This is a genomic window from Marinithermofilum abyssi, assembly GCF_014641195.1.
Taxonomy (GTDB): Bacteria; Bacillota; Bacilli; order Thermoactinomycetales; family DSM-45169; genus Marinithermofilum; species Marinithermofilum abyssi.
The window spans coordinates 1-57,671 of the sequence record NZ_BMHQ01000013.1 but is presented as its reverse complement, the minus strand read 5'-3'; the positions used below and the strand labels follow the sequence as shown (position 1 = coordinate 57,671).

Here is a 57,671-nt window from a genome sequence, read left to right as displayed (position 1 = left end):
TCCCGCCTTTTGCTGCCGTGGTTGCTTTTGTTTTTTCTCCCAAAACAAAAACCGGGAAAGAACATACGCGCCTAAACAAAACAAAAATGCAGCCACATAGGGTTTCACCAGCTGTCCCGGCAAGCGACTGAGAAAACACGCACCCAGGAATGCCCCTACCGTCCCCGGAATCATCAATCCTTTGACCAATCCCCGGTCAATATTGCCCCATTTCATGTGGGAGATTCCTGAAGCTGCAGTCGTAACCACTTCTGCCAAGTGGACAGAAGCCGAAGCAAAGGCTGGTGCAACCCCAAATGCCAATAATAAGGATGTGGACGTCACTCCATATGCCATCCCTAATGAACCATCAATCAATTGAGCGGAAAATCCAATAATTGCTAAAACAATGAGTTTTTTCACCCGGATTGTCCTCCCCGCAAGTTGTAAGCGCTCCGACTTTTTTCCAAACAATGTTTACCATCTTCAGTTCATTAGTCGGGATTGGAACGCTTCACCATCCTATGCAGAGCAAAAGATTTGGGTTCGTGTGGATTTATTGGTGCATTCGACTGATTTCCCGGGAAATGTCCCCATCGGGTTAATGATCTGGCGGATCGGCATAGGAAGGCATAAAAAAATCCCGCTCTAACCGGGATGAGATGGCTGATAATCTTTTATTCCAACAGCAAACGCTTCTGCTCGTTCTCTCTTTTCGACGTCACAAAAGTCAACCTTTCCGCTCTAGCGTTTTTCACTGACTGTGCTCCGCCGTACGCAGAAACTCTTCCTGTTCTTTTTTGTCTTCCTCCCGCTGTTTGCGAACCCACTGGAAAAAAGTATACCCCAACACACTGCCATAAGCGACCTCCTGGACGATCTTCATGATAACTGCTCCCAACTGTTGATCATCCAAGGGGTCCAAAAACGCAAAGATTTGAGGTGCTTGGGCAAACGTATCAAACATCAGGGTGTCGGCAAAAGCAATCAACGCACAAGCCGGGGTCAGCAACACTCCATCGGCGAAGATATAGGCCATCTTTTGCAAATAAGACAGCCGGTCTGCTTCCGGCACCGGACACACGATCGGCCACCACATCAAACAGGACGCAATGGTCAATAGGACATGGGAAACGGTCATCCACAAATGGCTGGCCATAATCGCGTCAAATACAAGCGGAATATGGTACACAGAAAACAAGCCGTTAAAAATCAGAAGAGTGATCAACGGATGGGTGAAAAACCGCAACCCATGCAGCTTTGGGAGGAGCGGGCGAAGGAACCAGGACGGCAAACCGTACAAAAGCAACGGCGGCACCAGCAAGTATTCCAATGCCATCTCCGTCATATGTGCACTAAACAAAAGATGGCCGTACGCGGCTATGGGTCCTTTCGCCGCGTAATATATGACCAGACCGAGGAGAAACACGACCTTCTTTTGCATCGGCACTCGTTCCGCTCCAGTGAAATACCGGCTGCCGGAACCGGTAAGGAACAAATACCCTGCCGCGATCACCAGGGTGAACAAGATGACGCCCGGGCTCAACAAAGTCCATACATCCGGCAATCCATTTCCCGCAGCATGATCCGTATGATGATGCATGCTTCCTCCTCCTTTCTATTCCCCGATACAAGAGATCCCCCCGCCACCGAAGGCAACGAGGGGATCCCATCAAACTAAAATCATCAATGCCACGGCGGAAATGACGCCGATAAAAATCCCGCTGGCCATAAAAGCGACGGGAAAGCCGCTCCCTTTTTGGTTCAGGTGCATAAAGGTGTACAACTGGACCACGACCTGCACTGCTGCCAGGGTCAAAAGCAGCGGCACCAGCAAATGAGAAGGTACCAGGTTGGTTGCCACCGCTGCAAAAGCGATGGCAGTCAACACAATCATCACAGCGAAAGAGGTGACATGTTTCCAAGCACTTTCCTGAGATGTCTGCACCGCCGTTTGGTTTTTGGTTTGTTCCGCGTTTGCTTTCATCTTACCCGACCTTCCCCATGAGATAAACTACAGTGAAAATAAACACCCATACCACGTCCACAAAGTGCCAGTACAAACTGGCTACATAAAACTTGGGTGCCATATCCAGGTTCAAACCTCGTTTGGCGGCTTGCACCATCAGAGTGGTAATCCAGACCGTCCCGAACAGGACGTGAGATCCGTGAGTTCCCACCAGCGCATAGAAGGCGGAACCAAAGGCACTGCTGGTAAAGGTATGGCCCTCATGAACATAGTGTACAAACTCGTAAATCTCCAAGCCGAGAAATGCGAGGCCCAACAACACGGTAACTCCGAACCAGAACTGCATTCGACCCAAGTGGTTCCGCTTCATTTCCAACACAGCCAGCACGCTGGTCAAACTGCTGGTCAACAGGATGATCGTGGCGGCGGCCACCAACGGGATCTCAAAGAGATCCTGGGTGGTGGGACCGCCGAGGTGCGAATTTTTCAATGCCAGGTAGGTTCCGAAGAGACAGGCAAACAATACGGTTTCCGCACCGAGGAATAACCAAAACCCGAGCACCTTGTTTTTTCCTTCGAAAGTCGCTTTCTCGGGATGGGCGGGCAAACCGGTGGTCGCAGTTGCGTGATTTCCAGCACCCATGATGCCTACGCCCCTTTCTCCGCTTCTTTGATTTGGTCGACTTCAATGTGATATCCGTGATCCTGCTCAAAGGAGCGGGTAAACATGAGCAAGAACACCATAACCAGGCCGAGAACACCCACTTCAATGGTCCGGAAAATAAATCCGAGTCCGGAGACAAAGAATCCGAGAGACATCAGAATCGGACGATAGGAGGAAGAAGGCATATGAATCGGTTGCAAAGGTTCTGCCGGCTCCAATTCTTTGTTGCCCGCCATTTTTTCCATCCACCAAGCGTCCAGCCCGCGTACTTTCGGCAACTGCGCAAAGTTGTACTCCGGAGTCGGGCACGGAATCGCCCATTCCAAAGTACGGCCGTCCCAGGGATCCCTTTCTGCGGATGCAGCTGTTGCCGACTTGCGGGAGTATACCACATTATAGAGGAAAACCAGCGTCGCAACTCCCATCATAACCGCGCCTACCGTGCTGACCTGGTTGATCCAGGTAAGGCCGTCTGCCGCCTGGTAAGTAAATACCCGGCGCGGCATACCGTAAAGACCCAGCCAGTGCTGGATCAGGAACGTCAGATGGAATCCGATAAAGAACAGCCAAAAATGCACGTTCCCCAGTCTTTCGTTCAGCTTATGACCAAACATTCGCGGCCACCAGTAGTACACCCCGGCCAATACGCCGAATACGGTACCGCCGATCAAAACATAGTGGAAGTGAGCAACTACGAAATAACTATCGTGATACTGATAGTCCGCCGGCGGAGATGCCAGCATCACCCCGGTCACCCCGCCCATCACGAAGGTGGGGATAAAGCCCACGGCAAACTTCATTGCAGTGGTAAACTGCAGACGGCCGCCCCACATGGTAAACAGCCAGTTGAAAATTTTGATTCCGGTCGGAACGGCAATCGACATCGTGGCAACGGCGAAGATCGCGTTGGCCACCGGACCCATGCCAACAGTAAACATATGGTGCGCCCAAACCATGAAGCCGAGGAAACCGATCAATATCGTGGCGAACACCATCGAGTTGTAACCGAACAGACGCTTCTTGGAGAAGGTGCTGATCACTTCGGATATAATTCCGAAAGCCGGCAAAATCACAATATACACTTCGGGATGGCCAAAAATCCAGAACAAGTGCTGCCAGATCAACGAATTTCCGCCCATGGCGGCATCGAAGAAATGGGAACCGAAAATCCGGTCAAACATGATCAGGAGCAATCCCACTGTCAACGGCGGAAAGGCAAACAAAATTAACGCCGAAGTGACAAAAGTGGTCCAGGTGAACAGCGGCAACCGCAAGAAGGTCATACCCGGTGCCCGCATATTGATGATCGTGACCAGGAAGTTGATCCCCCCGATCAACGTACCGATCCCGGAAATTTGAAGACCCAAGACATAATAGTCTACGCCGGGGCCCGGGCTAAATTGGTTTGAAGCGATGGGCACATAAGAAGTCCACCCGGCATCTGCAGCGCCGCCGAAGAGCCAGCCCAAGTTGAGCATGATGCCCCCGCCGAGAAAGAGCCAGAAGCTCAAAGCGTTCAGGAACGGGAACGCTACGTCACGAGCCCCGATCTGAAGCGGTACGGCTACGTTCATAAACCCGATCAACAGCGGCATGGCCACGAAGAAAATCATGGTGGTTCCATGCATCGTCAACAACTGGTTAAACGTGTCTCCCACTATAAAGTCATTGTTGGGATAAAAAAGCTGGACGCGAATCAATAACGCTTCCAAACCGCCGATCAGGAAGAAAAAACCGCCGGCGCCGAGATACATGATACCGATCTTTTTATGGTCCACCGTGGTCAGCCAGTCCCACATGTTGCTGCCCTGTACCCGTTGAAGAAACTTCTTGTTGTACCCCCCGGTCAGGATCGCAGTGAGGAACAAGACAAGGACCAGGATACTAACGATCGTTCCCAAGATGTTCCCTCCTCCTGTCTTTCACATTCACAGCCCCCAAAAAAACAGAAACTCATCTGGCCTTTCTGAATTCGCGCTATAAACGGAATTTATTTCAGGCTCTCTAGGTATGCTTCCAGAGCATCCAAATCCTTTTTCTTCAAAAAGTCGATCGCGGGCATGTGTGCACCCGGCTTCACATTTTGCGGATTATGGAGCCATTTATTCAGATTTTCCGGATTGTTTTCCAACAAGCCGGCAATCTTATCCCGGTCACCGAATCCAGCCAAGTTGGGCCCTTTGTTGCCCGGGCCTTTCAGTCCAGCGCCGTCAATAGCGTGACAGCCCATACAGTTTTGGGCAAAGACCTTTTTCCCTTCTTTTTCCTGGGCCGTTTGCGGCTGTGAGGAAGGTTTCTGGCGTTGTTTTACCCACTTTTGGAACTCTTCCGGCTTTTCAGCAACTACGTGAAAGTTCATCAGAGCGTGGCTGGCACCGCACAATTCGGCGCACCGACCCTCATATGTTCCGGGTTTATCCGCTTTCATCCACATGGTATTTTTTCGACCCGGAATCAGGTCGGTCTTCCCTGCTAGACTGGGAACCCAGAAAGAGTGGACCACATCTACGGAAGTCAATTCTAGATGCACTTTTTTCCCAGTCGGGATATGCAATTCCTGGGCTGTTTTAATGCCCAATTCAGGATATTCAAACTCCCACCAGTATTGATGAGCAGTAACCTTCACCTCGACCGGCTGTTCTGCCTTGGGAGGCTTCGCGGCCAAAGTGAAGGTGGATTTTAAGGTGGGAACCGCCAAAATTGCCAACAGGATAATCGGCACTACCGTCCAGAGGATTTCCAGCTTCGTGCTGCCTTCTACCTGCTTCGGAATAGTGTTGTCTCCAGGCTTCTGACGAAAGCGAATCAGGACATAAGTGAAAATCGCCAAAACGATGACACAGACAAACACCATAATATAAATACTCAGGTATACCAAGTCCAGCTGCATTTGGCCGGCTTCACCCTGAGGTTCCAGCACCGACATCCTCGGCTGTTGGCATCCCGACAACAGGAGCGCAAACAGTGCAAATGTCAACAACACGCGCCCTATCACACTGTGTCGACTCATTTCCCCATTCTACCCCGCTTTCTCTCATCATCTCGATCAGTCGACTGTTTTCTATACATGAACGCCGGTTAGAGAATGGCAAAAAAAGCCAAACGGCGGAACACACTATCTCGTTGCTCATTCCAATCAGCCAAGTAAAGCAGGGTCCAACAACATAATCAGTTGCATGGAAGTCAAATAGATGAGAGAGTAGATAAACATTTTGCGTGCCCAAGATTCATGATCCTGGGTTTTCCAACCGTTCAGAGCCAACACCAAGTAAACCGCACCCATAATCAGTGCAAAAGCAAGATAGATCCAACCCACCACATGGGTTGCGTAAAGCAGCAAGGATGCAGGCAGGATCGCAATCACAAACCACAGGATTTGTCGTTTGGTCTCCCCGTGCCCTTTTACCACCGGCAACATCGGAATGCCGGCCGCACGGTAATCCTCTGCCTTTAGCATGGCGAGAGCGAAAAAGTGCGGAGGCTGCCAAACAAACATAAACAGGAATAACACCCAAGCCGGTGCATCGACAGAACCGGTTACCGCAACCCAACCGATCATCGGGGGTACTGCGCCGGAGATGCTTCCGACCACTGTGTTCCAGTAGGTCGTCCGTTTGGTCCAAGCCGTATAAATAAAAACGTATATGAAGAAACCAACCGCTGCCAGGAGGGCGGATAGCGGGTTTACCAGCGCAACCAATACAGCGGTTCCTGCCAGAAACAGTCCGATCCCCATCCAAAGAGCTGTTTGGGGATGAATGCGTCCCGCTGCCACGGGGCGGTTGCGTGTACGGGCCATGTGCGGATCGATGTCGCGATCGATGAAGTTATTAACCGTACATCCACCAGCAATCACCAGGGCTGTTCCCAGTAACATAGCCAACAAAAGAGAAAAATTGAACTGGTTATGACCTGCCAGCCAAAAACCGGTAAACGCAGCCATCAAATTGGAAGCGTTGATTCCGGGTTTGGTAATCTCCCAGTAGTCACGCCAGGTGGCTTTCTGGGTTTCGTCCTGCTGCGATTCTTCCCCCAGAATTCTGGTGGTGGATTGTTGCGTCATCGGTCGTTCCATGGTACCCCTCCTTTCTACTGACCGGGCTCTCCTGTACGGATGAAAAATAAGACTACACCCAACCGTACATTCAGGTTTCCCTGGCCAAGATGCCCGGTTTTGCTCTCGGGTTTCATCAGCACGCGGCAAAAAAACCGCGCTGGAACAACCCTCATGCAAAACCAGTCCGCATTTGGCAAGGAGAGGGTCCCAGCGTTATCGGCAAAAAAGCATAAAACTAAAAACAGGGCCTTGTTCGACACATGCCTATCGCCATCCCTCGATTCAACCTCATTTGTAAAAATAAGGTTCATGTTTGCTGTAGGGACTGGCATTTTAACACAACTACATTTTAGTGGAGTAGAAAGAACAGAGTCAAGTAGAGCAAAAAAAGGTTCATAATATGGATACATAACTGGGCCTATATCTTACGGCCGATGTACAAGTCATTGCTCCGTGTACGTACCGGAACGGGAAAGCCATTTATATACTTCTACGTAGGTTCCCTTTCCTTCGTTGTCCCGAATGGAGAACTCGTCCATCAGCTCCCGGACATGCTTGAATCCAAAACCATCAGAAACCGCCGGGGATTCCGATTTGCGGATCACTTCATCCACATCAGCGATTCCGGGGCCGCAATCCTGGACCACAATGCGCATGCCCGTTTTCTCTCCCTCTTCCACCTTCTCGATGTGGACAACCCCTTCTTCCGCATGGTGTACCACATTGCGGGCCAACTCCGATACAGATTGCACGATCCGGGATTGATCCAGATCATTAAACCCGTACTCTTTAGCCAACTCCCTCACTTCACTTCGGATGGAAACAATATCCCACTCGTACTTGATCGGGAATGATTTGCGCACGCTCTTCCCCTCCATCTTTTCACGGTGCATCTGAAGCCCCGGTTTAAACAGTCGTTTTGTTGGACTGTTCCAGATGCTGTACGTTAAACAACCGTGCGTACTTGCCGTTTCGTGCCATCAATTCGTCGTGGGTGCCGCTTTCCACAATCTTCCCCTCTTCTATGAGACAGATCCGATCGGCATGCGTGATGGTGGACAGGCGGTGCGCCACGATCAAGGTGGTGCGATTCTCCGCCAGCCGCTTCAAGGACTCCTGAATAAGCTGCTCCGACTTTAAGTCCAAAGCCGATGTGGCTTCGTCCAAAATCAGGATGGTCGGATCTTTCAAAAAAACCCGCGCGATGGCAATCCGCTGCTTCTGTCCACCGGATAGTTTGACGCCTCGTTCTCCCACTTCCGTTGCGTAACCCTTTGGCAACTCCATAATAAAGTCGTGGGCGTTGGCCGCCTGAGCCGCTGCAATCACTTCCTCCATGAAGGCCTCCGGCTTACCCATCAGAATGTTGTCCAGCACACTGCCGCTGAATAAAATATTGTCCTGCAACACAACGCCGATGTGACGGCGAAGTCCTGTAAGGGTCCAGTCCCGCAGGTCCCTCCCGTCGATCCGGATACTGCCCCGGTTTACATCGTAAAAACGCGGGATTAATGAAACCAACGACGACTTTCCTCCTCCGCTCGGTCCTACCAGCGCAACAGTTTGACCCGGGGGAATGTGCAGATCAATTCCTTTCAACACCTCTTCCCCGCCATCCCGGTAAGAAAAATGCACCCCTTCAAACCGGATGTCCCCCTGTGCTTCCGAAACATCGGTAGCATCCGGGCGTTCTGTGATGTCGTAAGGTTCATCCATGAACTCGAACACCCGATCCATCGATGCGAGGGATTGTGTCAGGGTGGTGGAAGAGTTGACGAGCCTCCGTACCGGAGAATAGATCAAGTTGAGATACCCGTAGAAAGCCGTCATTTCCCCGATCGTCAAGTCTCCTTGAATCACCTGCACGGCTGAAAAGCCGATGACCAGCAAAGGCGCTATGTCCGTGATGGTATTGATGGCCGCAAAGGTTTGCGCGTTCCATTTGGCATGGGCGAATGCCCGGTCCAAAAAGTGCCGGTTACGCTTATGAAACTGCCGCTGTTCATGCTTTTCCAGGTGAAATGCCCGGATAACGGAGATCCCTTGAATCCGTTCGTGCAGATGGCCTTGCAGCTCTGCCAAGGCCTGGGAGCGTTCCCGGGTCAAACGGCGCAAACCTTTGTAGAAATACTTGACGGCAATCCCGTACAGCGGAAACACCGCCAAAGCGACCGCCGTCATCAGGGGATCCATCCACAACATGATGGCAACGGCTATGGCCAGTGTCGTCATGTCCAGCCAGATGTTCATCATCCCTGTAACCACAAATTCTTTGGTCTGTTCCACATCGTTGATCACGCGGGAGATGATCTGTCCTGCCTTCTGGTTGTTGTAGTAGCGTAGCGATAGTTTTTGTATATGGTCAAACAACCTGTTTCGGATGTCAAAAAGCACCCGGCTGGCCGTCCATTGCGCAAAGTACTGCCGGTAATATTCGATGGGCAGCCGCAGCACGGCGAAAACAAAGAAGGCGCCCCCGAGCACCCACCACAGTTTTTCTACCTTTTGGCCTGCGGTCATGCCCGTCATCAACAAGTCATCCACCACATACTTCAAAATCAAGGGCAGCAAGAGCGGGATCCCAAATTTCAGGACACCGACCCCCATCGTTAACCCGATGGCTTTTCGATAGGGGCGAACAAACCGAAGATACCTCCGGACACTCCCCATACACTTCTCCATCTCCAATTTTTAAAAGGTCATTTTTCTATTATAACAGAGCTGCTAATAAAAAGCGGCTTGGTGTGAAGTACCTACACAAAAAAACCGGTTTTTCCGTACGGAAAAACCGGTTTTCGCCCTTCGTCAGCTGCGGGCTTTTTCCAAAGCGGGCAACAGCTTCGGATTGAGAATCTTGATATAGGTCCCTTTCATCCCGAGAGAGCGGGATTCCACCACGCCGGCGCTTTCCAGCTTCCGGAGAGCGTTCACGATAACGGAACGGGTGATTCCCACTCGATCGGCGATTTTGCTGGCAACCAACAGGCCTTCGGTTCCGTCCAGTTCACGGAAAATGTGCTCGGCTGCTTCCAGCTCACTGAATGACAGGGAGTTGATCGCCAATTGCACCACAGCCCGGCTGCGTGCTTCTTCTTCGATCTTACCGGCACGTTCCCGCAGAATTTCCATACCCACAACGGTGGCGCCGTATTCAGCCAATACCAGATCATCATCGACAAATTTGTCGTTGATGCGGGACAGCACCAAAGTACCCAGGTGATCCCCGCCCCCAATAATCGGTACGAGAGTGGTATAACCATGTTTGAACATGTCTTTCATCTCTACCGGATAAGCAGTGTAGGGACTATCCACGCTGACGTTGGAGGAGGTTTTCTCCACTTCCATCAGCAAGCGGGCATATTCTTCAGGAAATTGACGCTCTTTGAGGTAGGACTGCATCCGTTCGTTTTCGATTTCGTGGTTAATGGCCAATCCCAAGATTTTGCCGTCCGGGTCAACGACATAGATATTCGCCCCAATGACATCACACAGTGCTCCCGCCACTTGGTCAAAGTCTACCAGATGGTGGCTTACATTTTTTTGCAGAATACGCGAAATACGACGCGTTTTACTCAACAGATCCATAAGATATTCCCTCCAAAATCGTACTGTTTTTTCATTATGTTCTTTTATTCACAATCCGTTCTTCAAGAGCAATTGTGGGTAATTATGGGATCAAAGGAACAAAAACCACTCTCGAAAACGAAATCTGCAGTCTGTTATAATGTTGAACCTGGACGTGCCGTTGCCCTTACCTATTATGCTCCCTTCCTCCTGCAGACGCAAAAGTTTTTTGTGAACACTTTTTGACTTTTTATATTATTTGAAATTGCTTCCACAAATGCCATCACAAAAATGCTGCCAATGACGGCCGCCACACAATCAACTCCACTTTCCCGTCAATCAGCCGGTACGGAACCATTCCCACACTCTCATAGCGGCTGTCCCTGCTGGCAAACCGATGGCGATTGTCACCCATGACAAACACCGTACCCGGTTTTACCACTACTGGACCGTAGTCACCGTCCTCGATGGAAGAGTTGATGTACCGTTCCTTTACCACCTGACCGTTCCGGTATAACCTCCCTTTGCGTATCTCTATTTTATCCCCGACTACGCCTATGACACGCTTCACCAGATATCTTCCTTTTTGAGAGGGATCCTCAAAGGTGATGACATCTCCCCTTTGCGGATGAGAAAACAGAAAACTGAACTTGTTGATTAATAACCGGTCCCCGTTCTGCAATGTGGGTTTCATTGAAGTGCCGTTGACCACAGACAAAGCGATGCCGAACTGGTTCACCACCAGCGCAAATGAAACGGCGAACAATACGGTACGCAGCCATGACAACAGCCGAGGTCTACTTGTTTTCATTTCTCCTGGTTTCACCCCATACGCTTTGGTCCATATGAGAGAAAAGATGATGCCCTTTTTCCACAAAGCGTTGAGTGAAAGGTTCCGATCCTTCTCGAACCCGGCGTTCCAGCTCCCGTACCGCCCGGTTCACTTCCCGGATCACCCGGGCGGGATACTGCATCCGTTTCCGGTTGATTTCAAACTCTTCCCGATCCAGCCACCGATACCGAAGGTCTGAATCCACCACCAAATCCAGATCGTAGTCGACATATTTCAAACACGGACCCGCCATTTGCACAGGAGAAGCAATATTACAATAAAATAGCTGAAATTTTTTTCCATCGTATAGTAGTATGGTATTAAACCAACGCTTCCTATGAAACTGACAAACAGCCAATCCGTGAGAAACCCACGTGTGACCATCTTTCTCAGTAACTTTCACATCTTTGTTGGCCAGGAGTAAAGAGTCACCCCGATCTTCCAAAACCACCGACCGGTCCCAGCTCCGATGAAAGCTGCCGTCGTGTTTGATGCTCTCGATACGAATGATTTGGCCCTTGGTAAGCTTCATCAATGCTTCCAACTCCCTGTCCATCTTCTTTTATTTCCAAAATCGGCCAAATATAAAACATAAAAATCAGAATTTATTTCGGCCTTGACATCATTCTTGACAACTATGCATAATATAAAAAACTACAAGATGGACGGATCAAACGCAATGACAGGACCAGTAAGGCAGACTTACCGTACCAGAGAGCGGATGCCCGCCAGGCTGCAAGGCTCCGCCGGGATGCCTGCCCCAACCCACCCTGTGAGCGGACGGTGAAGAGTCGGACGGAGTTTCCTCCGTTATCAAAGATTGGGCAGTTCTTGCCCATTGAGGCGGGCACAGTAGTGCCAAACAAGGTGGTACCGCGGAAGAGGCCTTCTTTCGTCCTTATGGCGAAGGAGGGTTTTTGTTTTTATATCAGGAGACAGGAGGTCGTGACCCATGAACGATAAACCGCAAACCTGCTTTATCGGAGCAGGAGCGATGGCCGAAGCCATTTTGTGCGGTCTGTTGGAGAATACCGATACCCGGCCCCATCAGATCCGCGTCATCAACCGGACCAATACCGATCGTTTACGCGAGTTGGAACAGCGGTATCAATTACTTGCCGCAAACGATAAAGAAGAAACCATCCGCCAAGCAAAGCAGGTCATTCTGGCGGTGAAGCCCAAAGATATGGCAGATGCTATCCAGCAGTGGGGCAGCTGTATCCACTCCGGCCAAACGGTGATCTCCGTTGTTGCCGGCATCCCCACTTCCTTCATCGAATCCCTGTTGCCGCAGCCGACCGCCGTCATTCGGGCGATGCCCAATACATCCAGCATGATCGGTCGTTCTGCGACAGCCTTATGCAAGGGACAATACGCACAGCAAAAAGATCTGGAAGCTGCTGTTCGCATCTTTTCCGCCATAGGGTCTGCCATTGTGGTGGAAGAAGATCAAATGGATACGGTTACCGGCCTTTCCGGAAGCGGGCCGGCATATATCTACTACCTCGTGGAAGCCCTGGAACAAGCGGGAATCGAAGCGGGACTGAGCCGGACGGTGGCAAGGGAATTGACATTGCAAACCTTGTTGGGTGCGGCTCATATGCTGGTGGAAACCGGGGAAGAACCTGCAGAATTGCGAAGAAAGGTGACCTCTCCCGGAGGGACGACCATGGCTGGATTACAGACCTTGGCCGAACACCGGTTTGAAGAAGCCGTTGCCGAAGCCGTCCATTCCGCCAAAAAGCGGGCCCAAGAGCTAGGCCGCTCGATGACGGCGCTATCCCGCTGATCAGTGAAAAAGAAACCCAGCGACCGACCGGCCACGGTTCGCTGGGTTTTTTCTATCGAGATGGATTGTCAGATTGCTGAGGCTTTAGCGAACAGTTTCCTCCTGGAAGCTCCGGTAAGACTTCGCCAAGGCGACCGCTTTCTTCACATTGACATATCCAGCCGAATCTCCCAGCGTGCCGGGCATAAACTGGGAAGTACTCATCAAAATGCTTTTCACATCATTGGGGCTGAGGTTCGGATTGGCCTCCAGCAGGAGCGCCGCGATTCCCGCCGTAATCGGCGTCGCCATGGACGTTCCCGATAAGGCGATATAATGCTCGCCTACCCGTTTTTCAGGCAGTTGTTTGTCAATCGGGGAGCCCGGCACGTTCAAGGAGATGATATCGGTGCCTGGAGAGTAAATATCCGGCTTGACCAAGAAATCCAACGTGGGGCCTCTGGAGGAGAAGGAAGCTTTTTCGTCATCCTTCCGATCCACCGTGTTTCTATCGTCCGCCGCTCCCACCGTAATCACCACAGGGTCCAAGCCGGGGGTGCTGATCGTGCCGGGGAAAGGACCTTCATTGCCGGCAGCGACACACACGACAATCCCGTGATGCCATGCAACCTCAACTGCTTGAGCCAGCGGATCATCCCGATAGGATTCAAAAGCGGGAGCACCCAAAGACATAGAGATAATGCGGATTCCGTATTTTTCCTTGTTTTCTACGCACCATTCCACACCTTTGATCACTGTGGAAAGCTGTCCGCCCCCTTCGGCGTCTAGCACCTTCACCCCGACCAGTTTCGCCTCCGGAGCCGGCCCCGCATACAACCCCTCGGATTCATATCCGTTTCCGGCTGCATCACCGGCACAGTGGGTACCGTGTCCTTGATCATCATACGGTTCTTCTTTCCCGTTGATCAAATCAGCAAAAGCGATGATACGCTTATCCGGCTTCATCAGGTCTGGATGAGGGTGGATACCTGTATCGATCACAGCGATCGTCACATCTTTTCCGGTCAACCCCTCTTTTGCCTGCACGTAGTCTGCACCGGTCGATTTGCGGGCGACGTCTAAAAACGCACGCACTTCCCGGTCGTAGAAGATCTTGGCCACGCCTTCATGCCGGGTTAAATCCCGCAGAGTATCCTCTTTCATTTGACCGAAAAAGCCATTGAAGAACTTCAGCTCCCCATCCATGCTCTCCTCGTCACTGATCTGGCACCGTTCATACAGCTCTTCCCGGTGCTTATCCTCTAGGTCACTGACAAACTGGACGATGACCGGAAGGGTGGATCGTTGCGTTTTTCCCTGACGCAGTTGCTTCAACTGATGCACCAAACCGGGATCCAAACGATCGCCGACAGTTTCAAACCAAGCCTGCTGATTTTTTCTCATGATACCCACCTCCTACTCTTGCTATTTGCCACCGAATGGAAGAAGTCCTCCAAAAAATCGTCATTCGACAAAATCTATCAAAAAGATACATTGAGAAAGCATAATAAAAAACGGTCTACCCCGTTTTCCGTTGGAAGTCTATCGCCATTTTTATGTATCGTAGCACTTGAATCCGCTAGGTTTCACAAAAGAAAGGGCTTTCAATTTTTCGCCACATTCAGACGCTTTCGCGTCCGAATGCCGCAGGTTTAACCCACTTGGGTTTCTGCGGGCTGAAATACCCAGCCCTTCTCCATCGCGTCGGAACAGATACTGAAATAGCCCAAGTGCTCATAAAACGGCTTCAGCTTTTCCGTCCCTTCGTCCACCATGACCTCGATCCGTTTGACTCCTTTACTGCGTAGCCGTTCTTCCAAAACAACGGCCAAACGGCGACCAATTCCACGTCCTTGATAATCGGGATGAACTGCCAAACAGTAAAAATACCCGCAACTGCCGTCCATGGTACCGACAATCGCTCCAACTACTTGGCCATCCATTTCCGCTACCAAAACCAGATCGCGGTCGCAACCCAATTGCTTGGACAACATCTTCAATGTTTCCTGTTCTTTTTGCTGTGACGCCGTCATTTTCCAGATGGCCGACACGGCATGAACATCCGACAACTGAAAAGACCGAAGGTTCATTGGACACCCTTCCTCCTGCTCACCCAAAGCTGTTTTTTAGTTTACTAGAGTGCCCCTCGCTTTGCAATTTGAATACCTGTAAGCAATCCTCCGTTTCCTGTTCAAAAAAAAGCCATAATCTCGCGTTCTCTCGCAATTTCACCCCAGATATCAAAAAGTTCGCACAATCATTTGGTTGAAATTACCACCCAATATATCCCTTTTTTTCGATACGTTAGGGGTACAGGTTTGCCGAAAGGCTTCGTTTGGGAATGGTAATTTGTATGAGTTTCATCATAACCAAGCATCATTGGAGGAATCACTCATGCACAGATTTGGCCGGCTCGGTTGCCTGATTGCCGCCGCAATGCTCGCGGCAGCCGGCTGCACCCAGCCTTTTCATCAAGATCGATCAAACGCTTCAGCCCAACCGCGGCAACAGCGACAAACACACCCTGCTGAAAAAGACGGCACCATCGTCTATCAGAAACGGGTTCCCCTGCATTCCCGTTTTTCCAACCGAGTGGAGGTATACCGCATCCGTTATCTGAGCGACGGATTGGAAGTAGTTGGATATCTTTCCAAGCCCAAAGGAGATCGTTTGAAAAAACATCCCCTGATTATCTTCAACCGCGGGGGCGGGTTGGAACGATCTAAAATCAACAGGAATATCCTGCGGTATTTTTCTTTTCTCTCTTCCAAGGGTTACGTAGTGCTCGGCTCCCAGTATCGGGGCAACGACGGAGGGGAAGGACATGAGCAGTACGGCGGTTCTGATCTGGGCGATGTACTGAGTCTATTTCCGTTGGCCGACCGCCTCCCCTACGTCGACCGAAAACAACGGGTGATGTTGGGCTATTCGCGGGGCGGTATGATGACGTACCTTGCGATGAAAGCCGGCGTTCATGTAAAAGCGGCTGCCGTCGTCGGGGGAATTACCGATCTGGAGCAATTTTACCGGGGCCGAATGGATGAGCCCGATGTCATTCAGGCTATTCACCGGATGGTGGGTGACCCAAAGGTGAATCGGGAAGAATATGAGAAGCGTTCTGTTGCCCAATGGCCCGACAAGGTGAATGCTCCCCTCTTGATCCTGCATGGGACCAACGATGACAAAGTATCGCCCAACCAAGCACGGAAGCTGGATCATCAGCTGATCCGGCTGAATAAAGAGCATCGCACCGTGTTCTTCCGCGGCGGCGACCACCATTTGAGTACACATGAAAAAGAGCGGGATCATGAGATTCTCCGCTGGTTTGCCGACCACCTGAAACAATGAACCGCCTTTCAATATAGGGGGTCATCGGAGGCAAGTCAGTAACCGTTGTTTATGTATGATATTTTTTGATATCATGATTGAGAGCATAAAAAAACACCGGTTCCCCGATGTTTTTACCATCTTCCCTGTTGACTAATTTGCTGTCCTTGTGGATATAGCGAGGCCAAAGAAAACGTCCTGAGAGCGTCGTCCCGCCTACGGGCCGGCCAAAGACCGTGTGAATGATGGCGATTCATACGGTCATTTATTTTGCCCCGAAACCCCGAAGGGCATCACTCACGCATTTCACGCACTACAATTTACACCTCTTCACACAAGCCGTGTGACACACCCGCTACGGCAAAGAGGGTAACGGCATCACCCCGCCCTCTGGCGACGCTCTCTCTTCTTCCGAGTGCGCCAATCCATTAACAGGCGGAGTATGCTCCACCAGCGAAAAGATCGCTAGGGGGAGAAGGCCGATGGGAAAACGGAACACCGCACCATTGTCCTATTAAGCGTTGGAGAAAAAACCTTTGTTACTTGGGCCAGACCCATTCTCGGAAGCGAGGGGATACCTCCTCGTAATCTTCCCTGCTTCACGACGGTGCAGGATGGTTGCCGCCTTCCACAACCAGACGGAGATCAGGAAGAAGGTTCCCGCATGAATCCAGAGCACTCGATGGGGACTCGTTCCCATCCATAGGGACATCGACAACACCCCTGCCCACACAGCGATGTATCCGCAGGAGAAGGACGATGGCAAGAGTGAATTCCGCAACATGACTGCTCCATACATCAACCCGCCGATCACATAACAAACGGGGATAAACACACCGCCCATCCGGGTCAACAACAACTCCCATGAACCGGCATAGTCGGCCAGAGAGACGGAAGGCATCTCCAACAACCAACTGGCCATCAGCGGCATCCAGATCATGCGAAGCAAATCATGGATCACGGCAGCTGCACCACCAATGACGCCGACCATCCAGGCAAGCTGCAGAAACGGGCGATACCGGGAAGGGAGCGCTCTTAACAGAAAAAACAGCGCCACACACAGTCCGATGGTAGCCGTTATGCTGAAAGCTCCGGTCATCCACGCACCTTCCCTTTCCGTCGTATATACCATGCGATCCATAAAAGATACCGGGTAGTTCCACACATGGCCTCCTATCACGATCGCCGCTGCTGCCTGAATGGCGGCAATTCCTTTTAACAACCGGACCTGCCAGGTACGAAGCGATATATGGATGACATCCATCATTTTTTACCCCCACCTTTTCCCTGTCGGTATCCCCACTATATGCGCCGAATCTATAAATATACCGAACAGCGCTTGCTATCATCTTGGTCCGGATGAGAGAAAAACATACCCGTCATTGCACTTTCTCCATCGCTGTTGGATGACCATAATTCCCGTCATCCTGTTCCAACTCTTTCATCAAGAATATAGGGCCTCATCTTTTTTCGGCTGCTACCATGATATCCAGTTTACCGTGGCCTTTTTGGCCATGTTCAAAATCCTCCAATTTCAAACCACCGGCATGACTCCGTATATCTACTTCACTTTCGGGACTGGGAGCTCGAATTTCCGGAAACTTCTCCATCTTTCAGGTGGAATCCACCTTCAACCACGGATCTCCCAATTGCTTCGTTGTGATTGCACACAGATGATGGATATCCAATACCATGGGCACTTCGCAGTCTGGGGCAATATCGAGGGTTTCCCGGGCAGTGAAAGCTTTTGAAAGTTGTCGATGAACGCTTGTCCCGAACACTTCTTATTTCCATATACCCCGCCCACACGGATTGCACTTATTGGCGGGGGCCAATCCCATGGCTTCCAGCATCCGGACATGATGATCCAACTCGGTGATCGACTTTTCCACTACCTCGAGCTGGAGGTTTCGCATGTTTTTCCGCACTTATCCCATACTGAAAAAGAGGTGATGATACATGTATATGGGTCGCGATCTGGAAGAACTGAGCGCTGTTCCTCTAGCAGAATGGGAGTTGGAGGAGCTTTCCTTTCACCACTTTATGATGTCGCAAATGAGACCCTGGATGAACGCCCAAGGTGTCAGCCTGCATCAACAATTGATAGCTGAAATCGAACGCCGGGGCGGCCTCGGAAATGCGGAACACCCGTAAAAGGGGCGACGCGTGATACACAACCTCGTTTGTCCGATATAAAATGGAAGGAGCGGGTTACTGTAACCCCATGTAAATGCGAATAGACCGGCTGGCATCCCGCCCAATAAAGGTGAAAGTGCAAATTCCCCAGCAGACAATAAAAAACCGCAAGGGATACCCTTGCGGCTATTCGTTACCTTCTTGCCGGGATTGCAACTCGTCGGTCGGCTTCTTGGGTTGTTCGTTTTTGACCGGCTCCGGATTTCTCGGGGCCGGTTGAACCGCTTTGGCGTGGTTGTTGGCTTTTGGGGTGGAGTAGACTTCCACGGTCAATGCTCCGCCCGACAGGTAGGATCGGATCAGGATCGGCTCTGTCAGGTTGTTTTTGAAACGAAAGTCCGGACCGTACCAAGAGACGGTGGCATCTCTCCCTTTTGGCACATAGGTCACCTCTTTACTGTGGGAAAAGCGAGCCACTACCTGCAGCCCTGCTTCGTCCACGCTGTTGAAAAGAGTGGACGAGGTTTGACAAATCCCCCCGCCAATCCCTTCACTGTACTCGCCGCGGACAATGATTTTGGCCGGCCTGTATCCCCGGGCGGATGTCCGCTGTCCCACGGTTTGGTTAAAGGAGAATACTTCGCCGGGATTGAGCACGACGTTATTAATCGCTTGACTGGACAGGCGGACATTGGTCGTCCGGTTGGTATTCCCCGGGTTGTAATAGGTGGTGTAAGAACCGATTTTGCGGGCGTTTACCTGTTTCAAATCCTCTGTTGTCACATCGGGTTGATCCGGCACCATCGGAATCGGCTGGGGGTGATTCAGCCGTTTGTCCAAATCATCCAACCACTTGTGCTCGATTACCGCTAGATCCATCCGTTTTCCTTCTTTTTCCGGCTGAATGAGAGATCCCCACCGCTTCATGCGGGCATTGACCGCCGGTTCGTCTACTTGCTTTTTAATCACGTGCAACCGTTCCAACAAGGCTTCTTTGTCCAAGGTGTCGTCCTTTTTTCCGTTGTAGCCCAATTTGCGCAGATTGATCGTCCACGTTTTCCCGTCATGGGCCAGGATCAGCTTCGCAGGGATCGGTTTGGGCTTTTTCTGTTCCTGTACCAAGGCCTGCGCATTCGTCGATTCGGGGACAGTATTTACAACAAATAAGGTAATCGATACGACAAGGATAAGAACAGCAACCAGCGTCCCCACAGCTGTCGACTTTGGACCGATCCGTTGAAACGGGATTTTTTGGACCAGCGGCACTTTTGACAATAGCGCGATGATTCTTTCGCCAAACTTGCTGATGGTACCGGCCGCCGACACGGAGGAAAGGGGATCTTGCCCCTCTTCCGGCCGACTGCGATCGGCACCCAATCCAGCTTCCTCCACTCGCGTTTCCCCCGTCATGTCTTGCGATTGGGTTTTCTCTTTTTCTTTCACCGAGATCTCTCCTTCGGCTTCAGCTCTCCTGCCGACCCCTCTTCCACTTAAAAAAGGCGGCCCTGTACAGCAGCTTCCTTGTCTGTCTTTTGTTGTGCCAACCGCATCGCCTTATGGTACACTTTGGGGAAAGCATAGGCCTCCAACTCATCTTCCTTTACCCATCGAAACGCATCGGAAAGGGATGATTCCGTGGATATCGCTTCCCCTTCGATCACGGTCACTTGCCACCGCCGATGGCTGAATACATGCTCCACTTCTCCCAACAGTGTCTCTGAGGCGAGATGGATGCCCAGGCTGGACAATCGGTTTGTCAACAAACCGACAGGATTCTCCGCCCCCTCCCGCTCCAGTGAAGGAAGGCCCCACATCCCCGCCAACAATCCCTCTTCGGGCCGCCGTTCCAACAACACCCGCCCATGATTGCGAATCCAGCCGACCACCATCGGAACGGGAGCAGGTGGTTTTGCCTTTTTCTTCACCGGCAATTCGTGTTGAATCCCAAGGGCCCGGGCTTTGCACTCCTGACGCACCGGACAGCTGTCGCATGCGGGATGGATCGGGGTACACACCAAGGCCCCCAATTCCATCAGCGCCTGGTTGAAGTCGCCCGGACGATCTTCCGGAATCAAAGCCAGATCCAGCTCCTCCAACAATCGGCGCGTGCTTACCTTGGTCACATCTTCTTTCAGAACAAACCACCGGGACATCACTCGCATGACATTTCCGTCCACAGCGGGAACCCGCAGGTTGTAAGCGATGCTGAGGATCGCTCCGGCTGTATATGGACCGATCCCTTTGAGACGGGAAATGCTTGCCGGATCCCGGGGAACCACGCCGCCATGGCGCTCGCACACCTCTTTGGCGGCAGCTTGCAGATTGCGTGCCCGGGAATAGTAGCCCAGTCCCTCCCAAGCTTTGATCACGTCATCTTCGTCGGCTTCCGCCAAATCTCTTACTGTAGGAAACTTCTCCATAAAGCGAAGATAATAAGGGATCACGGTATCCACACGCGTTTGCTGCAACATGATTTCAGAAACCCATATTTTATAAGGATCTTGATCTTTACGCCAGGGAAGGTCCCTTTTTACTTCATCATACCAACCCAATAAATGGTTTTGAAGGGAGCGTATCCACTCCTTCCCCGGCGGCTGTATCGGTTGATGTTTTTTTCTGGCCATTGCGCCGCCTCCTTCAGCTGGATCTAAGATGTAAACAAATCAGCGGCTTCTTCTTTTTGATGAGATAGCAAATCGATCAATCGCAGTTGGGTTCCCTGAGATCCCTCTTCCATCACCAGCATCCGATCCCGCCGGGATGAGAGATAAAATCCGGCCAGTGCGGGCAGCGGGGCTTCCCAGCCCGGCGCGGAACGGTTTTGAGCCACATAGAGAAGCCGGTCCCTTTCCGGAGACCAAGTGCCGGCAGTCCCATTCAATCGCTTGGCGATCCGCCCGTCGGATGCACGATAGATCCGGTTGCCGCCCACCAGTATGTACTTACCGGAAGGAGACCACTCAACCAAGCGGTGATTTTTCACCTGTTTCACATCCAACCTCTTCTCCAGCAGCTTCTCTTTGCCGTCCGCCTGCCACAGCCGCAGCGAGTATTCATCCTTCCCGTCCCGGACCACATACACAAATGGATCCGGGTTTAATTTCGGTGCCACGATCACAGGATGCGAAATGTTGGCCAACTGTTTGGTATCCAACGGGTTTGCCGCCCTTTCAGACGAAGTTCCCCGCGGGCCGGGTTCAACATTAACCGTCCATCGCCATTCAAGCTCAGTACCCGGTTACCATCTCCGTAACGCCGCGTCCAATCTTTCCGTGTCAAGTTTCCCGATTGCAAATCATATACATACCAACTTTCCCGATGACCGCGAACCCCCTTGAAATACAAGCGATCCCGATCAAAGAGATAGGGCACCACCTCATTAAAGCGATGGACCTGAAGAACCCCTGGATCTGGCGTATCCTCTTTCACCCAGATCCATACCAGTCCGCTCATCAGCAACAAAACCATCATGATTGCAGTCCCATAACTTTTACGACGAGCTCCCCATTGAATCCCGGCAGTATTTATCCTCTTTCCAATCCCATGCTTTCTTAACCCCTCAGTGGGTACTGGCGTGCTATTAACTATATGAAGATCCCACTTGCCCGTGACACTGTTTCCCCAAAAATTTCCGATTTTCTACCCAAGGAGGTTTGTATATTTGGGAAAAACCTCCTTTCGGATAAGTGTACCAAAAAAGAACCTCTCTTTTAAGAAGAATATGTGTCGTAAAGATTGTATGAACCCGCCTGTGTCCGGGGAAAGAATGAACTATAATGAGGATACGGAAACGGACTTTACAGACAGCAAGGAGGATTTTATGGATACTGCCACCCATTTTGCCATGGGATTCGGGTTGTACGGGCTCGCCCACCTGGATCCGGCAGTGGCCGCTCACCCCGAAACGGCTGAAGCTGTTCTATGGGCGACAGTGATCGGTTCACAGGCGCCGGATTTTGACGGTGTGTCCCGGCTCAAAGGATCGGCCTCCTACATCCGTCACCACCGGGGCTGGACACACTCGCTTCCCATGTTGGCCGTTTGGCCGACCATCATTACCGGATTGCTCGCAATCTGGCACCCCACCGCCCATCTTTTGCACGTATTTCTATGGTCAGCCATCGCTGTCGCCATTCATGTGGGCATCGACCTGTTTAACTCATACGGAACCCAGGCTTGGCGCCCTTTTTCCCAACAGTGGGTCAAATGGCATGTGCTCAATATTTTTGATCCATTCATTATGGGTATTCATTTGCTGGGTTTCTTACTATGGGAAAGCACCCCGGTTCATCCCGGCACGCTGTTCGCTCTTATTTATCTGGTCATCCTATTGTATATCGGATGGCGCTGGCGGGTCCGCCAATCCGTATTGCGACAAGTGATCCGCAAAGAGGGTGCTCCCGGTCACTACACATTGGTCCCCACCATCCGATGGAATACATGGAGCCTCGTCCTGGAAGAAAAGGATCGCGTTCGGATGGGGGAATGGTTGGGAGGTCAAATTGTATGGACCCAAGTGTTGGATAAACGAGCACTGGAGCATCCGGCAGTCAAAGCTTCCCGCAAGGACTCCAAGATCCAGGCGTTCCTCTATTTCAGCGATTATGCTTACCCGCAAGTGAAGGAGACTCCCACGGGATATGAGGTGCGCTGGGTGGATGTCCGTTACCATACCAAAAAACACTTTCCGTTTCAGGCGATCGCCCTGTTGGATCATCACTGTCGCGTGATCGAGTCTCATGTGGGCTGGATGACTGAGCAACAGTTGGAAAAAAAGCTCTCCTCCTATCTACTCAAATCCCACTGATATGCTATAATGGAAACACCTGAAGCCCGCTTTTGCTAAGCGGGTTTTCCATTGCACACAAGGCGGTGACCCAGAGATATGCGTGAGCCGCCTCGCATTGGCTAAACTAAAACCAATTGTGAGCGAGCACGATAGAACATTCATTCACTGGTCGAGAAGGTGAGTGCATTGAAGTCATTGTTGTTTTCTATGGTGACTATTGAAAAGAGCGTAGAGTCCGTACAGAACAAAGCGGAAGAAATCATAAACAATCCCGCCCGCAACCTGTGGCAACCGATAGTGGATTACCTACTCGTCCCCTTGGGACAAATCCTGATCATCATCCTCCTGACCTATATTGCCCTGCGATATGTTGGCCGACTGATCGACCGGCTACTTTCCATCAGTCGCTTCCAGGAAAAACGGGGGAAAACGCTGGCCCGTCTGATCAAGTCCGCTGCCCGATACGCCATTTACTTCATCTCGATGATAACCATCCTGGACAAATTGGGTGTCCAGATCGCCCCGATTTTGGCTGGAGCGGGAATCGTCGGTTTGGCGATCGGTTTCGGTGCCCAAAACCTGGTCAAAGACGTCATCACCGGTTTTTTCCTCATCTTTGACAACCAGATGGAAGTGGGCGACTTCGTCCAAATCAACAACAATATCCAGGGAACCGTAGAGGAAATCGGTTTGCGCATCACCAAAATCCGCGAATTTAACCAGCGGTTGCACTATTTATCCAACGGTGAAATCATCCAGGTAACAAACTACAACCGGGATCAAATGCGTCCCCTGGTAACAGTTACCGTTCCCTATGAATCGGATCAAAACAAGGTGCAGGAAACGTTGGAAGATGTGTGTCAGGACATCGGACAACGGTTTGCTCCCTACCTGATTGAGCATCCAAGCATCTTCGGAGTGACCAACATCAAATTCGACGGTGTAGAATACACCATCATGGCATTGTGTACCCCAGAGGAATACTGGCTGATCGAGCGGGAAATGCGCAAATCGGTCGTACACCACTTCAACGAACGAAAGCTGGAATTCCAGTATCCGCGCTCGATCCTGACCGCGCCTTCGCAAGCAGCCGCATATATGGCCGCGCGTTCCGGCGAAAAAATCCAGGGCTGAAAGCCCTGGATTTTTGCTTTACCTGATCGATTCGACGATCAAGGCGATAACAACAGTCACTCCCACGGAAATCAGTGACCACAGACCGATCCGGCGCAAGTCCCGCATCATGGTTTTTTCGTGATCCACTTGAACCTCTTTTTTGACTTTGCGCTTTTTCCCCATTTGAAACATCCTCCTAATTTCTTCCGTGTATTTTACAAAAAGGTCATCTTGTTGTAACATAAATGTAAAGAAGGGGTAAATCAGGAACGGAAATGTTCAGAATTCATAATCTATATAGAGAAGCCTATAATGACGTTCCTTCCCTGTAATAGGGGCATATCTCTCGGCAGGAAGCAGAGGTGAATGGTATGCTTTTTCATGACCGGATGGTGGTCATTCACCAATCATACGGTACCCCGCGCGTGATCTACTCCTTACGCGGCCGTTTGGATCGGAATCAGATATACAACCAGCTGCGAGTAAACCGAAAGAAGAATATGACTACTTATCAACTGCTGGTGCCGCGCAAGGATTCACAACGGGCATTAGACGTCCTGCACAGCTATAAACAAGAGCTGGAACAAGTGTAGTTCCAGTTCTTTTTTTGCTTCAACCGGTGGTAATATAGTCCCACAAATAAAATGTGGCATAACTCCGCCAAGGCTTCCACTTTTCCCCGATGGTACGAACTTCTTCTTCTGTGGGTTGCACAGCCAGGTTGTAGGCTTTACGAACCGCATTGCGCAAACCGATATCTGCTGCAGGCAGCAGATCAGGGCGTCCCATCCCAAACAGCATCAAGCACTCCGCTGTCCATCTACCCACTCCGCGCAAGGGAAGCAGCCTTTCCAACACTTCCTCATCCTCCAACCGATACAACCCTTCCAGATCAAGACTTCCCTCTGCCACCATCCGCGATATATCGATGACATATTCCGCTTTTCGCCGGTTGAATTGTCTGGCGGTCAAATCCTCGTAGTCCAACTCCGCAACCCGCTCCGGCGAAGGAAAAACCGGATACGTTTCCCCTTTATGCTTTACTCCCTCCCCCGCCAAAGCCACCAACCGTTGAATCAAGGTGGCGGCAAAGGAAAGGTTCAGCTGCTGGCTGATAATGGTCTTGATCAGGCATTCATACAGGGAGGGTTCCAACACCCAGTGCAGTCCCTTTCGTTCTTTCACCACCTGTGCCAAATGGGCATCTTCCTCCGCCTGCCGGTAAAAAGACAGGAGATCTGCATCCAGAGCAAACATATGACGCAGTGTACCTTCCAGCTCCAAGCGTTCCTGCTTCGTCAGCGAGGCGTGCACCCGTATGCGCAAAGAGGGTTGTGCTTCTTTCGACTCACTGATTTCGATCAGACAAGGCTTCCCCCCTGCGCGCAATGTACGGCGAAGAACCCCTTCCCGCCAGTGAAAGGCGGATTTTTCATAAGCAGTTAACCGTTTAACGGTACGTTCAAAATGGTAAATCGGCGGCATGGTCAATGAGAAAGTTTCCATATAGGATCCCCCCTGTCCCCAATCCTTTTTGATTATACCAAAAACAGGGGCACACGCGGCAGGATGGCTTACCGCTGTCGGATGGATGACAAACCCTTTGAACACAGCAAAGCCCTTTCTACCCATCGCTACTCGGCAGAAGAGCCCCGCTATGCGCCTGCTTTTATTCCCGCCGGATCCAACCGTAGGACTTTCTCTTTGCATATGAAATACCTGAAGGGGAGATTGGTTACTCGACCAACTCCACCTTGATCCCCTTCTTCACTCCAAAATGACGCGCCTTTTGTAAATCGTCCATATACACATCGATCCGTTTCCCTTGGATCGCCGATCCTGTATCTTGTGCCACTCGATAACCGATCCCCTCGATATAAACCCGGGTGCCGATGGGAATCACGTCAGGATCCACTGCGACTGTAACCCCTTCTGCCACCTTGGCCCCACTGGAAGTGATGCCGTATCCCTGATCGTCCGGCTTTTTTCCCGTGGACTCCGGTCCGGATGTATAAGCAGTCAATGTAAACTCCCCCAAGCTTTTGCCGCGGGCCATCACAGGAACTACAGCCTGCCCCTTTGCTCCATCCGATTTTCTTTCCGCGGGAAGTCGCAGTTTTTGACCCACGTCAATCTTGGAGGGATCCTGCAATTGATTCAGATCCGCCAGGGTTTGCACATCGGTTCCATACCGACGAGCCAGGCTGTAGACCGTATCCCCTTTTTGGACGATCACCACGGAAGGGCCCGTTTTGGCATCCACCAATCCTCCCAATGAAGGGATCTCGTCGGAAAAATAGGAGAGTGCCAATATGCCGATTCCGCATAGGATCAATAAGATTCGAGGATTCATGACCATAGATGATCACCTCATAGATTGATAGATTCTGGTAATCATCATGGCCGTATTTCCTCTAGGATATACCTGGATCTCCCTATTCTCTTTTACCCCTTTCGGTGGGCTTACCCGCGCCGACTTCCTGCAGAAATCTCATTCTGCCAGCTCGTCCAGTGTCTTTTCAAAGCTCGGTGCAAAATGGTCCAGAAAATAGGCCACTTCCGGCATTTCCAAACGCAATAGGCGTTCTTCCAGCTCCCTTTTGGCTACATGAAACTCCCCATTGCCCGCAGCGATCTCCATGATGCATTTCAAATATCCATCCAAGAGGTCTGCCGCTTTCACCCATCGATACAGCTCCTCATCCTTCCCCTCGATCAACGGACGATAATGCCGGGCCAGCGGCTCCGGCACCATATCACACATCCGGGCGGCCGCCAATGATTCCAGTTCCCGAAACCCTTTGAGTAAACCAGGATTATGGTGCTTGACAGGGCTGGGAATATCCCCGGTGATCACTTCAGTCGCATCGTGGAACAGGGCCAGGGACACCGCCCGATCCACCGGGATCTTCTTTCCAAACACCTCATTTCCGATCATGCAAAGGGCATGGGTCAGCAGAGCGACATGAAAGCTGTGTTCCGCCACATTTTCCTTGACCACGTTCCGCATCAAACTCCAGCGTTCAATCAATCGAAGACGGTATAAGTAAGCAAAAAACGGATTCATGCAGGTCACCTCACCGTGAAGGTTCACCAAAAGAAACGCTTGAATACGCACAAACGTTCCCTTTTGAAGATAAAAAAAAGAGGTATGGATGACAAACCTCTGAAACACAAAAAACTTCTATCCGTCGCTCCTTCTCTGACATCACAGATGTCAAACTGTCCGCTCCGAAACATAGCGCAACTTTGAAGCGAGAGACAAAAAGCAGGACTGGTGCTCTTTCAATACAATGACCAAGGCGCGAGCAAAAGGATAAACCTGTGTTGCACCCGCACAATCACCCACAAAGCACACGTCACACCTTGTCGCTTTCGCTCTAGATCGTGCTGTGCTCGCTTTTTGCCTTGGTCTCACTTATCAAAGCGGAGTACGTCGTCGAAGGCCGCTCCTTGAGAGATGTGCTCACTTCTTTCTTGAAGATGGACTTTGTCATCAAGACCAGGAAGTCCAGAGGCCTCCTTTTCCCTCACGAACCTCTGCCGGACAAACTGCGCCAGATGATCCGGAACTGCATCCACAAAGCCGACAGTTGCTGCATCAGCGGATGCTCCGGATACGGGGTGGAGGAGTCGGACTCCATCCAATAGGGCTTTTTTTTGAGACAACGCTGTTCGTACTGGGTATGAATGACAATCGCCGCCAGCATAAAGATAATCCCGATTTGCGGTGAAATGATCGGGTAGTCATACATCCCGTGACCCAACAGAGCGAACATTAGCGAAATCAACATGCCCGCCAGCCGTTTCTCTTCTTTTTTGTTGGCTGTTTTCCGCCAGCGGCGGGCTCGGTGGGTGGTTGTCACAACCAGCATTAGGAACAAGAACAACCCCACAATCCCGTATTCACTGGCAATACCCAGAAAGACGTTATGCGCATGGAACAGATATCTGCCCGTCATCTCTTCGAAGATGTGACCGAAATGAAGGGGCAACACGCCCAACAACCAATGCTCTTTAAAGATTTCAAAGGAGTTCTGCCAGACGAAGATCCGAACCTCCGCCGTGGCAAATAACGTCTCTTCCCGGGGAATCAGCGTTTTGTTGGTATAAATGATCAACCCGAGAATTAGCAGCCCAATAAACAGCGAGACGGTTCTGCGCCGGTTGCCGGTCATCCAGACTTGCATCAGCATCCCGATCAACAAGCCGACCCAAGCTCCCCGGGAACCCGTGCACCATATGGCTGCACCGAACAAAAAAAAGGCGGCGAAACAACCGACTTTTTGCCACTGAGTCTTCACGATCGAGGAAGCATAGATACTCAAAAGGGCCAGACAGATGAGCATGGCTGCAGCCAAGTTGGAATTGGACGCTGTTCCGATACTTCGCACCGATTCAGCCTGCTGCATCGGATACCATCCCAGAAAATAAAACAGTAGGTTTTTATCCTTAGGGATGATGTTCACCCGTTGCAAAATGGTGACGACGGCAACATACAGCCCCAGGAACCAAAACTGCAGGTACATTTTCTGAAAATCTTCCCAGGTCCATTGCAGTACATGCTTCACCCATATCGTCAATAAGTAGTACAACCCGAAAAACAAAATCGGGAAAAAGCCGGCTGGAATCAACTCCATCACCAGATAAGGATTAAACAACCAACTGATAAAAGACAGCACGACAAAGCCCAGGAAAATCCCTTCCGGCAAGCCGGAGGCTTTCCATTTCCCCTTGTATAAAAAGGCGGTTGCCAAACCGACGGCCAATAGGACCACCGGGGGCAACACGGGTGAAAACAATATCGATATATAGAGAAACTGAGTTAACCGTTTGGTTTGTATCATGTGTGAAGCGGTTTCCAAGAGAATGACTCCCTTAATCGTAATATAATTACCCTAAGATTATATCGATGTGCTTACCATTAGGCAAGAACTACTATTCATCATATAAGTGGGCAAAAACGGAAATTACCGGACAGAAGAGGAAGTCATTAACTGGTGTACCGCATCAACACTTTTGGAGGGATGAATATTCCAGCGCCAGCGCAACATGTTCTCTCGAATTTCCTGAAGGCATTGCGGGTCTTGTACCAAACGTTGCATCCATAGATCCAAATCTTCTTCATTCTTTAATTTCTCAGCCAATCCGTGTTTTTCCAGGAAGCGGCTATTTTCTTCTTCGTGTCCCGGTATGGAGCCGTAGAGCAGCAGCGGTTTGCCTTTGGCAATCGCTTCTGTGCATGTCATGCCCCCCGGCTTGGTAAGGACCACATCGGCTGCATCCATCCACTGGTCCACCGATTCGGTATATCCGATCAAGCAAACGTGGGGATGCTGCAATTCTGGATTTTGCCGCAGGGTTTCCAACAGCTTGGTATTCCTGCCCGTACAGTACAAAAATTGAAGTCTTCCTTTCCACTTAGCAGCCAGACGGGCCAAGTGGTCGATTCGGCCCAATCCCAAGCCTCCCCCCAAAATCAATACAGTGGGCAACTGCTTCAAACCCAGTTGCTTACGGGCTTCGTCCGAATCTTTTCCCTTCCAGAACCGGGACTCCGTCGGAATGCCGGTCACTGCAATCCGTGCAGGATGAACTCCCATCTGCATCAACTGCCGCATCACATCCGTACTGGGGGCAAGATAGAGGTCCACTTCCGGATGTACCCAGGAACCATGGGCGGAGAAATCCGTAATCACCGTCACCAGTTTGAGGGGAAATCCCGCCCGTTTCAAACGGGCAACGCCGGAACTGGCAAATGGATGGGTAGAAACGACCACTTGCGGCTGGTACTGTGCAATGTATTTGGAGAGGCTGGAATACAGTGTCTGATGAAGACACCACTGCAACCAACGGGGAAAAGACCGTTCATGATGACGGCCGTAAACTTTCCGCCAGATAAACGGGGCCTTTTTGATCATGCCCAAATAGGAATACAAAAGAGCCTGATTTACTTGCGGGCGAAGATGACGGCCCAGTTCCACCAACTGCACCCGGATTTCCGGATCTTTTTCTTCGATTCCCTTGGCCAATGCTTCCGCTGCTTTTGTGTGTCCTGATCCGAAGTTTTCCGAAACGAACAATATGGTCTTATTGTGGGACCAATCCGTAGGCACAGCAACCTTTCCAGGCTGACCGCCTGACCAGACCATGCGATCCATCCAGTATTCACCTCTTCCCCGTACAAGCCCGGTGTTCCAGATATCTTATGGCTCACTCCCTGCAACGGGATTGCTGAACGCACGGTTTCAATCGTCCCTTATTATACCATACACGTTAGACCCTTCGTTCATGCACGGATTTGGCTATGCGGAGGAGAAAATAGAAGAGAGCGGGGGGATATCCCGCTCTCCGGACCGATTTACTTCTGATCGTTCTTTACCAAATATTTATATAGGTCGTCCAACATCTTGTTGGCGCCTTGAATTCCGCCAGAGAGGTTCCAGTAGACATCGTTCACCTGATGCACGTTTCCTTTTTTCACCACATCCAGCTTTTTGAAGAGGGGTTTATTCATCCACTCTTTTTGTAGCTTCTTCCCTTTGCCGTCACCCTGGTCAAAGGTGAGAACAAACATCACGTCCCCGTCCATATCCGGAATCCGCTCTTCCGTCACTTCACTGGAATGCTCTTTTTTCTTCTGCACTTTGGGACGATCCAGCCCCGCCTCTCTCACGACGGCATCCGGGAACCCATTATGATGGATCCGAACCACACCAGGCATAAACCGGACGATGGACACTTTGGTATCCAGCTTGTCGCCCATTTTCTTTTTAAAGTCCGCAATGCGCTGGTCCCATTTTTTCAGCTGTTCGTCGCCTTCTTTCTTCTTGTTCAGCGCGTCGGCGTACAGTTTGAAGTTGTCTTTCCAGGTATTCCCCACCGTTTCGGTATAAACCGTCGGTGCAATGGCAGACAGTTTGTCATAGATCTTCTCATGACGCATTTTGCTGCCGAGAATCAGGTCCGGTTTCAACGCCGCGATTTTTTCCAGGTTGGGCTGCAGTTCATCACCAACCACTTGGACCCCTTTCATTCGATTTTGAATGAAATCATAATACGGCTTACCCGTCCAGGATTTAACGGCACCCACCGGTTTCACTCCCAATGCCAGCGCATCATCCGTCGCATCGCTGGTCAAGGTAACCACCCGTTTCGGAGTGCCTTTCACTTTGGTCTCTCCCATCGCGTGATGGATCACGCGTTCCTTCCCGTCATCTGACGCCTTCTCCCCGCCTGGAGCCGCACCGGTTCCGCAACCGGCGGTGATCAGAAGCATCAAAGCCATAAATACCGCAATCCATGGCTTATGTAATCCTTTTCTGTTCATTTTCCCCACCTCGTAATTGAAAATGATTTTCATTACTGACCATATCTTAAATAAAGGAAAAAGCATTTGTCAATATGGTTGAAAATGATTATCATATCCATTGAAGGGTTTTTTCCCGTTCTCTTTATGGTTACGGGTCACCTTAACAAATTCTGGGTATGATTTTGATATGGAACAGGAGTTCATATGTACCGTACCATTCAACCTTTATTATCGCGTTCTGCTGGACTAGTATGGTTAATCGTTCTGTGGGCAGTCAGCATGATCGCCAGCGTGAAGCTGGGACTCACTCATATCGATTGGCACACGATGAAAGATGCCCTCACTACGGAACAACCGACAAAAGAACAGTTAGTCATCCAGACCACCCGAATCCCTCGTGCCCTGATCGCCACCTTCGTAGGGGCCAGCCTGGCGGTCGCTGGAGCGCTGATGCAAGCGCTGACCCGTAACCCGCTGGCATCCCCCGGCATCCTAGGCATCAACGCAGGAGCTGCCTTTTTTGTCGTATTGGCTACCAGCCTTTTTACCGTTTCGTCCTTTTCGGCAATGACGTGGATCGCTTTTGCCGGAGCTGCAGTCAGTGGAGTCATCGTCTTTGCTGTCAGCTCTGTCGGTCGAGGCGGGGTAACCCCGTTAAAGCTGACCTTGGCCGGGGCAGCCATCACTGCTTTTTTCTCCACGCTGACCCAGGGGTTGCTCGTTACGGATGAAAAAACTCTGGACGAAGTGTTATATTGGCTGGCAGGTTCCATCGCAGGGCGGAGTCTGGACCATTTGTGGCAGATCCTTCCCTTCTTTCTTATTGCCTGGCTCATCGCCTTGGGGATCGCACGTCACATCACCATCCTGACGATGGGAGAACATGTTGCCAAGGGCTTGGGCCAACGCACAGCATGGGTCAAGATGGCCGCTGCTCTGGTCGTCATCTTCTTGGCTGGAGGATCTGTAGCCGTGGCCGGTCCGATCGGATTGGTGGGATTGGTGGTTCCCCATATCGCCCGATCCATGGCAGGGAACGATTACCGATGGATACTTCCCTACTGCGCTCTAATCGGTGCTTCCTATTTGTTGTTGGCGGACGTAGGGGCCCGTTATCTGATCATGCCCGACGGTCCCGTCATGAAGTGGATGTCCGGACTGGGCACCCGTGTGTTGACCGATGAAGTTCCCGTCGGTGTCATCACCGCCCTGATCGGCACGCCCTTTTTCATCACCATCGCCCGAAGGAGTATCACCCATTGAAACCCGTCACGATTCGATCCAAAAAATTGCCGATCTCACTGATCATCTATGCGAAAACCCTCACAGCCTTGCTGGTGCTGTCGGCTCTGTGCCTCGGTGTCCTGGTTTACAGCGTAGGAACCGGAGAAGTACCCATTCCTGCGATGGACGTCATCAAAGTATTGCTCGGCCAGGGGGATCCCGGAAATGAACTCATCATCTACTCTTTACGGATGCCGCGGGTACTGACCGCCTTGATGGTCGGTGCATCCATGGCGGTTTCCGGAGCGCTTTTGCAGGGGATGCTTCGGAATCCCCTGGCTTCACCGGATATCATCGGTATCACCGGCGGAGCATCCGTCGCGGCGGTCGCCTGTATCTCCCTGTTTTCCCAAACGGGGAAAGCATGGCTTCCCGTCGCCGCCTTCGGGGGAGCTGTATGTACGGCCTTTCTCGTTTATGTATTGGCTTGGAAACGAGGGGTTTCCCCGCTGCGCCTTGTGTTGATCGGGATGGGACTGCATGCCGCCGCCAATGGACTGACCACTTTGCTTTTGATCCTGAGCCCTATATACACCGCCAGCCAAGCGATGGTCTGGCTGACCGGGAGTGTGTACAACAGCTCCTGGACAACCGTGGGTACCCTGACCGTATGGGCCGGGACCCTGATTCCCGCCGCTTTCTTGCTAGCCCGTCACTTGAATGCCCAGCAACTGGGGGATGAGCTGGCCGTCGGGATCGGCAGCCGTGTACAGCTGCATCGCTTTTTACTGATTCTGATCAGTGTGGCCTTGGCCAGTGCTGCTGTGGCCGCCGCCGGCCCCATCGGCTTCGTAGGGTTGATGGCCCCCCATATTGCCCGTATGTGGGCAGGCCCTTCCGCCGGTGGTTGGCTGCCTGTTTCCGCCTTGACCGGATCCTTTCTCGTGCTGACGGCGGACCTGATCGCCCGCACGGCCTTCAGTCCGCTGGATTTGCCCGCCGGTCTTTTTACTGCAGCATTGGGTGCTCCGTTTTTACTGTTTCTCCTGCTGCGTTCAGGCAGCCACCGGCACTGATCCCCAACATCATGGGAGGGATAATGGATGAAACCCGCAATGGAAACGAAACATCTGACCCTGGGCTACGGCTCCTGCACCATCATCGAAGATTTGAGTGTGAAGATCCCCAAGGGAAAAATCACTGTGCTGGTGGGGGCAAACGGCTGCGGCAAGTCTACCTTGCTCCGCTCGCTGGCCCGTTTGTTAAAACCAAAAACGGGCACAGTTCTCCTCAACGGTCACAACATCGCCAAACAATCGACCAAAAAAACGGCCCGTGAGTTGGCTATCCTTCCCCAAGGTCCGGTGGCTCCCGAGGGATTGACCGTCTTTCAACTGGCCAAACAGGGGCGGTATCCCTATCAAAGCTGGATTCAGCATTGGTCGGAAGAAGACGAGCGCATGGTGAACTGGGCACTGGAAGTGACACAGATGACCGAGCTGGCCCATCGCCCGGTGGATGATTTGTCCGGCGGACAGCGCCAACGTGCCTGGATCGCCATGACCTTGGCTCAGGGGACAGACACCCTGCTTTTGGATGAGCCGACCACGTATCTCGACATGACCCATCAGATCGAAATTCTGGATCTCTTATATGCACTGAATGAACGGGAAGGGCGTACCATTATTATGGTACTGCACGATCTCAACCTGGCCTGCCGGTATGCTCATCATATGCTGGCGATTCAAAACGGCCGGGTATTGGCACAAGGGGCTCCGGAACAGATTATGAACGAACAGCTGGTGGAATCCGTCTTTCAACTTCGATGCCGGATCATGGAGGATCCGGTGTACGGAACCCCCATGTGCATCCCTTACGGGCAAGGAAGACAGATGCTCACTGAAAAAACTTCGGCACTGGGAGGCTGACCACATGAGCCGGCTTTTTCCACAACAAAAACATCGGCTGGAACAGGAGTTCCGCCTCCTGATGCAGCAGACCCCGACAAAAACCGATTTCCTGCTCAGTTTCCCGGTCGCCGACTTTGAGCAAAAGCAACGGGCGGACACGTTTCTTCGTCAATTTGGCGCCCAAATCGGCACAGAGGAGCTTTCCGTAGCAGCTTCCATGTTTTCCAAACGATACAGCTCCCTTCTTCTCGCGGGCGGACTATATGCCATGTCGCGGCTGGGCCAGGGGCTGGCTCTTCAGGCGGATAAGGTGATGGTCCATGCCGGTCCCGGTTGGGAAATGTCCCTTCGGCTTTCTTCCGATGAAACGCTACCCGCCCCGTCATCCGGCAACCGTACCGACTGGCGGGAAACGGTGGTCCGCCGGATGCTTCACCAGAACCTGTTTCAAGTGTTTCAGCGGCTTTCCTGCTACCTGCCGGCCAACATCTTGTGGGAAAATGCCGCAAGCTACGTCTACTTTTACTATGAAAAATGGATGGACGAAGCGGAATCACCGGAGGAAAGGCAACCGCTCGCGGAGGATTTCCAGTTCCTGATGGGCAAAAAGAACCGGGCGGTATCCGGGTTCATGCCCAACCCCCTGGCCGTCCGCTTCCGTCGCATCCCCCACCCTACCCTGCCGGAAAAGGAGCTGCGCCTGCGGCGCACGTGCTGTCTCTATCACCGGTTGCCCGGCGGAGCCAACTGCATTACCTGCCCCTCCCTCGCCGATGAAGAGCGCCAGGAACGCTGCGCTCAAATGGGCAAACAATAGGCGTCGTTAGGGATTTCCTTCTCCCGAACGACGCCTGCTTTATTTTTATCCCTCTTTCCCTCCATTGGTGGGTTTACCCATTACCAAAAAAGCCTTGACGGGCTCTTGGAACGGAAGTAAATTTAGTTCATGGTACAAAGTCGAATATCTTGGACACCATTCAACCGCTGAGTCCATCTGGAGCGGGGGAACCAAACCCTTTGGGGTGAATCCTTCGGCATATGCCCTGGTAGGGAGAGCTCTTCACAGTCCCGAACCCGTCAGCTAACCTCGCAAGCGTTGAAGAGGAGTGGTGGCTGTTTGTCGATAAACAAAACCATCGATGCCACTTCGGTGGTTTCTTTTATGTTGGGATTGTACTTTGGAAGGGGGGATTCGGAATGAACGGACAACAAAAACTATTTAACCGGTGCACAGCATCGCAGATTCTGGTGATGGGATTTGCCGGAACCATCCTGATCGGCGCCTTGTTGCTCTCCCTCCCCATCTCGACGGAGGACGGGCAATCCGTCTCCTTTATCGATGCTTTATTTACAGCCACTTCTGCCGTCTGTGTAACCGGACTGGTGGTGGTCAACACAGCCGCCACATACAACACCTTCGGTGAAGGAGTCATTCTCACTCTGATTCAAGTAGGCGGCTTGGGGTTTATGTCATTTGCCACATTGATCGCTGTCCTGCTTCGAAAGAAAATCAGTGTGAAAGAGCGAATCGTCATCCAGGAATCCTTCGGTCACCACGGGATGGGCGGGATGGTACGCCTGGTTCTCAACGTGGTCGTGATAACCTTTATCATCGAAGGCATCGGTGCCTTTTTGCTCGCGTTGCGCTGGGTCCCGATGTATGGCTGGAAAACCGGCATATACTATGCCATCTTCCACTCCGTCTCTGCTTTTAACAACGCCGGGTTCGATCTGTTCGGCGGAAAAGACCGCTTTGTCAGCTTGATGGGATTTGTGGGCGATCCCTTGATCAACTTCACCGTTGCCGCCCTGATTATTCTGGGCGGGATCGGCTTTATCGTCATCGTGGAGCTGTATCAGTACCGCTGGCGAAAACGGATGAGTCTGCATACGAAACTCGTCTTGTCCGTAACGGGGATCTTGTTGGCAGCAGGCACCTTGTTGATTCTCCTGATTGAATGGTCCAACCCGAAAACTTTGGGCTCCCAACCCTGGCCTGTCAAAATGATGGCGGCGGCTTTTCAGGCTGTCACTCCCCGTACTGCTGGCTACAATACGATCGATATGGCCGGTATGTATCCCGCCACCCAATTTTTAATGATATTATTAATGGTGATCGGAGCATCTCCCAGCTCGACGGGAGGCGGGATCAAAACCACTACCTTTGCCGCCATCATCCTGGCAGTCTGGGGAATGATCCGTGGACATCAGGACTGTGTCACCTACAAACGGCGGATTCCCCATGAGCAGGTGTACCGGGCATTGACAGTGACTGTGGCCGCACTCACGTTGATCATCACAGTAACCATGATTCTGACGATCACCGAAAAAACCGATGTGCTCATGGCCCTGTTTGAAACCTCCTCCGCCTTCGGCACCGTCGGCTTGACGCTGGGATTAACCCCCCATTTATCTGTAATCGGCAAGCTGTTGATTACCTTTACCATGTTTGCCGGACGTGTCGGTCCCTTAACGATCGCCATTGCGGTAGCCAGCCGCCGGGACAAACCTCCCTACCGCCATCCGGAAGAACAACCGCTCGTCGGTTGACGTCATTTTTCATTTGGAAGAGGGGGCATACCTATGATACAAAACCTAGGTTTTTCGGAACTGTTGTTGATCCTGCTGGTGGGACTGCTTTTATTTGGTCCCAAAAAATTACCCGAGTTAGGCCGCTCTCTCGGCAATGCCCTGCGTAATTTCAAAGAAGAGATGAACCGCACCATCAAGGAAGAAAAAGAGGAAAAGCGCGATTGAAACAACCGCCCTTGCAAGGGCGGCTTTTTCATAGAATGACTTTCCGCCATTCCGGGCAATGTGTAGATAGACAGATCATGAGGGGGTGCAATATGGAATCCCAGGCCATGACCGTGGTCCAGAGCGAACTGTACGTCCTTTTTATGGTATTGACGGTGGGACTGTTGGCAATGAAAGCAGCCGAACGGTGGAATATCCCCGATGTAGCTCTGTTCTTGTTGTTCGGAATTCTTATCGGACCGCCCGTGTTCAGCTTGATCTCCCAACCGGAAAGTTCCGTGGCTTATCAGTTTATCATCGTTGCAGGGTCGGTGCTGATTTTGTTTGAGGGAGGACAAGCCATCCGCATCTCCATCCTGAAGCAAGTATGGATCTCGGTGACGCTGCTGGCCGTGCTTGGTGTGGCAATTACGGCTGCCGTCATTACCGTCACAGCCGTTTTCTTGCTGCATCTTCCCTGGCTTTATGCCCTGCTGTTGGCTTCGGTAATCGCCTCCACCGATCCGGCCACGTTGATCCCGGTTTTCCGGCAAGTACACGTACAAGAAAAAGTAAGGCGAACCGTGGAAAGCGAATCGGCATTCAATGACGCCACCGCCTCGATCCTCACTTTTACCCTGTTGGGGGTCATCTTGGGAAAAAGCAGTGTCTCAGCCGGTTCGGTCTTGGGGTCTTTTTTGCTGCAGGCAGGCGGCGGTCTGCTTATCGGTATCCTCTTTGGCGGAGCGGGGTTGCTGCTCACGTCGAAGCACCGCTTGGGCGTATTCCACCGCTATGGCAACATCGTAAGCTTACTGGTGGCAATCGGCTCCTATCTCGCTGCCGGTTGGATTGAGGCCAGTGGATTTATGGCCACCTTTGTTGCCGGGATCGTCTGCGGCAACCCGCAAGTTTTCGGGATGAAGATCCGCCGAAAAACGGTATCCGACGTGATCCATTTTCACCATGTCTTCACTCTGTTGATGCGGACCTTGATCTTTGTATTACTCGGAACTCAAGTGGAATTCGATACCCTTCTCCGATATGGCTGGCAAGCCATTCTCATCGTCATGGCGCTGATTTTCATCGCCCGGCCGATCGCAGTGCTTGCCTGTACGCTGCCCGACCGACGGGCCAAATGGTCCTGGCGGGAAATCTTCTTCATGTTCTGGGTCCGGGAAACCGGCGTCATTCCCGCTGCCTTGTCCGGAATGCTAATCGGTTTAAAAGTACAACATGCCCACTTGATCGCTGCCGTCACGTTTATGGCAGTATTGATCACGATTGTGCTGCAAGCGGGTACAACGGGCCTGGTCGCCAAAGTGTTAGGAGTAACCGAGAAGAAACAATAAACAACGCAGGAGAACGATTCCCTGCGCCGTATCAGAGGGCTTACCCCTTTCCTTCTATTTTTCAGCTTACCAAGCGGAGGCTTTCCCCCTTTCCTGTTCCATCTGCTGCAAAAGATCGGCGATGGAGTACCGGGACAAATATTCAGCCAGGCTGTCTTCCGCTTCACTAAAAATCGTCCCCAACACCGGTTTCAAATGAGCACCTACCATACATCGCCGGTTGGAGTCCGGACATTTGGGCATCAGATGTCCACGGCAAGTCATCCGGTACACTTGAGCCAATGTCACCTGCCGGGGGTCACATGCCAACAGAAAACCCCCGCCTGCCCCCTCCTTTGAACGAATGAGGCGGTGTTTTTTTAACATCCCCAACACTTTGCGCATCCGAACAGGATGGACGTTTGCACTCTCTGCCAACAGATCACTGGAAACCAACCGGCCGGAAAAATGAGCCAACAAGGATAAACTATGTACGGCCAGAGTAAAATCGCTAGTCATCAAGGCCCTCCTCACGAAAAAACTGATCACCTGTTTTCGGTGATCAGCGGATTTTATTACTGACTGAAGGGGCTGACTTGTCGTCCCCCCGAAGCGTTTCCGGCTTCTGACTCCCCGTCTTCCCGGGATTGCCGCAGTTCTTTCAAAATCGAGGTCAACTCCATAAACCACTGTTTGTCCCGGGTGGTCAACGCAATGTCGATGAAGTTCAGCAAGTGTCCTTCAGCATCCAGAGGACTTTCTTCGACAGCTTGAACGCGGCCTGCCGGCGTTTGAACAACCTGACCCGCCAAGCGCGCATGGTCCGAGTGGATTACCCGCACCATTACACTTTGGGTTTGCGGATCCAGTGATTCAATATATCCTTGAAACAATTCATCGTTCTCCGTTCTCCCTTTTACCCACATTCCAATCTTCAAGGCTTCTGCTTTCACGGCTGACACCGCCTTTACAAAAGTTTTGCCGGAAACCTGTTTGATTGACCGTCCCAGGGAGAAGTTCGTATCTACACTATCGAAAGAGTTACTGTAATTATAGAAATTACAGTTACCTGCGTCAACCTCTATCCCTCGTATCCAACAGCCGGGACCCTTTTCAACCTTTCGTGCCCGACGGTCAACCCTCTCTCTTTACTATCCATTTTCCCGTCTTTTTCCGGTTTCTAAACGCGGTGAACGCCCATTTGCACAAAAATCAAGCGCCGGCAACCATACCGGCGCTTCTGTTCAACGTACAAACAGCATTTTCCCGAAGATCTGTTCCACTTTCACGGGGCCGAAGTCGCGGCTGTCCCAAGTGGCATCCCGATTGTCTCCCAGAACAAAGACGGAGTCCGCCGGAACCGTATACGGTCCGTAATCCCCCATGTGGTGTTCATGTTTTACATAGGGCTCATCCAGTTCCGTCCCATTGAGGTAGACTCGGTTGTTTCGAATTTCAATCGTGTCGCCTCCGACAGCGACCACCCGTTTGATAAAGTCACAGCCGTTCAGCCGGTCCGGCACATCATAGTCCTCCCCGTACATCTCCCGCAGCCATTCTGCATTTTCCCCTCGATACGCAAAGCCGATGATATCTCCCCGCTTGGGCTGATACTGTCCTTTGCGAAACAGATGACGGGATCGGTCACCCAATGTCGGGGACATGCCTTCCCCCTGGGTAACCATGATCATATACCGCTGAAAAAACAAATACAAAGATACCGGAAGAACCATGACAAAAAGTCCCAATAACACACCCAAGGTGACGCCATCCTTTCTCGTTTTTCTTGGAAGAGTTACCCTGGATTATAGCGGAAATGGCATGGCCGGCCTATCCGCTGAAAGTAGGATCTAAGTCAAACATCTTTTTGCATATTTAATCCTTCTCAAACGCCGTCACGCACTCCACATGACTCGTGTGGGGGAACATGTCCACCGGCTGCACTTCATGGGTGATGTACCCTTTCTCCGCCAGGTATTTCGCATCCCGGGCCAGCGTGGACGGGTTGCAGGAGACATACACCAAACGGCGGGGCCCCATCTCTACAGCGGCATCCAACAACTCCGGCGCACATCCTTTGCGGGGCGGGTCGACGATGATCACGTCGGGACGGATTCCCTCTTTCAACCATCGGGGCATCACTTCTTCTGCGGCACCCGTTTCAAAGACCGCATGGTCGATCCCGTTCATCTCGGCGTTGTGCCGGGCATCTTCCACTGCTTCCGGCACAGACTCCACTCCGTAGATCTTTGCGGCGTCCCCGGCCAGGTATAATCCGATGGTGCCGATGCCGCAGTAAGCGTCGACAATGGTTTCTTTTCCCGTCAAGGCGGCATAACGGCGCACCTGCTCATACAACACTTCTGTTTGCACCGGGTTGACCTGGAAGAAGGAATGGGGTGAAATCGCAAATTTAACGGGCCCGATGTAATCATGAATCACGGGTTGCCCCCACAACACTCGGTTCTCTTTGCCAAGGATCACATTGGTACGGCGGGTATGGATGTTTTGGATTACCGAGCGCAGGTTCGGGAAGGCTTGCCGCAACTGCTCCACCAACGCCTTGCGATGGGGAATGTCCCGCCCGTTGGTGATCAATACGACCATCAGCTCACCGGTATGGACACCGATCCGGGCCATCACATGGCGCAAACATCCCCGGTGGCTTTTTTCCCGGTACGGGGGAATACCCAGCTCCCGAGCCATCTTTTTGACGACAGAGACAACGCGGTCATTATCCGGGTGCTGGATGAGACACGTCTCGATATCGACAATCCGGTGGGATTGCGGAGCATAAAAGCCGCCTACTACCTGTCCCTTCCGCCAGCCGAAGGGAACTTGGGCCTTGTTCCGGTACGCCCAGGGCTCCTTCATCCCGATCACAGGCAAAACTTCTACATCCGGCAATCCCCCGATCCGCTGGAAGCTGTCAATCACCTGCTGCCGTTTCATACGCAACTGAGCGGGGTAGGAAAGGTGCTGCAGCTGGCATCCTCCACAAGCTTCATAAACCTCGCAGGGTGCTGGGGCCCGATCCGGACTCTCTTCGATCACCTTCTGCAGCCGGGCATGGGCGTAGGTTTTTTTGACTTTGGTCACTTTGGCTTCCACCCGTTCTCCTGCTACAGCCTGGGGAACAAAAACCGCAAACCCGTTCACCCTGCCGATGCCGTCGCCGGTGTGGCTTTGCCCCTCAATCTTTAATTGGATCACTTGACCCGGAACAACCGGGGGTTTTTGCTGGCTCATTTTTAAGAAGACTCCTTTTATAAATATTGAGCGGGAAAACCCAGCCCTTAGGGTTGGGATGAAAGCGAACGTCGGACAAGGGAAGGTGTAAACCCTCTCGTAAGTACACAAGTTTTTTGGTATCTTTAAGATACGAGCGAAAACTCGTTCAACTACTCGTACCTTGAAAACCGAATCATAGGGGGTTGGCAGGAGGAATCAGTCCTGCCGTAAAATGATTCCTGTCGAGTAGCCGATGGAGGCTCAGGATTTCTTAGGCTCGGACGGAGCCTTCGGGAGAGGGTAGCGGGTTGCCGTACCCAATGATCCGAGAAGCCCACGGCTTTAGTCGTGTGAGCAAGTCACGACGATTCCTGATCAATCCGCACAAATTCCTTGATCCATTATACCCCTGTTTTTTCTACAAGAAAAATCCGCCCGGCTCAGCGGGCGGGTTTTGCTATGGTTTCATTTTTTTCTCGCATCGGTTGAGCCGTCTTGGCGATCTCCCGAGGGACTTGGATATCCTTTGCTTCCCCTCGTAGACGATGCGTCCACTCTTGGCGGGCTTTTCCCTTTTGTAAACTGGAAGCAAAGCGAAACTCCACAGCCTGTTCCACTTTTTCCAAGCGGAAATTCTTTTTACTTACCCATAGCCGGATGTTCATCCTTTGCGGATCCATATGGATCGGCTGCTTCATGGGCACGATTTCCGCCATATGAATCGTCTGTCTGTCAATGAAGGGCTGTACGATTTTCCCTTCCAGCTTTAAGGAGATGAGCATATACCCTTTGTTCTCTTTTACTTGGGTTTTATCGGCATGGGAAAGGATTTGTTCCATCTCCCATATCGGGTTAGCGGTTTCTACATCTTGTACAACATCCGCTTCCGTGGATTCCTTCTTCCGGATCCACTCGTTACGGCTGTAGACATATTCTCGATCACCGGTTACATAACGTTCATGGGGCGTGCTCTGGCTGACCAGCTCCTGCTTCTTTGACAGCACCCCTTTCGCATGAAGGCGAAGGGGAGAATTGGTCAACTCCAACTGCCGATCCCACTTGAGCCGCGTGTTTTGCTGGGGTTGCTTTTCAAAAACATATTGTTGGTCGCTATGACTGTCCCAGCGATATCCCTTCATCTTCCTCATCGAGAGCAGCGACTCTTCCAACAAATCCTGTGTAGTCATGCTTTTCAGCTTCTCTTCCACCTGTGCCTGTTCATCCTCTGCCCCCGGTACGGCCCCGCTCAGCTGGGCACATCCGGTGACAGCAACCGCACACACACACAACCAAATCATCTTTGCCCATCGGTATGATTTCATATGGATCCCTTCTCTGTAACTTTCTTAGAAGCGGAGTTTTTCGATATTTGCCTGTGTTGTGGATTGTACCCCAACCAAAGGGAAAGTCAATCCAACTTCCGAATTAGGACTTTGATAGCCGCCTTTCCTATGGAAAGGAACGCAGATTGTATTTTGTTCGACGTCAAAAATCTTTTCTATGATCGGAATCCTACAGCATAGATATGTACAAATGGTCAAAGGAGGCACTCGGGATGGGTCAACCAAACGAATCCTCGATCCCACCTTCGGTACAGGGCGAAATCATCCAACCCCATAAAATCGGCATGGCACAATATTGGCTCGCTGCCAGCCTGCGAGGAGAAGAGGCATTGCTTACCCTGTCTGCACAATTGAGCAGACTGCCGGCAACCCGCGCTCTGGCCCGACAGGCCGAACTGCAGGAGCAAAACCTTCGCTCCACGGGGTGCCGGATGACCGCCTTCGGCTGTTTGAAACGCATGGCCCAAGGAGATTGGCATGAAAGCGTCATCGCAACGCTGGCTTCCTCCATGGTTCAAGGGAGAAAACATGACCGGATCAAGCGGGGATATCTCTTGGAAATGAAACGTTCGGCCAAAGGCGAAGTCCGCACCGCGGTGGAAAACATGCTGGATTGGGTGGATTATACAGAGACGCACCTGACAAAAAGCATGGTGGAAACCCAGCAAAGCATTGGGATCCGGGAGTGGAACCGATGGGCCGGCTCCGCTTCTACTTAAAAAAGACCCGCTCCCACAAGGAGTCGGGTCTTTTGCGGCTCGGAGGGTTATCCCCTGCGGATTCGCCGGCGGGCTTGGAGTGCAAAATAAGCAAACAACAAACTCACCAAGCCGAAAATCACGTTGTTCTGTACATAGAAGAACTGCATCAACGCATTGCCCAGGAGCAAAAAGCTTAAGAGAAGGTACACCCTTCTGGGAAACGGGTTGCCGCGAAACTCAAACAGGATCACGAAAAAATACAAGGCGATCACAAAGTTGTGGACCGCGTACGGCGGTTCTGCCTGCAGGTAGTAGCCCCCCATGACCAAAAAGAAGAGGACGATCGCCGCATAAAGTATCTGCATAGAAACACCTCATTTGTTCGGGGTCACGGCAGGAAAGCGGGGCCCGCTTCCAGACGGGAAATCTACCTCTACAAACCGATCTGCTCCCGAATCAGTTGGTTGACCATCTGCGGGTTGGCTTTTCCTTTGGTGGCTTTCATCACTTGTCCCACCAGGAAGCCGAGGGCCCGGTCCTTTCCGTTTTTCAAGTCGGTGACGGATTGAGGATTGGCTTCGATCACTTCATTGACGATGCCTTTCAGCTGTCCTTCGTCGCTGATTTGCACCAAACCCTTCTCTTCCACGATCTTGGCCGGATCTCCGCCGTTTTCGACCAGCTCTTTGAACACTTTTTTGGCGATCTTGGTGCTGATGGTCCCTTTTTCGATGAGCTGAATCATGCCGGCCAGGGATTGCGGGGCGATCGCCGTTTCATCCAGCTCTTTATCCTGGCTGTTGAGATAGCCCAACAGTTCACCGGATATCCAGTTGGCGGCTGCTTTCGGATCGGCTCCCTGCTTCACCGTCGCTTCATAAAAGTCAGCGATATGCTTGGATGCCGTCAGGAGGTTGGCATCATAGTCGGACAAGCCGTACTCCTCAGTGTAACGACGGCGGCGGGCATCGGGAAGCTCCGGAATATCGGCACGGACACGCTCTTTCCAGGCTTCATCGATCTGAAGCTGCACCAGGTCCGGCTCCGGGAAATAGCGGTAGTCATGAGCTTCTTCCTTACTCCGCATCACTTTGGTGCGGTTTTCGTTTTCCAGCCAGCGCATCGTTTGTTGTACCACCGTGCCGCCGGAGGAAAGCACTTCTTCTTGCCGCGCTTGTTCGTATTCCAGCGCCCGCTCCACATTGCGGAACGAGTTCAGATTTTTCATTTCGGTTTTGGTTCCGAACTCCTCCTGCCCCGCCGGACGCAAGCTGATGTTGGCGTCGCAGCGCAGGGATCCTTCTTCCATTTTCACATCGGAGACACCCGTGTATTGGAGGATCTGTTTCAGTTTCTCCAAATAGGCTCGGGCTTCTGCAGGAGAACGCAGATCCGGCTCCGATACGATCTCGATCAAAGGAACTCCCACCCGGTTGTAGTCCACCAGCGAACCGTCTCCGTTTTCGGTGTGGTTCAGCTTTCCAGCGTCTTCTTCCAAGTGAACACGGGTGATGCCGATCCGCTTCTTCTCTCCGTCCACTTCAATTTCAATCCAGCCGTGCTGCCCGATCGGTTGATCGTACTGGGAAATCTGATAGGCCTTCGGCAAGTCCGGATAAAAATAGTTTTTCCGGTCAAACTTGCTGACATCGGCGATTTGGCAGTTGAGGGCCAGGGCCGCTTTCATCGCGAATTCTACGGCTTTTTTGTTCAATACCGGCAACACTCCGGGATGTCCCAAACAGATGGGACAGGTGTGGGTATTGGGCGGAGCGCCGAATTCGGTGGAACAACCGCAGAAAATTTTGGTTTGGGTGGATAGTTCGGCGTGAACTTCCAGACCGATCACTGTTTCAAACCGGCTCATGATGCACCGCCTCCAATCTGGGGTTCAGGCAAACGTTCCGCATGCTGTTCATAGGCGTGCGCCACCCGAAGCACCTGGGATTCATCGAAGGGCCGGCCGACAATCTGAAGACCCACCGGCAAGCCGTCAGACAGACCGCAGGGAACACTGATGGCCGGAAGCCCTGCCAGGCTGACCGGAATCGTGCAAATATCGTTCAAGTACATGGTCAACGGGTCATCCACCTTTTCACCAATCCGGAAAGCGGTGGTGGGTGCCGTCGGCCCGATCACCACATCATATTGGTCAAAGATCTTCTCGAAGTCCTGCCGGATGAGGGTCCGTACTTTTTGCGCCTTCAGGTAGTAAGCATCATAGTACCCCGAGCTCAGCGCATAGGTCCCGAGCATGATCCGGCGCTTCACCTCCGGACCAAAACCGGTGCTGCGGGTGCGGTTGAACATGTCCACCAAGTTTTCTCCTTCGACGCGCACACCGTAACGCACTCCGTCATACCGGGCCAGGTTGGAGGAAGCTTCCGCCGGAGCGAGCAAATAATAGGCGGGCACGGCATACTCCAGGTGCGGCAGAGAAACCTCCTCCACCACAGCTCCCAGGCTTTCCAACAGCTTCAGCGCTTCCTGCACCCGTGCTTTGACGCCGGCGTCGATCCCTTCGCCCATCAACTCTTTCGGAACAGCTACTTTCAACCCTTTGACCTCCCCGGTCAAAGCCGACAGATAATCGGGCACCTCCACATCGGCGGAAGTGGAATCCTTCGGGTCATGTCCGGCAATCGCTTGCAGGACGTATGCGGCATCCTCCACGTTGCGGGTCAGGGGACCGATCTGATCCAAAGAGGAAGCAAAAGCGATCAGTCCAAAGCGGGATACCCGTCCATAGGTGGGCTTCAACCCGACCACGCCGCAAAAAGCCGCCGGTTGCCGGATGGAACCGCCGGTGTCCGAACCCAGGCCGAAAACCACTTGCCCAGCAGCCACCGCCGCTGCCGACCCGCCGCTGGAACCGCCGGGCACCCGGTCCAAATCCCATGGATTCCGCACTTTGTGGTAGCCGGAGTTTTCATTGGATGATCCCATACCGAACTCGTCCATATTGGTTTTCCCGATCATGTTGGCTTGGGCTTGTTCCAGCTTGCTCATCACCGTAGCCGGATAGACCGGCGTATAGTCGCCCAGAATCTGACTGCCGGCAGTCGTCACCACTCCTTCTGTACCGATGTTATCTTTAATCCCGGCAGGCAGGGCAGCCAGCAGCCCTTTGGGTTCCTGCTCGTCCAATTGCTTGGCACGGTAGCGGGCCCCTTCTTCGTCCAGTTTCAAAAAAGCGCCGATCTCTTGGTCTGTTTCCCCGATACGTTCAAGGGAAGCTTCCAAGAGATCCGTAGCTGTAATCTCTTTGGCAGCAAGGCTGCTATGTATCTCTTTGAGTGACTTCCTCAACAGCGACATCGTATTCCTCCTTTACTCCTCAAATACCGCAGGTACGCGGAACATGCCGTCTTTCTGATCCGGTGCATTGGCCAGCGCTTTCTCCCGCGGCAGAGACGGGCGGCGCTCATCTTCCCGCAGCACATTGGCCATGGGCAGCACATGGCTGGTGGGTTCTACATCATCCGTATCCAGCTCGTTTAATTTCTCTGCAAAATCGAGAATATCATTCAATTGTTCGGTGTACCGCTCAGCTTCTTCTTCCGTCAGGGACAGACGGGCCAAGCGAGCTACGTGTTCCACTTGCTCTCTGGAAATTGCCATTCATTCTTCACCTCCGCACAACCATCCGTCGTTGATTCACTATCACACAGTATAGCACAAACCTCACCGGAAACTTTCATCATCCGGCCGGAAGGAATGGCATTATCGGTAAAATTTCATGACAAAGCAAGGAAAGACCATATACAAAATATTACATCCCTAATCTGCGGGAATTTTTAATATAATGAAAGTATAGTGAAATCAAACCAAAGTCGTATAAGGGGGTCGTATCATGAACAAGTGGATTTCCTGGCTCGTTTGGGGCGTCGTCTCCGCACTGGGCGCCGCCGGATTCGGCGTATTGGCCTTGTCCCGCGGCGAGTCCATCAATGCAGCGTGGCTGCTCCTGGCGGCTGTATGCACCTATGCGGTGGCTTACCGCTTTTACAGCCGTTTTATGGCCCGAAAAGTGTTTGAATTAGACGACAACAGAAAGACACCGGCGGAAGTGAACAACGACGGGAAAGATTTCGTTCCCACCAACAAGTGGGTGTTGTTCGGCCACCACTTCGCCGCCATTGCGGGAGCCGGACCGTTGGTAGGGCCCATTTTGGCGGCTCAGATGGGGTATCTCCCCGGCACCATCTGGATTATCGTCGGCGTGGTGTTGGGCGGTGCGGTACAGGACTTCATCATTTTGTTCGGTTCAATGCGCAGAAACGGCAAATCCCTCGGCGAAATGGCCAAAGAAGAGATAGGACCGGTGGGCGGTTTCATCGCCATGTTCGCCATTCTGGGCATTATGATCATTCTGTTGGCGGTTTTGGCATTGGTCGTTGTGAAAGCGCTCGCTCACAGCCCGTGGGGGATGTTTACCATCGCCGCCACCATTCCCATCGCGTTGTTTATGGGGGTTTATTTGCGGTATATGCGGCCCGGTCGGGTACTGGAAACGTCGCTGATCGGGTTTGCTCTCTTGATGCTAGCCCTCTGGGGAGGCCGGTATGTAGCGGAACACCCTGCATTGAGTGCGATGTTCACCTTTGAAGGAACCACGATCGCTTGGATGATGATCATCTACGGATTTGTCGCTTCCGTGATTCCGGTCTGGCTGCTCTTGGCACCCCGGGATTATCTGAGCACCTTTTTGAAAATCGGCACCATTTTTGCCCTGGCCTTGGGCATCGTGCTGGTCATGCCGGACTTGCAAATGCCTTCCCTAACGAAGTTCATCGACGGCACGGGACCAGTGTTTGCCGGCAATCTCTTCCCCTTTGTATTTATCACCATCGCCTGTGGATCCGTATCCGGATTCCATGCGCTGGTTTCCTCCGGGACCACACCCAAAATGATCGCCCGGGAGCGGCATGCGCGAATGATCGGGTACGGGGGAATGTTGACGGAATCCTTTGTAGCGATTATGGCCTTGATCGCAGCCTGTGTGCTGACGCCGGGAGCGTATTTTGCCATGAACAGTCCCGCAGCCGTGATCGGTACCGATGTGGCCACTGCCGCCAAAACGATCTCCAGCTGGGGCTTTACCATTACTCCGGATCAATTGACGAATTTGTCCAAAGATATCGGCGAATCGACGATCCTCTCCCGGACTGGCGGCGCTCCTACGCTGGCTGTGGGGATGGCCCAGATCTTTTCCAGCATCATCGGAGGCAAGGCCCTGATGGCCTTCTGGTACCACTTCGCCATTCTTTTTGAAGCGGTGTTTATCCTTACCACCATCGATGCCGGCACCCGGGTGGGCCGATTTATGCTGCAAGAGCTGCTCGGCCATTTTTCCAAAAAGCTGGGACAAACCGATTGGTACCCCGCCAACGTCTTAGCTAGCGGTGCCATCGTGGCCGCTTGGGGGTATTTCCTCTACCAAGGAGTGGTGGATCCCTTGGGCGGCATCAATACCCTGTGGCCTCTCTTCGGGATCGCCAACCAGATGTTGGCCGTTATCGCGCTGGTTGTGGGAACCACCCTGCTTATCAAAGCCGGCAAAGCGGCCTATGCGTGGATCACCCTGATTCCCACGGCCTGGCTCACGATTGTGACGATGACTGCCGGTTGGCAAAAACTGTTCTCCCCGGACCCCAAGATCGGATTCCTGGCCGCAGCCAACAAGTTTAAAGAAGCCGTTGCCTCCGGCCAAGTGCTGCCCCCGGCAACATCGGTCGAGGAGATGAGCCGCATTGTTATGAACAACCAGATCGATGCCGCGCTAACCGCCATCTTTATGATCTTTGTGGTGATGATTATTCTGGATGCCGCCCGCGTCTGGTACAAAAAGCTGATCAAACGAGAAGATCTGCCGCTGCGGGAGTCTCCCTATATCGCCTGGGATTCGGTGGCACGAAAGGGTGCTTAACGATGGAAACCGCATCCTGTCCTTGGTGGAAACGGACCATGAAAGCGATCCGGCATTATCTTCACACCATGGCCGGTGTTCCCAGCTACGAGCGGTATCTGGAACATTTCCACAAGCATCACCCGGGAGAGACTCCTCTTTCGGAAAAGGAATTCCACAAAAAAGCCACCGATGAAAAGTACGGCGGCGGCACGATCCGACGGTGTTGTTGACAGAAATCCGGAGCGCTGAACAGGTGCTCCGGATTTGTCATGATTGCAAAAGAGTATCCCATCATAAAACGACCTCCCGAAGGAAAGGTTATCCATGATCAATCTTTGGGAGGTCGTTTTATGAAAAAATGTTCCGTTGTTACTCTCTTGTTTATGCTCCTGCTGCTTTCTCACCACCCGATCGCTGCCCAGCCGGTAAACTGCCAGCAGCTGCAACAGGTCCTGGGCGTGCCGGTGGAACAAGAAGAAGGGATCTGTAAAATGAGCCTGCTCCGAAAAGAGCTGAATGTACGTCATATGGGCAAGAAGCTTTCCCCGGAAACCATGGAACTGGAGCTCCTGGCCAACTTTGAACGCACAGGCAGCACATGGGTGGTCATGGGAGAATTTGCCCTGATGGAAACAGAGGTCAATCCGGTGATTGACCGACTGCGCAAATCAGGACTGCATGTCACCGCCGTCCACAACCACATGCTGATGGAACATCCCAGAGTGATGTACGTCCATTTTCAAGGAGAAGGAACAGCTAAACAGGTAGCCAAAGGAGTAAAAAGCGCCATTCGGGCGACTTCTTATCCGTTAAGATAGTTGAAGAGGAACTTCCGCACCGGTCTGAATCCCCTTTGCTGTTTATCCGTGTTCCAAGCCTGATCCATTTTCCTGTTAGCCCTTTTAAATGTACAAAAGAAAAAAGTGTACAAAAGAAAAAAGCCGAAAAAAATCGGCTTTTATGAGAAAAGGGGGGGAGAATCCACATCAGTATTTAGTCTTCAACAGGGCACTTTCGACAAATTAGTACCCATTAATGACGCCAACCAGGGCGAAAATGGTGGCGATTACCAACAGAAAGAGAAGCAGTCGGCGTAAACCGAATCCGTAACCGTAACCGTAGCCGCTCATAAACTTCTTCCCCTTTCGGATCAAGATATATTTTATTATGCTTCTCTGTTGTGATTCGACATGGACAAAGATACCTATAGTACAGAAATATACCAGCATCACACTTTATTAAACGGAGAAAATTAGCCGCATGACTAGTTTTCAGGGTAGGACCGGGGGATTTAAATAACGATTTGGGTAGGTTTGACAGAACCGTTATTATCAGAGGTTATCTTGCTTCTCCCATATAGGAATGGGTATGGGGGATCTCGCCGTTTACCGTTGTTTCCCCTTCGATGATGTGGTAGTGACCTCCATCCGGCAACGGAATGGGTGGTCCAGTAACGCCAGAAAAATGGTGGACATGACCATCGTCAAATGTAGTGGTCCCCCGATATTCATGGACATGATCTGGTACGTCTGGTGCCGGTGCGGTCACTCCGCCCAAGCGGTGTCGGTGGCCAACATCAAATGAGGTAATTCCCTGATACCTGTGACGATGGGGATATGGTTTCCTAATTCCGGGTCCATCCTCGAAAAAAAACAACTGGAATTGATGATCATGGGCCCCGTCATGGATTCGGATATTCGTGTGGTTTGGTTTCGTCAATATAATCCCTCCCTTCTTCTGAAGTAATAAGCATGCCGTTAAGATAGGATATACAGCATTGATTACTAAGGAAAGTGTGAATACCCTAATATCAACAGTAATGGTCGGATACTTCACTGATTTGGCTTCCATTTGAGGTGGTATGATGCCCGTAACAAGATATGGAATGACAGACTCCCGGTGAATTCTGATGTAGTTAACACGATTAGGTAATGAACATCATCCCGACTAAAAACATCCCGTTATGGGCCTCATACTGGCGCCGACGGGATGTTTTCTGCCCTTTTTTATGACCCTTGGACCAAGACCGACTTTCTGAATAACACCGGGAAGGTTTCTTCCATCCCGCAATTGTATTTGCACTGGTTGACCGATATACTGCTGACACATACCAGGAATGTTCTGGCTTATCACGTCCTCCTCCCTTCCCTGCATGCGATTTCATTTTCCTTTAAGCTATGTTGAGAATTTAGTAAAGGGAAAGGTATTCAACCAATCTGTATTTAAATAGATCCCTGTCTAAGTGATCTGATACAGATCTATTCAATACACCTATTTTTTTCTGATATAGTTAATAACCGTTTCTGTCTGCAAACGTTATACATTATTAACGAATTTTTAGAAAAGGAGGCAACCAAATGTTTGGAAGTTCCTCTGGCGGATACAGTGGATACAGTGGTTTTGGTTTGCGTCGCCTGTTGCTTTTCCTGTTGGTGATCGCGACCATTTTCGGACTGGTCGGCGTCATTAATGGGTACTAATTTCTCGAAAGTACCCTGTTGAAGAGTGAAATACCGCTGACTTACCCCGTTTCCCAGCCCGTGTAAATAGCACGGGCTGTTTTAGTATTTAAAAAGCCACCCTGGATGCAACTTCCTACGGTTTCATCAACGTAAAAAACCCTTTGAATAAGGAACCAAAACCATGCAGGTGCATATTGGGGTGTATACAAGGCACTGCGCAATCTGCGCAATAGGTAGGCCTATGACGGTGTACTTAACATTAGAAGAGGTCGTCGCTACGCACTACATCACTATGAAGCGTTTTGCCGACGAGGAACAGGCTGGCATAAGTTTCCTGATCGTCTAGAAGCAGCAGTTTATCGACCGATAGCGGAAGCCTTCGGGCAAGGAGTACACCCGACATTCAACCGGAAGACAGCGACGCTTACTCAGTCCGCTGGTGCAAGATCATCCCTTCCACAACGGAAATAAGCGCACAGCACTGTCAGTATTAAGTACCTTTCTACGTATGAACGGCTACATTCTGACGCTAACGAACGAGCAAGCGGAAGAGCTTATGGTAGCCGTAGCGGATGACAAACGATACAGGGGCGAAGATGGGCTAGACCTATTGGCGGTGCAAATTCGCGAATCGTTGCCGTACCCCTATTTTCCCATTTCATCGGACTCCGGTCCTAGGACCCGGTTTGATTTCTGCCCATACAAAAACCCGCCCGATGATGTTGGCGGGTCAGCTCGATGATCCACCTGTCCAAAAAGCGGAGAAGCCCTTACGTCAGGTCAAACTCTCTGTAAAAAACGATGACCCTACTTTACGGATGTGATTCTGTCCGCTCCAAATAGAGCATCGGGATACTTTACTTACACGGTTGTCGGGCTGTCTTTTCCTTTTTTTCGCCATTGATAAAGCATATATAAGAGCAGCGCCGCACCTGCCCCAATGCCCAAAGGCTGTACATAGGGTGCCGCCACTTCCTTGATGTTCTCCCAGTTGTCTCCCAGTTGAAGACCGAGGTACAAGAAGAATACCGACCACGGAATCACCGCCAGGGAAGTGTACAGGGTAAACGTGGTCCAAGGCATTTTGGAAATCCCCGCCGGAATGGAAATGGCGTGGCGTACCACCGGAATGAAGCGGGCCCCGAAGATGACGCCAGACCCGTACCGCTCAAACCATTTCTCCGCAGTCCGCAGATGATTCTCCTTGATCAAAATATACTTGCCGTACTTCTCCAAAAAGGGACGGCCACCGTAATATCCCGCCCAGTAAAGAAAAAGCTGAGAGAAAACACCGCCGATGGTGCCTGCGATGACAGCTCCCACAAAGGTGATCTTGCCCTGGGACACCATATATCCCCCATAAGAGAGAACGATCTCACTGGGAATCACTTCAATCATCAGTCCCAACGCAATCCCCGCATAACCCAGATCCGTGAGCCATTGCAACACAGCATGAATAAACTCTTCCAACGTCTTCACCCACTTTGTATCCTTAATATCTATTGCAAAGACCGTTTCCTATCTCCCAGTCTGCGTTTCGCTACTCTGATCATAGACCAAGGATGCAAAGGATGCTATACCCCGTCTGTCTTTTTACCATATAGGCGAGCCTGCATACTAGTACTCTTCGATTCTAGTACGGATGACTTGTTATTGTCCATAACTTAAGGGCAGGTTCCTTTTCAGCAAGACTTGCGATGCGGTTTCCGCCATTTTTTCATACCCGGTATCATTGGGATGCAAATGATCTCCCGAATCATAGGCGGGGTTCAGTCTGTCCGGGTGTTCAGGATCTTGAAGCGCCCGGTCAAAATCGATCACTCCGTCAAAGGCCCCGCTGCTCCGAATCCAGTGATTCACCTTATCCCGTGTGGCTTCCCCTTCTTCTGTGTAATATCCCGGTATGGTTGTCCCCTCGAATGGAAGCAGGGTTCCGCCGTAAATGCGCAGGCCTCGGGCATGGGCCCGATCGATCAGCTGCTTCATCGCCCCAATGATTTGATCCGCATTGTAGTTGTGTGGATCGTGCCCGATATCGTTGATGCCTTCCAACAAAATCACATCCGTCACACCGGGCTGAGCGAGAACATCCCGATCAAAACGCTTAAGCGCTGATTCCCCATATACCGCATCATCCCGGAGCAGCTTATTGCCGGAAATCCCTGCATTCAACACCGATTTCTCCATTCTTGCAGCATCCAGCCGCTCCTGCAAAAAGTCCGGATAACGGTGATTGGCATCCTGGGTGGAACGGGTGCCGTCAGTAATGGAATCCCCAAAAGCAACCACCGCCCCCTGATGTTTGGGCGAGGCGCCGACATCCAATCCGGTCAGCCAAAACCAGGAACTGATCGTATCCGTATAACCCTCCCCTTGGCGGTCACGGGTATGGTTACCCTGTTCCGATATGTAAGATGTCTGTTTGGCGATCCGGTGCCATGTGGCAGCGCCGCTGTCACCGGATACATACACGCTGACCGCTAAATCTTCTCCTTTTTTCACCGGAAAAGAAAGGGGATCACTCATCACTTCTCGGCCCGGTGACAAGGTGACTGCTCGACGCCCTGCAAAAGTGACCGGTGTATCGGTATCCTTGTCAATCGCAGCTCCCATCTCCCTCTCTGCCAACCGCACTTCTGCAAATGTGACATCCTGTTCCCCATAAGCATTGGAAAAGCGGAGGCGAACCTGGTTGCCTTCCTCATGAGGGCGCACAATCATCCGTACAGTCCGGTCGGATACCCCTTCTGCCGCATCCCCCGATGGGAATTGTAGGCTGGCCGTCCATGACCCTACCCAGCTGCGGCTGGCCCCTTTTTCGCTGTCTCCATAAGCGAAATCTTGTTCGGAACAGAAGGGCAATAACATCGCACCCATCAATAGACAGATAAAAACGTTGCCTCTTGCCCGCTTCCATCCCCGACTCCGGTGGAACACGTTCTGTTGATCCTGTAACATGCGCCTTTTCCTCCTCGTCATTCTCTCTTTCCCAATGAAATCACAGGCAGGAACATCCCACACCTTCGCCTGACATTCCTTCACTCCTATGTCGGTTCTGTAAATGCTCGTTCAAGATTTCATGAATCGCTTGTGATATGATAGTGATGATCAACAGCGCCCCGGAGGGTGAGGTGAAGTTTTGCAAGCTCAACGTATTTTTCTATGGATTTTTACAATTGGACTGTGTATCCTGTTGATGGCACATACCGGACTGACCGCCCTCTATCTATCCCCGGAAAACCCGCTCCGGTCCCGGGTGTGGGATACTCTTTACGGGTACATGGACCCGATTTTTGCGCAAAACTGGCGCTTGTTTGCTCCCAATCCCGTTTCCCAGCATCAAAACCTGCTGGCCAAAGCCCGGGTTAAAGACCGGGAAACCGGGGTGATCCGGGAAACGAAGTGGATGGATATTACGGGACCCATTATCCAACATATCCAGACCAATCGCCTCGCTTCCGAAGGCAGAGTCACGCGGTATATGACATCGGCGATCCGTTCTTATGTATATGATAAAGGAGAAGAAAAAAAGGAAGGTAAATGGATGTTGCAGCGGGCGGTTTCCACCGCGTTGGAGCAACGTCTGCCATCCGGGAAGAAAATCGAAGAGATCAATATCCGGATTGTCAGCAATACCTTCCCCCGCTTTGAACAACGTTCCAAGCCGGATAATGAAGGCATTGTGCAATTTCGGGAAACCGGCTGGATGCCTTACCGGCCGGCAGCATCTTCCGCCGGAGAGGAGTGGCCCCGATGATCCGACGATTGGAGCGCTTTCTGACCACGAAGCACGTCCTGATCGGCACCAGTTGGCTACGTATCTTTTTCGGCGCGGGCATCCTGTTCTACCTTCTGTCCCATTATTCCGAGCGGCATCTCCTGTGGGGCGCCGACGGATTGTGGCCCTATCAGCAGTTTCTCGCCGGATCGGAAAAGCGGGAGATTTGGACCCTTTATCATCTGAGTTCCTCCCCGATCGCTTTTGAGGTGATTTTTCACGGGACCCTCTTCGTAACTCTGCTGTGGACGATCGGATGGCATACCCGGTTGACGGGGGTTTTGACCTTTCTCTGTTTCTGGTCGCTCTATTATCGAAATCCCTTTATCACCAACGGCGGGGACAATATTGTCCGGCTTCAACTCCTTTACCTGCTGTTCGCCGACCTGGGCGCCCGCTTCTCGGTGGATCGATGGCGAAAACGCCGCCGGCAAACGGCGCCTTCCCCTTGGTTGGAGAAGATACGCCCCTATGCGGCGGTGCTTCACAATGCTGCCGTAGCCATGGCCATCGTCCAAGTCATGTTGATGTATTTTACCGCCGGACTATACAAAGTAATGGGATCCATGTGGCAAAACGGCACCGCCATCTATTACGCGATGCGGGTGCAGGAGTTCGCCTGGCCCGGCTACAGCGAAAAGCTGTGGGCTTCCGAAACGCTGGTGGTCTTGCTCACCTATACCTCCGTCCTGTTCCAGGTCGCCTTTCCCTTTTTGTTGTTGAACCGGTACACCAAATACGCCGCGGTTTGCGGCGCCATCTTGTTCCACCTGGGGATCGGCGTGTTTATGAACCTGGCCCTGTTCTCCTGGTTTATGATCGGAATCGAGCTGATCCTGTTGACGGACAAGGATTACCGGCGTCTCAGCCATCTTCTGGGGCGTGCAGGCAGATGGATGCGCCGCCGGTTATCCTGGATCGGTGATCAGCCCTTCTTCGCTCGCCGCAGAGTGACGGTTTTTTATGACGGCTGGTGCTCCTTTTGCCAGGCAAGCGTCGACTCAGCCCGCAGACTGGACCTGTTCGGACTGCTCAGGTTCGTCTCGTTCCGTGAGAAAGGGGTCCCGGAGCGATATGGCCTCGATCCGGTTAAATTGGAGCAGCGACTTCACAGTACCGCGGATGGTCATACCTTTTACGACGGTATCGATGGAATCATCCAGATGATAACCCGCCTTCCCTTACTCTGGCCCACCTTGCCCGGATTATGGCTGGCCCGGATCCTCGGCATCGGGCAGCGGGTCTACGACTGGATCGCCGCCAGGCGTACCATCATCCCCGCTGGCGGGTGTGATGATCACTGTCGGGTGGAATACCGGCCCGAATCGGCCGAGGGGAAATAAGCAAGTTATCAAAAAACGCACCGTCCTACGGCGGTGCGTGTTTATATCGTATATTTTGCATGTATCTCGGAGTAGTGCGACGTGAAAGTCGCTTGGGTAATTGCTTCGCAATACGATGAAGCCTGTTGTTCCACCAGCAGTATCCTAGGCAGATCGGCGATGAGGTAACGAACCGTCGAGAGCCTGCC

General features: G+C 51.8%; 59 protein-coding genes and 1 riboswitch (1 of these 60 running past the window's edge). Of the genes, 21 read left to right on the top strand and 38 right to left on the bottom strand.

Annotated features, from left to right (window positions below):
• From IEW70_RS15545 to IEW70_RS15490, 12 genes are all read right to left on the bottom strand, one after another.
• On the bottom strand, positions 1-402 hold the 5' end (the start) of the coding sequence (locus IEW70_RS15545; protein WP_188648836.1) for a sulfite exporter TauE/SafE family protein. The gene continues 471 nt to the left of window position 1, outside the view; the window shows 402 of its 873 coding nt (coding positions 1-402); its start codon is at positions 400-402; the stop codon falls past the left edge of the window.
• A 331-nt stretch (positions 403-733) separates the two neighbouring features.
• Positions 734-1,582, bottom strand: a complete 849-nt coding sequence (locus tag IEW70_RS15540; protein ID WP_188648835.1) for a cytochrome c oxidase assembly protein — start codon at positions 1,580-1,582, stop codon at positions 734-736.
• Between the two features lie 69 nt (positions 1,583-1,651).
• Entirely contained in the window at positions 1,652-1,966 is a 315-nt protein-coding gene (locus tag IEW70_RS15535) for a cytochrome C oxidase subunit IV family protein (RefSeq protein WP_188648834.1), read from the bottom strand.
• A 1-nt stretch (position 1,967) separates the two neighbouring features.
• Positions 1,968-2,591, bottom strand: coding sequence for a cytochrome (ubi)quinol oxidase subunit III (locus tag IEW70_RS15530; protein WP_188648833.1), 624 nt, complete (start codon positions 2,589-2,591; stop codon positions 1,968-1,970).
• A gap of 5 nt (positions 2,592-2,596) precedes the next feature.
• Positions 2,597-4,411 carry a cytochrome c oxidase subunit I gene (gene ctaD / locus IEW70_RS15525; RefSeq protein ID WP_188648874.1) on the bottom strand — a complete coding sequence of 605 codons (1,815 nt, stop codon included), beginning with the start codon at positions 4,409-4,411 and terminating at the stop codon, positions 2,597-2,599.
• Positions 4,412-4,602: 191 nt separating this feature from the next.
• Positions 4,603-5,622 carry a cytochrome c oxidase subunit II gene (gene coxB, locus IEW70_RS15520; RefSeq protein ID WP_188648832.1) on the bottom strand — a complete coding sequence of 340 codons (1,020 nt, stop codon included), beginning with the start codon at positions 5,620-5,622 and terminating at the stop codon, positions 4,603-4,605.
• Positions 5,623-5,748: 126 nt separating this feature from the next.
• Positions 5,749-6,687: a heme o synthase gene (cyoE, locus tag IEW70_RS15515; protein ID WP_188648831.1), complete on the bottom strand. Its 939-nt coding sequence runs from the start codon at positions 6,685-6,687 to the stop codon at positions 5,749-5,751.
• A gap of 425 nt (positions 6,688-7,112) precedes the next feature.
• Positions 7,113-7,532 carry an anti-sigma regulatory factor gene (locus tag IEW70_RS15510; RefSeq protein ID WP_188648830.1) on the bottom strand — a complete coding sequence of 140 codons (420 nt, stop codon included), beginning with the start codon at positions 7,530-7,532 and terminating at the stop codon, positions 7,113-7,115.
• Between the two features lie 43 nt (positions 7,533-7,575).
• The gene (locus tag IEW70_RS15505; protein WP_188648829.1) at positions 7,576-9,339 is read right to left on the bottom strand and encodes an ABC transporter ATP-binding protein; all 1,764 of its coding nucleotides are present in this window, start codon (positions 9,337-9,339) and stop codon (positions 7,576-7,578) included.
• Between the two features lie 135 nt (positions 9,340-9,474).
• Positions 9,475-10,254: a GTP-sensing pleiotropic transcriptional regulator CodY gene (codY, locus tag IEW70_RS15500; RefSeq protein WP_188648828.1), complete on the bottom strand. Its 780-nt coding sequence runs from the start codon at positions 10,252-10,254 to the stop codon at positions 9,475-9,477.
• A gap of 262 nt (positions 10,255-10,516) precedes the next feature.
• A complete protein-coding gene (gene lepB, locus IEW70_RS15495; protein ID WP_188648827.1) occupies positions 10,517-11,044 on the bottom strand; it encodes a signal peptidase I in 528 nt (175 codons plus the stop codon).
• Positions 11,031-11,597, bottom strand: coding sequence for a DUF402 domain-containing protein (locus IEW70_RS15490; protein WP_188648826.1), 567 nt, complete (start codon positions 11,595-11,597; stop codon positions 11,031-11,033). The genes lepB (IEW70_RS15495) and IEW70_RS15490 overlap by 14 nt, the downstream gene beginning before the upstream one ends.
• 420 nt (positions 11,598-12,017) lie before the next feature.
• On the opposite strand from IEW70_RS15490, the gene proC reads away from it, so the two are divergent.
• Positions 12,018-12,854 (top strand): pyrroline-5-carboxylate reductase, encoded by an 837-nt coding sequence (gene proC, locus IEW70_RS15485; protein ID WP_188648825.1) that lies wholly within the window; start codon positions 12,018-12,020, stop codon positions 12,852-12,854.
• Between the two features lie 84 nt (positions 12,855-12,938).
• Here the strand turns inward: proC and IEW70_RS15480 are convergent, their stop codons facing one another.
• Both IEW70_RS15480 and IEW70_RS15475 read right to left on the bottom strand, forming a co-directional pair.
• Entirely contained in the window at positions 12,939-14,237 is a 1,299-nt protein-coding gene (locus IEW70_RS15480) for a S8 family peptidase (protein WP_188648824.1), read from the bottom strand.
• Between the two features lie 248 nt (positions 14,238-14,485).
• Complete coding sequence (locus IEW70_RS15475; RefSeq protein WP_188648823.1) at positions 14,486-14,923, bottom strand: GNAT family N-acetyltransferase; 438 nt, start codon at positions 14,921-14,923, stop codon at positions 14,486-14,488.
• A gap of 304 nt (positions 14,924-15,227) precedes the next feature.
• Here IEW70_RS15475 and IEW70_RS15470 point away from each other — a divergent pair, with 304 nt between their 5' ends.
• Positions 15,228-16,181 carry an alpha/beta hydrolase family protein gene (locus IEW70_RS15470; RefSeq protein ID WP_188648822.1) on the top strand — a complete coding sequence of 318 codons (954 nt, stop codon included), beginning with the start codon at positions 15,228-15,230 and terminating at the stop codon, positions 16,179-16,181.
• 493 nt (positions 16,182-16,674) lie between these two features.
• Here the strand turns inward: IEW70_RS15470 and IEW70_RS15465 are convergent, their stop codons facing one another.
• Positions 16,675-17,427 (bottom strand): hypothetical protein, encoded by a 753-nt coding sequence (locus IEW70_RS15465; protein WP_188648821.1) that lies wholly within the window; start codon positions 17,425-17,427, stop codon positions 16,675-16,677.
• Between the two features lie 692 nt (positions 17,428-18,119).
• Here IEW70_RS15465 and yfhS point away from each other — a divergent pair.
• The gene (gene yfhS, locus IEW70_RS15455) at positions 18,120-18,314 is read left to right on the top strand and encodes a mother cell protein YfhS (protein ID WP_188648819.1); all 195 of its coding nucleotides are present in this window, start codon (positions 18,120-18,122) and stop codon (positions 18,312-18,314) included.
• A 168-nt stretch (positions 18,315-18,482) separates the two neighbouring features.
• On the opposite strand, the gene IEW70_RS17930 is transcribed toward yfhS, so the two are convergent.
• The 4 genes from IEW70_RS17930 to IEW70_RS15435 are packed head-to-tail and all read right to left on the bottom strand — an operon-like array spanning position 18,483 to position 21,767.
• Positions 18,483-19,739 (bottom strand): VanW family protein, encoded by a 1,257-nt coding sequence (locus IEW70_RS17930; RefSeq protein ID WP_229752031.1) that lies wholly within the window; start codon positions 19,737-19,739, stop codon positions 18,483-18,485.
• Positions 19,740-19,786: 47 nt separating this feature from the next.
• Entirely contained in the window at positions 19,787-20,920 is a 1,134-nt protein-coding gene (mutY, locus tag IEW70_RS15445) for an A/G-specific adenine glycosylase (RefSeq protein WP_188648818.1), read from the bottom strand.
• A 23-nt stretch (positions 20,921-20,943) separates the two neighbouring features.
• Complete coding sequence (locus IEW70_RS15440) at positions 20,944-21,450, bottom strand: hypothetical protein (protein WP_188648817.1); 507 nt, start codon at positions 21,448-21,450, stop codon at positions 20,944-20,946.
• Positions 21,411-21,767, bottom strand: a complete 357-nt coding sequence (locus IEW70_RS15435) for a hypothetical protein (protein ID WP_188648816.1) — start codon at positions 21,765-21,767, stop codon at positions 21,411-21,413. The genes IEW70_RS15440 and IEW70_RS15435 overlap by 40 nt, the downstream gene beginning before the upstream one ends.
• A 349-nt stretch (positions 21,768-22,116) precedes the next feature.
• Here IEW70_RS15435 and IEW70_RS15430 point away from each other — a divergent pair, with 349 nt between their 5' ends.
• Positions 22,117-23,103, top strand: coding sequence for a metal-dependent hydrolase (locus tag IEW70_RS15430; RefSeq protein ID WP_188648815.1), 987 nt, complete (start codon positions 22,117-22,119; stop codon positions 23,101-23,103).
• A gap of 168 nt (positions 23,104-23,271) precedes the next feature.
• A complete protein-coding gene (locus tag IEW70_RS15425; RefSeq protein ID WP_188648814.1) occupies positions 23,272-24,219 on the top strand; it encodes a mechanosensitive ion channel family protein in 948 nt (315 codons plus the stop codon).
• A gap of 18 nt (positions 24,220-24,237) precedes the next feature.
• Here IEW70_RS15425 and IEW70_RS15420 read toward each other — a convergent pair whose 3' ends face one another.
• Positions 24,238-24,384 (bottom strand): hypothetical protein, encoded by a 147-nt coding sequence (locus IEW70_RS15420; RefSeq protein WP_188648813.1) that lies wholly within the window; start codon positions 24,382-24,384, stop codon positions 24,238-24,240.
• A 179-nt stretch (positions 24,385-24,563) separates the two neighbouring features.
• Between IEW70_RS15420 and IEW70_RS15415 the strand changes: the two genes are divergently transcribed.
• A complete protein-coding gene (locus IEW70_RS15415) occupies positions 24,564-24,794 on the top strand; it encodes a hypothetical protein (protein ID WP_188648812.1) in 231 nt (76 codons plus the stop codon).
• Positions 24,795-24,813: 19 nt separating this feature from the next.
• Here IEW70_RS15415 and IEW70_RS15410 read toward each other — a convergent pair whose 3' ends face one another.
• The 6 genes from IEW70_RS15410 to IEW70_RS15385 form a co-directional block, all read right to left on the bottom strand.
• Entirely contained in the window at positions 24,814-25,707 is an 894-nt protein-coding gene (locus IEW70_RS15410) for a DNA-3-methyladenine glycosylase family protein (protein WP_188648811.1), read from the bottom strand.
• A gap of 229 nt (positions 25,708-25,936) precedes the next feature.
• Positions 25,937-26,554 carry a 3D domain-containing protein gene (locus IEW70_RS15405; protein WP_229752030.1) on the bottom strand — a complete coding sequence of 206 codons (618 nt, stop codon included), beginning with the start codon at positions 26,552-26,554 and terminating at the stop codon, positions 25,937-25,939.
• 138 nt (positions 26,555-26,692) lie between these two features.
• Complete coding sequence (gene yfbR / locus IEW70_RS15400; RefSeq protein ID WP_188648809.1) at positions 26,693-27,268, bottom strand: 5'-deoxynucleotidase; 576 nt, start codon at positions 27,266-27,268, stop codon at positions 26,693-26,695.
• 463 nt (positions 27,269-27,731) lie between these two features.
• On the bottom strand, positions 27,732-29,066 hold the full coding sequence (locus IEW70_RS15395) for an O-antigen ligase family protein (protein ID WP_188648808.1): 1,335 nt from the start codon (positions 29,064-29,066) through the stop codon (positions 27,732-27,734).
• A 105-nt stretch (positions 29,067-29,171) separates the two neighbouring features.
• Positions 29,172-30,362, bottom strand: a complete 1,191-nt coding sequence (locus tag IEW70_RS15390; RefSeq protein ID WP_188648807.1) for an MGDG synthase family glycosyltransferase — start codon at positions 30,360-30,362, stop codon at positions 29,172-29,174.
• Positions 30,363-30,562: 200 nt separating this feature from the next.
• Positions 30,563-31,531 (bottom strand): ABC transporter substrate-binding protein, encoded by a 969-nt coding sequence (locus IEW70_RS15385; RefSeq protein WP_188648806.1) that lies wholly within the window; start codon positions 31,529-31,531, stop codon positions 30,563-30,565.
• A 186-nt stretch (positions 31,532-31,717) separates the two neighbouring features.
• Between IEW70_RS15385 and IEW70_RS15380 the strand changes: the two genes are divergently transcribed.
• From IEW70_RS15380 to IEW70_RS15350, 7 genes are all read left to right on the top strand, one after another.
• A complete protein-coding gene (locus tag IEW70_RS15380; RefSeq protein ID WP_188648805.1) occupies positions 31,718-32,776 on the top strand; it encodes a FecCD family ABC transporter permease in 1,059 nt (352 codons plus the stop codon).
• Positions 32,773-33,813, top strand: a complete 1,041-nt coding sequence (locus IEW70_RS15375; protein ID WP_188648804.1) for a FecCD family ABC transporter permease — start codon at positions 32,773-32,775, stop codon at positions 33,811-33,813. Before IEW70_RS15380 ends, IEW70_RS15375 begins: the two co-directional genes overlap by 4 nt.
• A gap of 27 nt (positions 33,814-33,840) precedes the next feature.
• Complete coding sequence (locus IEW70_RS15370; RefSeq protein WP_188648803.1) at positions 33,841-34,665, top strand: ABC transporter ATP-binding protein; 825 nt, start codon at positions 33,841-33,843, stop codon at positions 34,663-34,665.
• 4 nt (positions 34,666-34,669) lie between these two features.
• Entirely contained in the window at positions 34,670-35,464 is a 795-nt protein-coding gene (locus IEW70_RS15365; RefSeq protein WP_188648802.1) for an IucA/IucC family C-terminal-domain containing protein, read from the top strand.
• Between the two features lie 155 nt (positions 35,465-35,619).
• Positions 35,620-35,758: riboswitch (cyclic di-AMP (ydaO/yuaA leader) on the top strand.
• Positions 35,759-35,844: 86 nt separating this feature from the next.
• Entirely contained in the window at positions 35,845-37,197 is a 1,353-nt protein-coding gene (locus IEW70_RS15360; protein WP_188648801.1) for a TrkH family potassium uptake protein, read from the top strand.
• A gap of 33 nt (positions 37,198-37,230) precedes the next feature.
• Positions 37,231-37,404 carry a twin-arginine translocase TatA/TatE family subunit gene (gene tatA / locus IEW70_RS15355; RefSeq protein WP_188648800.1) on the top strand — a complete coding sequence of 58 codons (174 nt, stop codon included), beginning with the start codon at positions 37,231-37,233 and terminating at the stop codon, positions 37,402-37,404.
• Between the two features lie 92 nt (positions 37,405-37,496).
• On the top strand, positions 37,497-38,735 hold the full coding sequence (locus IEW70_RS15350) for a cation:proton antiporter (protein ID WP_188648799.1): 1,239 nt from the start codon (positions 37,497-37,499) through the stop codon (positions 38,733-38,735).
• Positions 38,736-38,801: 66 nt separating this feature from the next.
• On the opposite strand, the gene IEW70_RS15345 is transcribed toward IEW70_RS15350, so the two are convergent.
• From IEW70_RS15345 to IEW70_RS15325, 5 genes are all read right to left on the bottom strand, one after another.
• Complete coding sequence (locus IEW70_RS15345) at positions 38,802-39,233, bottom strand: RrF2 family transcriptional regulator (RefSeq protein WP_188648798.1); 432 nt, start codon at positions 39,231-39,233, stop codon at positions 38,802-38,804.
• Positions 39,234-39,289: 56 nt separating this feature from the next.
• Entirely contained in the window at positions 39,290-39,667 is a 378-nt protein-coding gene (locus IEW70_RS15340; protein WP_188648797.1) for an IDEAL domain-containing protein, read from the bottom strand.
• 291 nt (positions 39,668-39,958) lie between these two features.
• Positions 39,959-40,468, bottom strand: coding sequence for a signal peptidase I (gene lepB / locus IEW70_RS15335; protein ID WP_229752033.1), 510 nt, complete (start codon positions 40,466-40,468; stop codon positions 39,959-39,961).
• Between the two features lie 121 nt (positions 40,469-40,589).
• Complete coding sequence (rlmD, locus tag IEW70_RS15330) at positions 40,590-41,963, bottom strand: 23S rRNA (uracil(1939)-C(5))-methyltransferase RlmD (RefSeq protein WP_188648795.1); 1,374 nt, start codon at positions 41,961-41,963, stop codon at positions 40,590-40,592.
• Between the two features lie 422 nt (positions 41,964-42,385).
• Positions 42,386-43,267 carry a DUF6612 family protein gene (locus tag IEW70_RS15325; RefSeq protein WP_188648794.1) on the bottom strand — a complete coding sequence of 294 codons (882 nt, stop codon included), beginning with the start codon at positions 43,265-43,267 and terminating at the stop codon, positions 42,386-42,388.
• Positions 43,268-43,500: 233 nt separating this feature from the next.
• On the opposite strand from IEW70_RS15325, the gene IEW70_RS15320 reads away from it, so the two are divergent.
• Complete coding sequence (locus IEW70_RS15320) at positions 43,501-44,007, top strand: hypothetical protein (protein ID WP_188648793.1); 507 nt, start codon at positions 43,501-43,503, stop codon at positions 44,005-44,007.
• A 47-nt stretch (positions 44,008-44,054) separates the two neighbouring features.
• Here the strand turns inward: IEW70_RS15320 and IEW70_RS15315 are convergent, their stop codons facing one another.
• From IEW70_RS15315 to gatC, 4 genes are all read right to left on the bottom strand, one after another.
• Positions 44,055-44,354 (bottom strand): hypothetical protein, encoded by a 300-nt coding sequence (locus tag IEW70_RS15315; RefSeq protein WP_188648792.1) that lies wholly within the window; start codon positions 44,352-44,354, stop codon positions 44,055-44,057.
• Positions 44,355-44,422: 68 nt separating this feature from the next.
• Positions 44,423-45,856: an Asp-tRNA(Asn)/Glu-tRNA(Gln) amidotransferase subunit GatB gene (gatB, locus tag IEW70_RS15310; RefSeq protein WP_188648791.1), complete on the bottom strand. Its 1,434-nt coding sequence runs from the start codon at positions 45,854-45,856 to the stop codon at positions 44,423-44,425.
• Positions 45,853-47,307 carry an Asp-tRNA(Asn)/Glu-tRNA(Gln) amidotransferase subunit GatA gene (gene gatA / locus IEW70_RS15305; protein ID WP_188648790.1) on the bottom strand — a complete coding sequence of 485 codons (1,455 nt, stop codon included), beginning with the start codon at positions 47,305-47,307 and terminating at the stop codon, positions 45,853-45,855. The genes gatB and gatA overlap by 4 nt, the downstream gene beginning before the upstream one ends.
• 12 nt (positions 47,308-47,319) lie before the next feature.
• Positions 47,320-47,610: an Asp-tRNA(Asn)/Glu-tRNA(Gln) amidotransferase subunit GatC gene (gene gatC, locus IEW70_RS15300; RefSeq protein ID WP_188648789.1), complete on the bottom strand. Its 291-nt coding sequence runs from the start codon at positions 47,608-47,610 to the stop codon at positions 47,320-47,322.
• Positions 47,611-47,842: 232 nt separating this feature from the next.
• On the opposite strand from gatC, the gene IEW70_RS15295 reads away from it, so the two are divergent.
• The 3 genes from IEW70_RS15295 (at position 47,843) to IEW70_RS15285 (ending at position 50,718) form a co-directional block, all read left to right on the top strand.
• On the top strand, positions 47,843-49,918 hold the full coding sequence (locus tag IEW70_RS15295) for a carbon starvation CstA family protein (protein ID WP_188648788.1): 2,076 nt from the start codon (positions 47,843-47,845) through the stop codon (positions 49,916-49,918).
• Between the two features lie 2 nt (positions 49,919-49,920).
• Positions 49,921-50,130 carry a YbdD/YjiX family protein gene (locus IEW70_RS15290; RefSeq protein ID WP_188648787.1) on the top strand — a complete coding sequence of 70 codons (210 nt, stop codon included), beginning with the start codon at positions 49,921-49,923 and terminating at the stop codon, positions 50,128-50,130.
• 120 nt (positions 50,131-50,250) lie between these two features.
• Positions 50,251-50,718 (top strand): DUF1259 domain-containing protein, encoded by a 468-nt coding sequence (locus IEW70_RS15285; protein WP_188648786.1) that lies wholly within the window; start codon positions 50,251-50,253, stop codon positions 50,716-50,718.
• Positions 50,719-51,238: 520 nt separating this feature from the next.
• Here IEW70_RS15285 and IEW70_RS15280 read toward each other — a convergent pair.
• Positions 51,239-51,619 (bottom strand): YmaF family protein, encoded by a 381-nt coding sequence (locus IEW70_RS15280; protein WP_229752029.1) that lies wholly within the window; start codon positions 51,617-51,619, stop codon positions 51,239-51,241.
• A 638-nt stretch (positions 51,620-52,257) separates the two neighbouring features.
• Between IEW70_RS15280 and IEW70_RS18220 the strand changes: the two genes are divergently transcribed.
• Complete coding sequence (locus IEW70_RS18220; protein WP_268234900.1) at positions 52,258-52,380, top strand: hypothetical protein; 123 nt, start codon at positions 52,258-52,260, stop codon at positions 52,378-52,380.
• A 418-nt stretch (positions 52,381-52,798) separates the two neighbouring features.
• Positions 52,799-53,104: a type II toxin-antitoxin system death-on-curing family toxin gene (locus IEW70_RS18575; protein ID WP_373285982.1), complete on the top strand. Its 306-nt coding sequence runs from the start codon at positions 52,799-52,801 to the stop codon at positions 53,102-53,104.
• Positions 53,105-53,223: 119 nt separating this feature from the next.
• On the opposite strand, the gene uptA is transcribed toward IEW70_RS18575, so the two are convergent.
• Together uptA and IEW70_RS15265 are read right to left on the bottom strand one after the other, a co-directional pair.
• Positions 53,224-53,832 carry an undecaprenyl phosphate transporter UptA gene (uptA, locus tag IEW70_RS15270; RefSeq protein WP_188648872.1) on the bottom strand — a complete coding sequence of 203 codons (609 nt, stop codon included), beginning with the start codon at positions 53,830-53,832 and terminating at the stop codon, positions 53,224-53,226.
• Positions 53,833-54,012: 180 nt separating this feature from the next.
• A complete protein-coding gene (locus tag IEW70_RS15265; protein ID WP_188648783.1) occupies positions 54,013-55,320 on the bottom strand; it encodes an SGNH/GDSL hydrolase family protein in 1,308 nt (435 codons plus the stop codon).
• Positions 55,321-55,501: 181 nt separating this feature from the next.
• On the opposite strand from IEW70_RS15265, the gene IEW70_RS15260 reads away from it, so the two are divergent.
• Together IEW70_RS15260 and IEW70_RS15255 are read left to right on the top strand one after the other, a co-directional pair.
• Positions 55,502-56,119, top strand: a complete 618-nt coding sequence (locus IEW70_RS15260; protein WP_188648782.1) for a DUF5819 family protein — start codon at positions 55,502-55,504, stop codon at positions 56,117-56,119.
• Positions 56,116-57,483, top strand: a complete 1,368-nt coding sequence (locus IEW70_RS15255) for a DCC1-like thiol-disulfide oxidoreductase family protein (RefSeq protein ID WP_188648781.1) — start codon at positions 56,116-56,118, stop codon at positions 57,481-57,483. Before IEW70_RS15260 ends, IEW70_RS15255 begins: the two co-directional genes overlap by 4 nt.
• The last annotated feature ends 188 nt before the right edge of the window (positions 57,484-57,671 follow it).

Bases quoted from the DNA above. Each gene is read 5' to 3' on its own strand.
- IEW70_RS15540 (WP_188648835.1), bottom strand. From the start codon at position 1,582: ATGCATCATCATACGGATCATGCTGCGGGAAATGGATTGCCGGATGTA.
- IEW70_RS15535 (WP_188648834.1), bottom strand. From the start codon at position 1,966: ATGAAAGCAAACGCGGAACAAACCAAAAACCAAACGGCGGTGCAGACA.
- IEW70_RS15530 (WP_188648833.1), bottom strand. From the start codon at position 2,591: ATGGGTGCTGGAAATCACGCAACTGCGACCACCGGTTTGCCCGCCCAT.
- ctaD (WP_188648874.1), bottom strand. From the start codon at position 4,411: ATGTGGGACTGGCTGACCACGGTGGACCATAAAAAGATCGGTATCATG.
- coxB (WP_188648832.1), bottom strand. From the start codon at position 5,622: ATGAGTCGACACAGTGTGATAGGGCGCGTGTTGTTGACATTTGCACTG.
- cyoE (WP_188648831.1), bottom strand. From the start codon at position 6,687: ATGGAACGACCGATGACGCAACAATCCACCACCAGAATTCTGGGGGAA.
- IEW70_RS15505 (WP_188648829.1), bottom strand. From the start codon at position 9,339: ATGGGGAGTGTCCGGAGGTATCTTCGGTTTGTTCGCCCCTATCGAAAA.
- codY (WP_188648828.1), bottom strand. From the start codon at position 10,254: ATGGATCTGTTGAGTAAAACGCGTCGTATTTCGCGTATTCTGCAAAAA.
- lepB (WP_188648827.1), bottom strand. From the start codon at position 11,044: ATGAAAACAAGTAGACCTCGGCTGTTGTCATGGCTGCGTACCGTATTG.
- IEW70_RS15490 (WP_188648826.1), bottom strand. From the start codon at position 11,597: ATGAAGCTTACCAAGGGCCAAATCATTCGTATCGAGAGCATCAAACAC.
- proC (WP_188648825.1), top strand. From the start codon at position 12,018: ATGAACGATAAACCGCAAACCTGCTTTATCGGAGCAGGAGCGATGGCC.
- IEW70_RS15480 (WP_188648824.1), bottom strand. From the start codon at position 14,237: ATGAGAAAAAATCAGCAGGCTTGGTTTGAAACTGTCGGCGATCGTTTG.
- IEW70_RS15475 (WP_188648823.1), bottom strand. From the start codon at position 14,923: ATGAACCTTCGGTCTTTTCAGTTGTCGGATGTTCATGCCGTGTCGGCC.
- IEW70_RS15470 (WP_188648822.1), top strand. From the start codon at position 15,228: ATGCACAGATTTGGCCGGCTCGGTTGCCTGATTGCCGCCGCAATGCTC.
- IEW70_RS15465 (WP_188648821.1), bottom strand. From the start codon at position 17,427: ATGATGGATGTCATCCATATATCGCTTCGTACCTGGCAGGTCCGGTTG.
- yfhS (WP_188648819.1), top strand. From the start codon at position 18,120: ATGTATATGGGTCGCGATCTGGAAGAACTGAGCGCTGTTCCTCTAGCA.
- mutY (WP_188648818.1), bottom strand. From the start codon at position 20,920: ATGGCCAGAAAAAAACATCAACCGATACAGCCGCCGGGGAAGGAGTGG.
- IEW70_RS15435 (WP_188648816.1), bottom strand. From the start codon at position 21,767: ATGATGGTTTTGTTGCTGATGAGCGGACTGGTATGGATCTGGGTGAAA.
- IEW70_RS15430 (WP_188648815.1), top strand. From the start codon at position 22,117: ATGGATACTGCCACCCATTTTGCCATGGGATTCGGGTTGTACGGGCTC.
- IEW70_RS15420 (WP_188648813.1), bottom strand. From the start codon at position 24,384: ATGGGGAAAAAGCGCAAAGTCAAAAAAGAGGTTCAAGTGGATCACGAA.
- IEW70_RS15410 (WP_188648811.1), bottom strand. From the start codon at position 25,707: ATGGAAACTTTCTCATTGACCATGCCGCCGATTTACCATTTTGAACGT.
- IEW70_RS15405 (WP_229752030.1), bottom strand. From the start codon at position 26,554: ATGAATCCTCGAATCTTATTGATCCTATGCGGAATCGGCATATTGGCA.
- yfbR (WP_188648809.1), bottom strand. From the start codon at position 27,268: ATGAATCCGTTTTTTGCTTACTTATACCGTCTTCGATTGATTGAACGC.
- IEW70_RS15390 (WP_188648807.1), bottom strand. From the start codon at position 30,362: ATGGATCGCATGGTCTGGTCAGGCGGTCAGCCTGGAAAGGTTGCTGTG.
- IEW70_RS15385 (WP_188648806.1), bottom strand. From the start codon at position 31,531: ATGAACAGAAAAGGATTACATAAGCCATGGATTGCGGTATTTATGGCT.
- IEW70_RS15380 (WP_188648805.1), top strand. From the start codon at position 31,718: ATGTACCGTACCATTCAACCTTTATTATCGCGTTCTGCTGGACTAGTA.
- IEW70_RS15370 (WP_188648803.1), top strand. From the start codon at position 33,841: ATGAAACCCGCAATGGAAACGAAACATCTGACCCTGGGCTACGGCTCC.
- IEW70_RS15365 (WP_188648802.1), top strand. From the start codon at position 34,670: ATGAGCCGGCTTTTTCCACAACAAAAACATCGGCTGGAACAGGAGTTC.
- IEW70_RS15360 (WP_188648801.1), top strand. From the start codon at position 35,845: ATGAACGGACAACAAAAACTATTTAACCGGTGCACAGCATCGCAGATT.
- tatA (WP_188648800.1), top strand. From the start codon at position 37,231: ATGATACAAAACCTAGGTTTTTCGGAACTGTTGTTGATCCTGCTGGTG.
- IEW70_RS15350 (WP_188648799.1), top strand. From the start codon at position 37,497: ATGGAATCCCAGGCCATGACCGTGGTCCAGAGCGAACTGTACGTCCTT.
- IEW70_RS15345 (WP_188648798.1), bottom strand. From the start codon at position 39,233: ATGACTAGCGATTTTACTCTGGCCGTACATAGTTTATCCTTGTTGGCT.
- rlmD (WP_188648795.1), bottom strand. From the start codon at position 41,963: ATGAGCCAGCAAAAACCCCCGGTTGTTCCGGGTCAAGTGATCCAATTA.
- IEW70_RS15325 (WP_188648794.1), bottom strand. From the start codon at position 43,267: ATGAAATCATACCGATGGGCAAAGATGATTTGGTTGTGTGTGTGTGCG.
- IEW70_RS15320 (WP_188648793.1), top strand. From the start codon at position 43,501: ATGGGTCAACCAAACGAATCCTCGATCCCACCTTCGGTACAGGGCGAA.
- IEW70_RS15315 (WP_188648792.1), bottom strand. From the start codon at position 44,354: ATGCAGATACTTTATGCGGCGATCGTCCTCTTCTTTTTGGTCATGGGG.
- gatB (WP_188648791.1), bottom strand. From the start codon at position 45,856: ATGAGCCGGTTTGAAACAGTGATCGGTCTGGAAGTTCACGCCGAACTA.
- gatA (WP_188648790.1), bottom strand. From the start codon at position 47,307: ATGTCGCTGTTGAGGAAGTCACTCAAAGAGATACATAGCAGCCTTGCT.
- gatC (WP_188648789.1), bottom strand. From the start codon at position 47,610: ATGGCAATTTCCAGAGAGCAAGTGGAACACGTAGCTCGCTTGGCCCGT.
- IEW70_RS15295 (WP_188648788.1), top strand. From the start codon at position 47,843: ATGAACAAGTGGATTTCCTGGCTCGTTTGGGGCGTCGTCTCCGCACTG.
- IEW70_RS15290 (WP_188648787.1), top strand. From the start codon at position 49,921: ATGGAAACCGCATCCTGTCCTTGGTGGAAACGGACCATGAAAGCGATC.
- IEW70_RS15285 (WP_188648786.1), top strand. From the start codon at position 50,251: ATGAAAAAATGTTCCGTTGTTACTCTCTTGTTTATGCTCCTGCTGCTT.
- IEW70_RS18220 (WP_268234900.1), top strand. From the start codon at position 52,258: ATGTTTGGAAGTTCCTCTGGCGGATACAGTGGATACAGTGGTTTTGGT.
- IEW70_RS15265 (WP_188648783.1), bottom strand. From the start codon at position 55,320: ATGTTACAGGATCAACAGAACGTGTTCCACCGGAGTCGGGGATGGAAG.
- IEW70_RS15255 (WP_188648781.1), top strand. From the start codon at position 56,116: ATGATCCGACGATTGGAGCGCTTTCTGACCACGAAGCACGTCCTGATC.